This is a genomic window from Rhizobium sp. TRM96647 (genome assembly GCF_025780115.1).
Lineage (GTDB): Bacteria > Pseudomonadota > Alphaproteobacteria > Rhizobiales > Rhizobiaceae > Mycoplana.
This window is the reverse complement of record NZ_JAOXHF010000003.1, coordinates 396,733-452,856: the sequence shown is the minus strand read 5'-3', so window position 1 is coordinate 452,856 and position 56,124 is coordinate 396,733. Positions and strand designations below refer to the sequence as shown.

General features: G+C 66.1%; 54 protein-coding genes (2 of these 54 cut by a window edge). 37 read left to right on the top strand and 17 right to left on the bottom strand.

Features of this window, described 5'->3' with window-relative positions:
* The 7 genes in view from OCK02_RS07925 to OCK02_RS07895 are tightly spaced (at most 27 nt apart) and all read left to right on the top strand, a layout consistent with a single transcriptional unit that may run on beyond the window.
* Positions 1–748: the 3' portion of a sugar ABC transporter ATP-binding protein gene (locus OCK02_RS07925; protein ID WP_263812554.1), read on the top strand. 764 nt of this gene lie to the left of the window's left edge; only the last 748 of its 1,512 coding nucleotides appear in the window; its start codon lies beyond the left edge, outside the window; the stop codon is at positions 746–748.
* Between the two features lie 12 nt (positions 749–760).
* The gene (locus tag OCK02_RS07920) at positions 761–1,738 is read left to right on the top strand and encodes an ABC transporter permease (RefSeq protein ID WP_412178777.1); all 978 of its coding nucleotides are present in this window, start codon (positions 761–763) and stop codon (positions 1,736–1,738) included.
* 27 nt (positions 1,739–1,765) lie between these two features.
* On the top strand, positions 1,766–3,268 hold the full coding sequence (locus OCK02_RS07915; protein WP_263812553.1) for a xylulokinase: 1,503 nt from the start codon (positions 1,766–1,768) through the stop codon (positions 3,266–3,268).
* Entirely contained in the window at positions 3,265–3,957 is a 693-nt protein-coding gene (locus OCK02_RS07910; RefSeq protein ID WP_263812552.1) for an HAD family hydrolase, read from the top strand. Before OCK02_RS07915 ends, OCK02_RS07910 begins: the two co-directional genes overlap by 4 nt.
* Positions 3,944–4,717, top strand: a complete 774-nt coding sequence (locus tag OCK02_RS07905) for an SDR family NAD(P)-dependent oxidoreductase (protein ID WP_263812551.1) — start codon at positions 3,944–3,946, stop codon at positions 4,715–4,717. The genes OCK02_RS07910 and OCK02_RS07905 overlap by 14 nt, the downstream gene beginning before the upstream one ends.
* A complete protein-coding gene (locus OCK02_RS07900) occupies positions 4,708–5,796 on the top strand; it encodes a glycerol dehydrogenase (protein ID WP_263812550.1) in 1,089 nt (362 codons plus the stop codon). Before OCK02_RS07905 ends, OCK02_RS07900 begins: the two co-directional genes overlap by 10 nt.
* Before the next feature lie 21 nt (positions 5,797–5,817).
* Positions 5,818–6,561, top strand: coding sequence for an SDR family NAD(P)-dependent oxidoreductase (locus tag OCK02_RS07895; protein ID WP_263812549.1), 744 nt, complete (start codon positions 5,818–5,820; stop codon positions 6,559–6,561).
* A gap of 4 nt (positions 6,562–6,565) precedes the next feature.
* Here OCK02_RS07895 and OCK02_RS07890 read toward each other — a convergent pair whose 3' ends face one another.
* Positions 6,566–7,630, bottom strand: coding sequence for a LacI family DNA-binding transcriptional regulator (locus OCK02_RS07890; protein WP_263812548.1), 1,065 nt, complete (start codon positions 7,628–7,630; stop codon positions 6,566–6,568).
* A gap of 237 nt (positions 7,631–7,867) precedes the next feature.
* Between OCK02_RS07890 and OCK02_RS07885 the strand changes: the two genes are divergently transcribed.
* From OCK02_RS07885 to OCK02_RS07855, 7 genes are all read left to right on the top strand, one after another.
* A complete protein-coding gene (locus tag OCK02_RS07885) occupies positions 7,868–8,851 on the top strand; it encodes a substrate-binding domain-containing protein (RefSeq protein WP_263812547.1) in 984 nt (327 codons plus the stop codon).
* A gap of 133 nt (positions 8,852–8,984) precedes the next feature.
* Positions 8,985–10,499 (top strand): sugar ABC transporter ATP-binding protein, encoded by a 1,515-nt coding sequence (locus OCK02_RS07880; RefSeq protein ID WP_263812546.1) that lies wholly within the window; start codon positions 8,985–8,987, stop codon positions 10,497–10,499.
* Positions 10,492–11,523, top strand: coding sequence for an ABC transporter permease (locus OCK02_RS07875; RefSeq protein ID WP_263812545.1), 1,032 nt, complete (start codon positions 10,492–10,494; stop codon positions 11,521–11,523). The genes OCK02_RS07880 and OCK02_RS07875 overlap by 8 nt, the downstream gene beginning before the upstream one ends.
* Entirely contained in the window at positions 11,520–12,506 is a 987-nt protein-coding gene (locus OCK02_RS07870) for an ABC transporter permease (protein WP_263812544.1), read from the top strand. The genes OCK02_RS07875 and OCK02_RS07870 overlap by 4 nt, the downstream gene beginning before the upstream one ends.
* Before the next feature lie 11 nt (positions 12,507–12,517).
* On the top strand, positions 12,518–13,366 hold the full coding sequence (locus tag OCK02_RS07865; RefSeq protein ID WP_263812543.1) for a sugar phosphate isomerase/epimerase family protein: 849 nt from the start codon (positions 12,518–12,520) through the stop codon (positions 13,364–13,366).
* Positions 13,367–13,428: 62 nt separating this feature from the next.
* The gene (locus OCK02_RS07860; RefSeq protein WP_263812542.1) at positions 13,429–14,877 is read left to right on the top strand and encodes an FGGY-family carbohydrate kinase; all 1,449 of its coding nucleotides are present in this window, start codon (positions 13,429–13,431) and stop codon (positions 14,875–14,877) included.
* Positions 14,878–14,879: 2 nt separating this feature from the next.
* Positions 14,880–15,584 carry a class II aldolase/adducin family protein gene (locus tag OCK02_RS07855; RefSeq protein WP_263812541.1) on the top strand — a complete coding sequence of 235 codons (705 nt, stop codon included), beginning with the start codon at positions 14,880–14,882 and terminating at the stop codon, positions 15,582–15,584.
* 70 nt (positions 15,585–15,654) lie between these two features.
* Here the strand turns inward: OCK02_RS07855 and OCK02_RS07850 are convergent, their stop codons facing one another.
* Positions 15,655–16,041 carry a c-type cytochrome gene (locus OCK02_RS07850; RefSeq protein WP_263812540.1) on the bottom strand — a complete coding sequence of 129 codons (387 nt, stop codon included), beginning with the start codon at positions 16,039–16,041 and terminating at the stop codon, positions 15,655–15,657.
* Between the two features lie 502 nt (positions 16,042–16,543).
* Here OCK02_RS07850 and OCK02_RS07845 point away from each other — a divergent pair.
* The 3 genes from OCK02_RS07845 (at position 16,544) to OCK02_RS07835 (ending at position 20,171) form a co-directional block, all read left to right on the top strand.
* Positions 16,544–17,011, top strand: coding sequence for a (2Fe-2S)-binding protein (locus OCK02_RS07845; protein WP_230806676.1), 468 nt, complete (start codon positions 16,544–16,546; stop codon positions 17,009–17,011).
* 11 nt (positions 17,012–17,022) lie between these two features.
* Positions 17,023–19,224: a xanthine dehydrogenase family protein molybdopterin-binding subunit gene (locus OCK02_RS07840; RefSeq protein WP_263812539.1), complete on the top strand. Its 2,202-nt coding sequence runs from the start codon at positions 17,023–17,025 to the stop codon at positions 19,222–19,224.
* A 329-nt stretch (positions 19,225–19,553) separates the two neighbouring features.
* The gene (locus tag OCK02_RS07835; RefSeq protein WP_263812538.1) at positions 19,554–20,171 is read left to right on the top strand and encodes a TerC family protein; all 618 of its coding nucleotides are present in this window, start codon (positions 19,554–19,556) and stop codon (positions 20,169–20,171) included.
* Positions 20,172–20,263: 92 nt separating this feature from the next.
* Here OCK02_RS07835 and OCK02_RS07830 read toward each other — a convergent pair whose 3' ends face one another.
* Positions 20,264–21,154 carry a LysR family transcriptional regulator gene (locus OCK02_RS07830; protein ID WP_263812537.1) on the bottom strand — a complete coding sequence of 297 codons (891 nt, stop codon included), beginning with the start codon at positions 21,152–21,154 and terminating at the stop codon, positions 20,264–20,266.
* A 154-nt stretch (positions 21,155–21,308) separates the two neighbouring features.
* Between OCK02_RS07830 and OCK02_RS07825 the strand changes: the two genes are divergently transcribed.
* The 5 genes from OCK02_RS07825 (at position 21,309) to OCK02_RS07805 (ending at position 26,437) form a co-directional block, all read left to right on the top strand.
* Entirely contained in the window at positions 21,309–22,298 is a 990-nt protein-coding gene (locus OCK02_RS07825) for an aldo/keto reductase (RefSeq protein WP_263812536.1), read from the top strand.
* Positions 22,299–22,362: 64 nt separating this feature from the next.
* Positions 22,363–23,379, top strand: a complete 1,017-nt coding sequence (locus OCK02_RS07820; RefSeq protein WP_263812535.1) for a zinc-dependent alcohol dehydrogenase family protein — start codon at positions 22,363–22,365, stop codon at positions 23,377–23,379.
* Positions 23,380–23,602: 223 nt separating this feature from the next.
* Complete coding sequence (locus OCK02_RS07815) at positions 23,603–24,808, top strand: carboxymuconolactone decarboxylase family protein (protein ID WP_263812534.1); 1,206 nt, start codon at positions 23,603–23,605, stop codon at positions 24,806–24,808.
* Positions 24,809–24,851: 43 nt separating this feature from the next.
* Positions 24,852–25,412, top strand: coding sequence for a flavodoxin (locus OCK02_RS07810; protein ID WP_263812533.1), 561 nt, complete (start codon positions 24,852–24,854; stop codon positions 25,410–25,412).
* Positions 25,413–25,507: 95 nt separating this feature from the next.
* Positions 25,508–26,437 (top strand): right-handed parallel beta-helix repeat-containing protein, encoded by a 930-nt coding sequence (locus OCK02_RS07805; RefSeq protein ID WP_263812532.1) that lies wholly within the window; start codon positions 25,508–25,510, stop codon positions 26,435–26,437.
* 20 nt (positions 26,438–26,457) lie between these two features.
* Here OCK02_RS07805 and OCK02_RS07800 read toward each other — a convergent pair whose 3' ends face one another.
* The 6 genes from OCK02_RS07800 to OCK02_RS07775 form a co-directional block, all read right to left on the bottom strand.
* Positions 26,458–27,501 carry an L-idonate 5-dehydrogenase gene (locus OCK02_RS07800; protein ID WP_263812531.1) on the bottom strand — a complete coding sequence of 348 codons (1,044 nt, stop codon included), beginning with the start codon at positions 27,499–27,501 and terminating at the stop codon, positions 26,458–26,460.
* Positions 27,502–27,570: 69 nt separating this feature from the next.
* Positions 27,571–28,977 (bottom strand): TRAP transporter large permease, encoded by a 1,407-nt coding sequence (locus OCK02_RS07795; RefSeq protein WP_263812530.1) that lies wholly within the window; start codon positions 28,975–28,977, stop codon positions 27,571–27,573.
* Positions 28,978–28,981: 4 nt separating this feature from the next.
* Positions 28,982–29,560 (bottom strand): TRAP transporter small permease, encoded by a 579-nt coding sequence (locus tag OCK02_RS07790; RefSeq protein WP_263812529.1) that lies wholly within the window; start codon positions 29,558–29,560, stop codon positions 28,982–28,984.
* A gap of 63 nt (positions 29,561–29,623) precedes the next feature.
* Entirely contained in the window at positions 29,624–30,553 is a 930-nt protein-coding gene (locus OCK02_RS07785; RefSeq protein ID WP_263812681.1) for a sialic acid TRAP transporter substrate-binding protein SiaP, read from the bottom strand.
* A 108-nt stretch (positions 30,554–30,661) separates the two neighbouring features.
* Positions 30,662–31,375 (bottom strand): FadR/GntR family transcriptional regulator, encoded by a 714-nt coding sequence (locus tag OCK02_RS07780; RefSeq protein ID WP_263812528.1) that lies wholly within the window; start codon positions 31,373–31,375, stop codon positions 30,662–30,664.
* 69 nt (positions 31,376–31,444) lie between these two features.
* Positions 31,445–32,548, bottom strand: coding sequence for an Ldh family oxidoreductase (locus OCK02_RS07775; RefSeq protein ID WP_263812527.1), 1,104 nt, complete (start codon positions 32,546–32,548; stop codon positions 31,445–31,447).
* A gap of 151 nt (positions 32,549–32,699) precedes the next feature.
* On the opposite strand from OCK02_RS07775, the gene OCK02_RS07770 reads away from it, so the two are divergent.
* Positions 32,700–33,695, top strand: a complete 996-nt coding sequence (locus tag OCK02_RS07770) for a GntR family transcriptional regulator (RefSeq protein WP_263812526.1) — start codon at positions 32,700–32,702, stop codon at positions 33,693–33,695.
* A 9-nt stretch (positions 33,696–33,704) separates the two neighbouring features.
* Here OCK02_RS07770 and OCK02_RS07765 read toward each other — a convergent pair whose 3' ends face one another.
* Complete coding sequence (locus tag OCK02_RS07765; RefSeq protein WP_263812525.1) at positions 33,705–34,382, bottom strand: GntR family transcriptional regulator; 678 nt, start codon at positions 34,380–34,382, stop codon at positions 33,705–33,707.
* A gap of 119 nt (positions 34,383–34,501) precedes the next feature.
* Between OCK02_RS07765 and OCK02_RS07760 the strand changes: the two genes are divergently transcribed.
* Entirely contained in the window at positions 34,502–35,620 is a 1,119-nt protein-coding gene (locus OCK02_RS07760) for a mandelate racemase/muconate lactonizing enzyme family protein (RefSeq protein WP_263812524.1), read from the top strand.
* 29 nt (positions 35,621–35,649) lie between these two features.
* On the opposite strand, the gene OCK02_RS07755 is transcribed toward OCK02_RS07760, so the two are convergent.
* On the bottom strand, positions 35,650–35,880 hold the full coding sequence (locus OCK02_RS07755) for a hypothetical protein (protein WP_263812523.1): 231 nt from the start codon (positions 35,878–35,880) through the stop codon (positions 35,650–35,652).
* Positions 35,877–36,083, bottom strand: coding sequence for a hypothetical protein (locus OCK02_RS07750; RefSeq protein WP_230806702.1), 207 nt, complete (start codon positions 36,081–36,083; stop codon positions 35,877–35,879). The genes OCK02_RS07755 and OCK02_RS07750 overlap by 4 nt, the downstream gene beginning before the upstream one ends.
* A gap of 643 nt (positions 36,084–36,726) precedes the next feature.
* Between OCK02_RS07750 and OCK02_RS07745 the strand changes: the two genes are divergently transcribed.
* The 3 genes from OCK02_RS07745 (at position 36,727) to OCK02_RS07735 (ending at position 37,731) form a co-directional block, all read left to right on the top strand.
* On the top strand, positions 36,727–36,936 hold the full coding sequence (locus OCK02_RS07745) for a cold-shock protein (protein WP_112600386.1): 210 nt from the start codon (positions 36,727–36,729) through the stop codon (positions 36,934–36,936).
* Between the two features lie 292 nt (positions 36,937–37,228).
* On the top strand, positions 37,229–37,468 hold the full coding sequence (rpsU, locus tag OCK02_RS07740) for a 30S ribosomal protein S21 (protein WP_112600385.1): 240 nt from the start codon (positions 37,229–37,231) through the stop codon (positions 37,466–37,468).
* Between the two features lie 56 nt (positions 37,469–37,524).
* Positions 37,525–37,731: a hypothetical protein gene (locus OCK02_RS07735; RefSeq protein ID WP_230806703.1), complete on the top strand. Its 207-nt coding sequence runs from the start codon at positions 37,525–37,527 to the stop codon at positions 37,729–37,731.
* A 155-nt stretch (positions 37,732–37,886) separates the two neighbouring features.
* On the opposite strand, the gene OCK02_RS07730 is transcribed toward OCK02_RS07735, so the two are convergent.
* Complete coding sequence (locus OCK02_RS07730) at positions 37,887–38,588, bottom strand: TenA family protein (protein WP_263812522.1); 702 nt, start codon at positions 38,586–38,588, stop codon at positions 37,887–37,889.
* 176 nt (positions 38,589–38,764) lie between these two features.
* A complete protein-coding gene (locus OCK02_RS07725) occupies positions 38,765–39,145 on the bottom strand; it encodes a hypothetical protein (protein WP_263812521.1) in 381 nt (126 codons plus the stop codon).
* Between OCK02_RS07725 and OCK02_RS07720 the strand changes: the two genes are divergently transcribed.
* The 5 genes from OCK02_RS07720 to OCK02_RS07700 all read left to right on the top strand — a co-directional run bounded on the left by OCK02_RS07720 (position 39,138) and on the right by OCK02_RS07700 (position 44,989).
* On the top strand, positions 39,138–41,075 hold the full coding sequence (locus OCK02_RS07720) for a TonB-dependent siderophore receptor (protein ID WP_263812520.1): 1,938 nt from the start codon (positions 39,138–39,140) through the stop codon (positions 41,073–41,075). The genes OCK02_RS07725 and OCK02_RS07720 overlap by 8 nt on opposite strands.
* Before the next feature lie 125 nt (positions 41,076–41,200).
* A complete protein-coding gene (locus tag OCK02_RS07715; protein WP_263812519.1) occupies positions 41,201–42,253 on the top strand; it encodes an ABC transporter substrate-binding protein in 1,053 nt (350 codons plus the stop codon).
* Positions 42,250–43,236: a FecCD family ABC transporter permease gene (locus tag OCK02_RS07710; protein ID WP_263812518.1), complete on the top strand. Its 987-nt coding sequence runs from the start codon at positions 42,250–42,252 to the stop codon at positions 43,234–43,236. The genes OCK02_RS07715 and OCK02_RS07710 overlap by 4 nt, the downstream gene beginning before the upstream one ends.
* Complete coding sequence (locus tag OCK02_RS07705; RefSeq protein ID WP_263812517.1) at positions 43,233–44,213, top strand: FecCD family ABC transporter permease; 981 nt, start codon at positions 43,233–43,235, stop codon at positions 44,211–44,213. Before OCK02_RS07710 ends, OCK02_RS07705 begins: the two co-directional genes overlap by 4 nt.
* Positions 44,210–44,989, top strand: coding sequence for an ABC transporter ATP-binding protein (locus tag OCK02_RS07700; protein WP_263812516.1), 780 nt, complete (start codon positions 44,210–44,212; stop codon positions 44,987–44,989). The genes OCK02_RS07705 and OCK02_RS07700 overlap by 4 nt, the downstream gene beginning before the upstream one ends.
* 11 nt (positions 44,990–45,000) lie before the next feature.
* Here OCK02_RS07700 and OCK02_RS07695 read toward each other — a convergent pair whose 3' ends face one another.
* Positions 45,001–47,070 carry an ATP-dependent helicase gene (locus tag OCK02_RS07695; RefSeq protein ID WP_263812515.1) on the bottom strand — a complete coding sequence of 690 codons (2,070 nt, stop codon included), beginning with the start codon at positions 47,068–47,070 and terminating at the stop codon, positions 45,001–45,003.
* 302 nt (positions 47,071–47,372) lie between these two features.
* Between OCK02_RS07695 and OCK02_RS07690 the strand changes: the two genes are divergently transcribed.
* Together OCK02_RS07690 and OCK02_RS07685 are read left to right on the top strand one after the other, a co-directional pair.
* Entirely contained in the window at positions 47,373–48,479 is a 1,107-nt protein-coding gene (locus OCK02_RS07690; protein ID WP_263812514.1) for an efflux RND transporter periplasmic adaptor subunit, read from the top strand.
* A 10-nt stretch (positions 48,480–48,489) separates the two neighbouring features.
* Entirely contained in the window at positions 48,490–51,564 is a 3,075-nt protein-coding gene (locus OCK02_RS07685) for an efflux RND transporter permease subunit (RefSeq protein WP_263812513.1), read from the top strand.
* Positions 51,565–51,571: 7 nt separating this feature from the next.
* On the opposite strand, the gene otnI is transcribed toward OCK02_RS07685, so the two are convergent.
* Together otnI and ltnD are read right to left on the bottom strand one after the other, a co-directional pair.
* Positions 51,572–52,354, bottom strand: coding sequence for a 2-oxo-tetronate isomerase (gene otnI / locus OCK02_RS07680; protein ID WP_263812512.1), 783 nt, complete (start codon positions 52,352–52,354; stop codon positions 51,572–51,574).
* Position 52,355: 1 nt separating this feature from the next.
* Positions 52,356–53,297: an L-threonate dehydrogenase gene (gene ltnD, locus OCK02_RS07675; protein ID WP_263812511.1), complete on the bottom strand. Its 942-nt coding sequence runs from the start codon at positions 53,295–53,297 to the stop codon at positions 52,356–52,358.
* Positions 53,298–53,413: 116 nt separating this feature from the next.
* Here ltnD and OCK02_RS07670 point away from each other — a divergent pair, with 116 nt between their 5' ends.
* The 3 genes in view from OCK02_RS07670 to otnC are tightly spaced (at most 22 nt apart) and all read left to right on the top strand, a layout consistent with a single transcriptional unit that may run on beyond the window.
* Positions 53,414–54,415, top strand: coding sequence for a LacI family DNA-binding transcriptional regulator (locus OCK02_RS07670; protein ID WP_263812510.1), 1,002 nt, complete (start codon positions 53,414–53,416; stop codon positions 54,413–54,415).
* A gap of 22 nt (positions 54,416–54,437) precedes the next feature.
* Entirely contained in the window at positions 54,438–55,703 is a 1,266-nt protein-coding gene (gene otnK / locus OCK02_RS07665; RefSeq protein ID WP_263812509.1) for a 3-oxo-tetronate kinase, read from the top strand.
* Positions 55,700–56,124: the 5' portion of a 3-oxo-tetronate 4-phosphate decarboxylase gene (gene otnC / locus OCK02_RS07660; RefSeq protein WP_263812508.1), read on the top strand. 217 nt of this gene lie beyond the right edge of the window; only the first 425 of its 642 coding nucleotides appear in the window; it begins with the start codon at positions 55,700–55,702; the stop codon falls past the right edge of the window. The genes otnK and otnC overlap by 4 nt, the downstream gene beginning before the upstream one ends.

Below are 56,124 nucleotides of genomic sequence, written 5' to 3'. Positions count from 1 at the left end.
GCGGATCGAAAACCTGTCCGACGGCGCGCGCATCAAAGGCGCGTCGCTCAGCATCCGCGCGGGCGAGATCGTGGGGCTCGGCGGCCTTGTCGGCGCCGGCCGCACCGAACTCGTCCGCATGATCTTCGGCGCCGAGCGGGCGCTGTCGGGGAAGATCTTCCTTCGCGGCCGCGAGGTGAAGATCAGAAGCCCTCGCGATGCGGTCAGGGCGGGTGTCGGCCTCGTGCCTGAAAGTCGCAAGGAACAAGGGCTTGTGCTCGACTTCCCGATCCGGGTCAACGCGACGATGGCGCGGCTGTCCCCGCTCGTCAACGCGTTCGGATTCGTGCGTCGTTCCAGGGAGATGTCGGCCGTCGAGACACTGGCCACCCGGCTGCGGCTCAAGGCCGGCAGCCTCAATGATCCGGCCTCAAGCCTCTCGGGAGGCAACCAGCAGAAGGTCGTGCTGGCGAAATGGTTTCATGCCGACGGAGACCTGCTGATTTTCGACGAGCCCACTCGCGGCGTCGACGTCGGTGCCAAGACGGAAATCTACTCGCTGATCAAGTCTCTCGCCGCCGAGGGGCGGGCAGTGCTGGTGATCTCGTCCGAACATATCGAACTTTTCGGCCTTTGCGACCGCATCCTCGTGATGCGCGAAGGCCAGCTGACGGGATCGCTCGAGCCCACCGACTATACCGAAGAGAAGTTGCTGCGGCTCGCGATGGTCAATTCCGCCACCGCCGCCGAAGCCGCTGAAGCTCATTGAACGGGTAACGCCATGGCAGATATCACCGAAACCGCCCCCCGCTCCAGCCAGTTCAACATCGGCAACATCATGCACCGATACGGCACCGTGGCGATCCTGGTCGCACTGCTGATCGTGGCGACGTCGATGTCGGATGTCTTCCTGACGGAGCGCAATCTCATCAACGTCCTGCGCCAGAGCGCCGGCACCAGCCTGATGGCGGTCGGCATGCTGTTCGTCATCCTGACGCGCGGGATCGATCTGTCCGTCGGATCGATCGCGGCGCTCGGAAGCATCGTCTGCGCGATCCTGATCCAGCAATACGGCACCGGTCTCTCCATCGGCGCGGCGCTTGCGGCTGGCGGCGCGTGCGGGCTGGTTTCCGGCGTTCTCATTGCCTTCCTGAAGCTGCCCCCGTTCGTGACGACGCTGGCGATGATGACGGTCGCCCGCGGCCTGTCGCTGATCGTGTCCGCTGGGCAGCCCATCCAGATGGGTGACGCGGGCAAGCTGATCGTCGATTTCGGGTCGCTCTCGTTTGCCGGTATCCCCTATCCGGTCTGGCTGATGGCCGTCGTCTTCGTCATCGCCGGGATCGTGCTGACGTTCACGCGCTTCGGCCGCCTGGTGAAGGCGATCGGCTCGAACATCGAGGCCGTGCGCCTCTCGGGCATCCCCGTCGCCTTCTACACCACCTCCGTCTATGTGATTTCGGGCGTCCTTGCCGCTGCGGCGGGCATCGTCTCCACCAGCCGCACCGGCATCGGCTCGGCCAATATCGGCGTCGGTGCGGAACTGGATGCGATCGCCGCCGTCGTCATCGGCGGCGCCAGCCTGATGGGCGGCCGCGGCGGCGTGGTCAACACGTTCATCGGGGTCATTGTACTCGGCATCATTGCCAATATGATGAACCTGGCCCGCGTCCCCGGCTACCATCAGCAGGTGTTCATGGGCTGCATCATCATCGGGGCCATGCTGTTGCAATATGCCTCCAACTGGTTCCGCAGGTAAGCGGCGGGCCATTCAGAACCGATCGATATGTCACAAGAGCTTTTTCTCGCAATCGATGTCGGGACGGGCAGTGTCCGTGCGGCGCTGCTGGACACCCGGGGCAAGATCCTCGCCGTGGCGAGCCGGGAGCACGAGCAGATCGTGCCGCAATTCGGATGGTCGGAGCAGCGTCCCCGTGACTGGTGGGACGGTGTCGTCGCCGCTACCCGCGCGGTGCTGGATCAGGTGCCGCAGGCTGCGAGCCGCGTGGCGGCCGTTGCGGCCTGCGGCCAGATGCACGGGACCGTACTGGTCGACGATCGCGGCGAACTGGTGCGGGAAACCGCGCCCTTGTGGAACGACAAGCGCACCGTCGACTATGTGACGGCCTTCGAGGCGGCCCACCCGCCGCAGTCCTATCTCGGCGATTGCGCCAATCCGCCGACGCCGGCCTGGCCGGGCTTCAAGCTGCAATGGCTGCGCGACAACGATGCCGTCGCCTACCGGGCCGCCGCCGCGGTGCTGATGCCGAAGGACTACATCAACCTGCGGCTGACCGGCAAAGTGGCGATGGACCGCAACGACGGCGGCGCGAGCTTCCTGATGGACCCCGGCACCGGCCAGTGGTCCGAGAAGATGGTCGGGCTTCTGGCGCTCGATGCAAGCAAGCTCGCCCCGCTGCGCAACCCCGTCGAGATCCTGGGCCACGTCACAGCGAAGGCAGCACTGGAAACCGGCCTGCGCGAGGGTACGCCGGTTCTGGTCGGGGGAGCGGATTATCCGGTGGCATTGCTCGGCTCCGGCGTCTGCCGGCCCGGCGTCGGATCGGAGGTCATGGGAACCTCGGCGATCATCACGGCGATCGCGCGCCGGCCGCTGCTCGACCCCGCCGTCTGCAATGTCGGCACGGTCGAGGGCAACTGGGGCGCCTTCATGCTGCTGGAATCTGGCGGCGACGCGATGCGCTGGGCCCGCCGCGCCTTCCACGAGAAGCAGTTTTCCTACGAGGATATCGTCGCCAAGGCTGCCGAAGCGCCGGCGGGCTCTGAGCGGCTGTTCTTCATGCCCTATCTCGCGGGCGAGCGGCTCGGCGATCATCGCAATGCGCGCGCGCAGTATTTCGGCATCGGCGCCGGTCACGGCCTGGCGCATATGCACCGCGCCGTGCTCGAAGGCGTTGCCTTCGCCGTCAAGCGCCACATCAACATTCTCGACGGCATTTCCGGCGCGCCGCTGGAGTGCGTCATCGCATCCGGCGGCGGCGCCAGGACCAAGCTCTGGATGAAGATCAAGGCGAGCGTCTACGACATTCCGATCCTGGTGCCGAGCGAGCCGGAATGTGGTCTCGTCGGTTGCGCCATCATGGCGGCGACGGCGACCGGGCGCTTCGGCAGCGTGGAGGAGGGCGCGGATCGCTATGTCTCCTACGACGAGGAGATCAGTCCGGATCCGCACTGGGCCGACATCTATCGGCCGATGCAGGCCTTCTTCGAACGGCTCTATGCCCATAGCCAGGCGCTCTATGACGATCTCGACAGGTTGCCGCAATGAGCCGCCTCGCCGTGCTTTTCGACATGGACGGCACGCTGGTGGACAGCGAGCCTGCGCATTTCGAGGCGATGGCCGAGGTGCTGCGCCTGCACGGTCATGCCGTGCCGGCAGGGCTTGCCGGCATGGTCACCGGCATGACCGGCGCCGACTGCCACGCGCTGCTCGGACGGCTTTCCGGCTTCAAGCCCTCGTTCGAGGACTATGTCCGCGACAAGTACGGGTTCTATCTGGCGGCGGCATCCGAACTGGCGATGCGGCCGGGGGCGCAGGCCGCGCTCGACGCCTTGCAGGACGGGGCGATCCCCTGGGCCATCGTGTCGAACTCGGACCGCATGCTGGTCGACGCCAATCTCAGGGCTGTCGGGCTGCAGCGTCCGGGGCTCGTCTCGGTTTCACGCAACGACGTGCGCGACGGCAAGCCGGCGGCCGAGCCCTATCTCCGGGCGGCCTATCTGCTCGGAACGGCGCCCTCCGACTGCATCGTCGTCGAGGACAGCGTGCCTGGCGCGATCGCCGGACTTGCGGCGGGCATGACGGTGATCGGCTGGCCGGAGCCGCACCGAAACGATCTGGTCTTTCCCGCCGACACCATTCTCGCCGATCCGCACGACCTTCTGACGACGCTTTCCGATTGTCTTGGCGGATTGCGGCGACGCTTTGCAAAGGAAACGCTTCATGTATCTCGATAGGTTCAAGCTCACCGACAAGGTCGCCGTCGTGACGGGGGCCGCGCGCGGCATCGGCTACGCGGCCGTCGAAGCGCTGGCGGAGGCGGGGGCGACGGTCGTCCTGACGGACATGAACGCCGATCTTCTGGCCGGGGCCGTCAGGGACCTGAGCGCCAAGGGCTACAAGGTCGACAGCGAGGTGCTGGACGTGACCGATGCCGAAAGGGTGCAGGCCGTGCACGATGCGATCGTGGCAAGGCACGGCGCGGTCGACGTGCTCGTCAACAATGCCGGAATCGCGATCAGCAACCATCCGGCCGAGACCATGGCGGACGAGGTCTGGAACAAGGTGATCGATGTCAATCTCAACGGTGTCTTCTGGTGCTGCCGCGCCTTCGGCAAGACCATGCTGGAACGGGGTGCCGGCAGCATCGTCAATGTCGGCTCCATGTCCGGCTTCATCGTCAACCGGCCGCAGGAACAGGCGAACTACAACGCCTCCAAGGCCGCGGTGCACCACCTGACGAAATCGCTTGCAGCCGAATGGGGAGCGCGCGGCGTTCGCGTCAATTCGGTGGCGCCGACCTACATCGACACCGAAATGAACAAATACGTCTACGAGGACGAGGAGATGTATCGCCACTGGGTCGGCGGCACGCCGATGAACCGGCTCGGCCGCACCGACGAGGTGGCCTCGGTCATTCTGTTCCTCGCAAGCGAGGCTTCCAGCCTGATGACGGGCTCGATCGTTCTCGCCGACGGGGGCTATGTATGCTGGTGAGGGGCGAGAACGGCACCGCCCGGGGCGCGCGCTTCCCCGGCCGCTACATCCAGCAGGCCGGCGCCATCCGGTCGCTCGGTGTCGAAGCGGCTGGCTTCGGCCGGCGGTCGGCTGTCCTTGTCGACCGCGGGATCTTCGATCTCGTCGAGAACGACCTCGTTGCCGCCTTCTCCGGCCATGCCGAAGCACAACTGATCCGTCATGGCGGCGAATGTTCGGAAAGCCAGATCGCCGCGCTTGTGGCGGCGGCGCAGGCCGCAGAAGCGGACGTGATCGTCGGCGTCGGCGGCGGCAAGGCGCTCGATACGGCAAAGGCTGCCGCGCGCGACCTCGGCAAGCCGGTCATCGTCTTCCCGACGATCGCGGCTTCCGATGCGCCCTGCAGCGCGCTTGCCGTCGTCTACAATGATGACGGCACCGTCGCCTATGACACGTTCCTGCCGCGGAACCCGGATCTCGTGCTGGTCGATACCGCGCTGATCGCCAGCGCGCCGGCGCGGTTCCTTGCCGCCGGCATCGGAGACGCGCTCGCCACCTGGTACGAGGCGGACTCCTGCCGGCGCAGCGGCGCCTTCAACTGCATGAAGATGCCGGGCGTGAGCCTCGCCTTCGAGGTCGCGCGCAGCTGCCGCGACACGATCTTCGAGTTCGGCGTCGCGGCCCTTGCCGAGTGCGACGCCAAACACGCCGGCCCGGCGCTGGAGCGTGTCGTCGAGGCCAACATCCTGCTCTCCGGCATCGGCTTCGAGTCCGGCGGCGTGGCTGCGGCGCATGCGATCCATCACGGGCTCTGCGAACTCGACGACGTCCATCATCACCTGCATGGCGAAAAGGTCGCGATCGGCGTTCTGGCCGGGCTCAAGCTCCACGGCGCGGAGGCGGAATTCGACAAGGTCCGCGCCTTCTGCGCCTCCGTTCGCCTGCCCACCAGGCTTGCCGACATCGGTATTGTCGACGCGACCGAGGCGAAGCTTGCGACCGTCGCCCGGCGCGCCTGCCGGCCCGGCGAGATCATTCACAACGAGCCCATGCGCGTCACGGAAGAGATGGTCGCCGCCGCCCTGAAGGCGCTGATCTGAGGACCGGGAGGAGAAGAGAAGATGGACAGAAGCATGTTCGATGCGGCCTTTCGCGGCAGGACGGTCGTCGTTTCCGGTGGAACGAGCGGCATCGGCCTCAGCGTGGCCGAGGGCTTTGCCGCGGCCGGCGCGACGGTGGTCGCGACGGGGAGCTCCGAAAGCAGGCTCGAAGCCGCACGGTCGGAGGCAGCTCGCGAGGGGTTGCGCTTCGAGCGTCTGGACGTCCGCGACGGTGCGGCCGTGGAGCGCTTCTTCGGCTCGCTCAATCGGCTCGACGTGCTGGTCAACTGCCAGGGCATCGCGCGGCCGGACCGCGAGTGGCAGGAGGACGTGTTCCTCGACGTCATGGACGTCAATCTCAACAGCGCCATGCGTCTGTCGCGCGCCGCATTCCCGCTGCTCAAGGAGAGCGGCGGCAGCATCGTCAACTTCGCCTCGATGCTCAGCTACCTCGCCGACGAGAGCGTGCCGTCCTACACCGCGAGCAAGACCGGCATCGTCGGGCTGACGCGGGCCCTCGCACACAAGTACGGACGCGACGGGGTGCGCGTGAACGCGGTCGCTCCCGGCTATCATCGGACCGAGATGACGAAGCCGCTCTGGTCGGTGCACGAGAGCGAACAGAAGATCGCCGAGCGCTCCGCTCTGAAGCGCTGGGGTACGACCGAGGACCTGGTCGGCCCCATCCTGTTTTTGTGCTCGCCCGCCGCAGCCTTCGTCACGGGCGTGACCCTGCCGGTGGACGGCGGCTATCACGTCGGCTGACGGTTCAGCCGTCGTCCACGTCCTTCAGGGTGTCCAGCGGGCCGCTGAGCGCGGTGCGCGGCGGCACCAGCATGGGCTGGACGAGATGTGTCGCCGCGGGCTCCCGCTTTGCCTCCAGGATGGCAAGGCCTTTCGCAATCATCGCCTCGCTGTCCTGCCGGATCATGAAGACCGGGAACGGCAGGAAGGAGCCGAAGGGATCGTAGTCGTAGCAGCCGACGATGATGTCGGCGAAGGTCTCGTGCGGGTGTTGCGCCAGAAAGCGCAGCAGGCCCTCCAGGTTGATCGACGAATTGACGAAGAAGGCGCGCGGCAGCTTTCCTTGGGCCTGGTAGAAGGCTTCGAAGGCGCGGGCGGTCATGGCGGGTGAATAGCCGGTCGGCTGGATGCAGGCCTCCGGATCCGCGCCCAGCATCGATCGTTTCACCGCGCGAAATCCGCGGATGCGTTCGCGGCTGGCGTGATCGTTGCGGCCGCCGAACAGGTAGATCTCCTCCGGCGCCACCGGGCCGTCCTTCCGTGCATGCTCGATGATCGCCTGCGTCAGCATGCGCGCACCTTCGAAATTGTCGCTAATGACCGACGGCGCCTTCGTGCCGGGAAGGTCGATGTTCACATGCCGGAGCCCGGCCTTCTCGCAGACCGCGTGCACACCGTCCGGATCGGTCGCGCCGGCGATGAAGAGTTCGTCGATCGAGTAGGAGATCAGGGTCTCGACGACCTGGCGCTCCTCTTCGGGATCGCGGCAGGCGCTGACGACGACGGGGCACTGGCCACGGCTTCGCACCAGGGCCTCGAAGGTCTGCGCCATCGATGAGAAATAGCGGTTGTCATAGACCGGCAGGAGCAGGCCGACGAGGCCGGAACGCGAGGAACGCAGGCCTCGCGCCTGCAGGTTTGCCGTATAGCCGTGCTGGTCGGCGAGGTCCTGGATCAGCTTGGCCGTCGCCTCCTTGATGCGCCGCTTGCGCCAGCTTCCGTTCAGGACGGCGCTGACGGTGGATGGCGAACTGCCGGATAAAACCGACAGATCGTAGATCGTCGCCTTCTTCTTTCCAACCTCTGTCATTTCCGCCCCTTCGATCGGTGCTTCCTTAGGGACAAATCCCCCTTGACGAAAAGCCCCGGCTTGGTCGATAGTCATTGCACCATCGATTGTGCAAAAAAGAAAGACCGATTGTGCAGGATGGTTCGCCGGAGGAGGCGGAACGGGAGGCAAGGGATACCCCTGGCCAAGGAGCAACCAGAAGAACCTGCCGCTGCGCGGCCGGTCGCTCGCCGATGCGAGCTTGGAGGAGGAGTGAACATGAGGAAGCTTGTTGTCGTGGCGCTTGCCGCATCGTTGTCGCTCGCCGGTGCGGTGGTTGCGTCTGCCCAGGATACCGGGAAGGTCGGCGTGGTCGTGAAGATCGGCGGCATCCCGTGGTTCAATGCGATGGAGGCCGGCATCAAGGAACAGGGCCAGAAGATCGGCGTCGACGCCTTCATGATCGGTCCGACCAGCGCCGATCCGGCGCTGCAGGTGCGCGCCATCGAGGACCTGATCGCCCAGGGCGTCAAGGTCATCGGCGTGGTGCCGAACGACGCCAAGGTGCTCGAACCGGTGCTCTCCAAGGCCCAGGCGGCCGGCATCAAGGTCATCACCCATGAATCGCCCGCCCAGAAGGGCGCCGACTGGAATTTCGAACTCGCCTCGTCCACCGGCTTCGGCGAAGCCCATGCCAAGCTTCTGGCCGAAAAGACGGGTGGCAAGGGCGAATATGCCGTCTTCGTCGGTTCGCTGACGGTGCCGCTGCACAATGCCTGGGCCGATGCCGCCATCGAATATCTCAAGGCGAACCATCCGGACATGAAGCTGGTCGGCGAACGATACGGCGTTGCCGAGGACGTGGACAAGAGCCGCTCCACCGCACTCGACCTGATCGCCGCCCATCCGGACCTCAAGGGCTTCCTCGCCTTCGGCAGCCAGGGTCCGATCGGCGCCGGCCGCGCCGTCGAGGAGCGTCGCAAGACCGGCGAGATCTTCGTGCTCGGCCCGTTCTCGCCCGGACAGGGCCAGAAGCTCATCAAGTCGGATGCGATTTCCGGCGGCTTCATGTGGAATCCGAAGCAGGCCGGTGAAGTCTTCGTCACCCTCGCCGATCGCATGATGAAGGGTGAGAGCATCAAGGAAGGCGACGACATCGTGGGGCTTGGCGTGATCAAGCCGGTCGGCAACGACATCATCGTCGACCAGCTTCTCCCCATCAACAAGGATACAGTCGACGAACTGGCCGCCATGGGCCTCTGAGAGGCCCCCTCCCGGGTGACGGGCCGGTCCTTGCGACCGGCCTGCCACTCGCGAATTGGAGGTTTCCGGCCGAAGCCGGAGCCAATGACGTCCCGTAACCTTGGCCGCAATTTCGGACTGGCAGGCAACCGACATGAGCACCGCAACGGATGAGGGCGCAAACGCCCGGCCGCTCCTTTCGCTCCGCGGCATCAACATGACATTCGGCGGGGTCAGGGCTCTGAAGAACGTGTCCTTCGAGGTGATGCCCGGCGAGGTCCATTGCCTGGCCGGCGAAAACGGCAGCGGCAAGAGCACGCTGATCAAGGTGATTTCCGGCGTCTACACGCCTGCTGCCGGCGCCGAGATCGTCTTCGACGGAGAGGCCATATCGCACATGACGCCCGGCATGGCGCAGGCGCGCGGTATCCAGATCATCTGGCAGGACCTCGCGCTGTTTCCGGAAATGAGCGTCGCCGAGAATATCGCCTTCCAGACCCTGTCGGGCGCGCGTCCGCGTCCCGTCAACTATGCCACCATCCGGCGTGTTGCCGAAGAGGCGCTCGCCCGGCTCGGCGTCAGCCTCGACGTCGACAGGCCGCTCAAGGACTATGCCATCGCCCAGCGCCAGATCGTGGCGATCGCCCGGGCACTGGTCGGGGAGGCACGCCTCGTCTTCATGGACGAGCCGACGGCCTCGCTGACCCAGTCGGAGACCGACCATCTGCTGGCGATCGTTCGCAATCTCTCGGCCTCCGGCGTCGCGGTGGTCTTCGTCAGCCATCGCCTCGCCGAGGTGCTGGAAATCTCCTCGCGCATCACCGTGCTTCGCGACGGTGCGCTGGTCGGCGTCTATCCCGTGGAGGGCATGACGCAGTCGAAGATCACCGAACTGATGACCGGCCGCACCTTCGACCAGAATACCCGCGCCCGCGATGTCTCAGGCAGTTCCGTCGTGCTCTCGGTTGGTAATCTTTCCCGCCCCGGCGAATTTAGCGACATCTCCTTCGACCTGCACCGCGGCGAAACGCTCGGGATCACCGGGCTGCTCGGCTCGGGGCGCACCGAACTGGCGCTGACGCTGTTCGGCATGCGCCGGCCCGCCTCCGGCACCGTCACGCTTTCCGGCAGGCCGGTGCGCTTTGCCTCCAACCGCGAGGCGATCGCAGCCGGGGTGGCCTATCTCTCGGAGGATCGGCTGTCGCTCGGCCTCAACCAGCCGCAGTCCATCGCCGACAATCTGGTCATGGCCTCGCTCAACCGCATCCTGAGCGGCCGGCTGATCTCGACGGAAAAGAAGCGGTCGCTCGTCTCGCGCTGGATCGCCGACCTCGGCGTCAAGATCGGCCGGCAGGACGATGCGATCTCGACCCTTTCGGGCGGCAACCAGCAGCGGGTGGCGATTGCCAAATGGCTCGCCACCGATCCCAAGGTGTTGATCCTCGATTCCCCTACCGTCGGCGTCGATGTCGGCGCCCGGGCCGGTATCTTCGAGATCGTCGCGCGGCTGGCCGAGGCGGGGCTTTCGATCATCCTGATCTCGGACGAGGTGCCGGAGGTCTATTTCAACGCGGACCGGGTCATCCACATGGAAAAGGGCCGTATCGCCGGCGTGTACGATCCGCGTGCCAGCACGCTGAAGGACCTGGAGGCTGCGGTCTATGCGTAAGCTGTTCCTGTCCCACACCACCGAATTCGTGCTGATCGGCGTCATCGTGGCGATGAGCGTCTTCCTCGGGTTCGCCACCGATCGCTTCCTGACGCTCGGCAATGCCTTCGACCTTCTCAACATCAGCGCCGTCAACATCATCTTCGCCGTCGGTCTGCTGGTGGTGCTGATCGCCGGCGGCATCGACATCTCGTTTGCGGTCGCAGCCTCGGTGGTGCAATACGTCACCGCGCTGGCGCTGGAGCGCATCGGCGGGGGCGGCTGGGTCTCTGGTCTCCTCATCGCCGGCAGCGCGGGCATTTTGCTCGGCGCGATCAACGCCTTTCTGATCCACCGTTTCCGCATCATCTCGATCGTCGTGACGATCGCCACCTTCAACGTCTATTTCGGCCTCCTGATGTTCTTCACCAAGGGGGTATCGATCTACAACCTGCCCGACTGGCTGACGACGCGCGTCATCGTCTACGAACGCGAGATGGCCGATGGCAGCTGGGCCGAGATCACCCTTCCCGTCGTCGTCATGGCCATCTGCGTGCTCGCCACCTGGCTGTTCATCAGCCGCACGACGACCGGCCGCCAACTCTATGCCTTCGGCGACAACCCGGAAGGTGCACGCCGCTTCGGCATCAACATCGGCGCCATGCAGTTCATCGCCTTCGGCTGGCTCGGCCTGATGGCGGGCATCGCCGGACTGATGCAGGCGCATTACGCCCAGGAGGTCGTGCCGAACGCGCTCTATGGCCGTGAGCTCGACGTGCTCGCCGCCGTGGTGCTCGGCGGCGCCCGGCTTGGCGGCGGCAAGGGCTCGGTGCTCGGCTGCGTGCTCGGCGTGCTACTCGTCTCCATCACCCAGAACGGGCTGAACCTGATGGGCGTCTCGCCCTTCGCCTTCAAGATGATCGTCGGCGCCATCATCCTCGCCGCGATCACGCTGTCGAGCGCTCGCCTCGAAAAGCTCGCGCCGATGCTTGCTCCCCGCAAACCGGCGGATGGCGAAGCCGCAGCAAGGGGAGAGAGCCGATGAGCGCATTCGCCGCCCGCTTCAACGCCATCTTCGGGGCCGACATGGCCGGTCCCTTCGCGGCGCTCGCCGCCGTGCTGGTCTTCTTCGGCTTCGCCTCGCCGCAGTTCCTGACGGGCGCGACCTTCGGGTCGGTGGCGTTCCAGCTGCCCGAGCTCGGCATCCTGACGCTCGCGATGCTGTTGCCGATCCTGACCGGCGGCCTCAATCTCGCGATCACGTTCACCGCCAACATCGCCGGCCTGACGCTCGCCTGGACGCTGCAGACCAATGGCGGCGCCGATGCCGGGCCTGCTGCCTTCCTGCTCGGCTCGGTTCTGGCGCTGGCGGTCGGCGGCGCCAGCGGCCTCGTGATGGGCCTCGTGATCGCCTTTACCCGAGCCCATCCGATTCTCGTGTCGCTGTCGATGATGATCTTCCTGCGCGGCCTCGGCGAATTTTTGACCCGCGGCGGCGATATCTCGGGCTTTCCAGCCTTCGTTTCTCCGATCGGCCACGGCAGCATCCTCGGTATCCCGGTGCCGCTGCTGATCCTGATCGCCTGCGTGATCGTCTGCCATATCCTACTGTCACGCTCGAAGCTTGGTTTTTCCACCTACATGATCGGCTCCAACATCGAATCCGCCCGCTATTCCGGCATCAACACGCGCAAGGTGCTGGTGCTGGTCTATGTGCTGTCGGGCGTGATGGCGGCGATCGCCGGCATCATCATGCTCGCCCGCTTCAATTCGGTGCGCGTCGGGCACGGGGAGTCCTACCTTTTGATCACCGTGCTCGCCTGCTTCCTCGGCGGCATCAATCCCTTTGGTGGCTTCGGCCGCGTCCTGCCCGTCTTCGTGGCGCTCGTCGTGCTGCAGCTCCTGTCCTCGGGGCTCAACCTGCTCGGCGCCAACCAGCATCTGACCACCGCCGTCTGGGGCATCCTGCTCATCGTCGTGATGGTGCTCCGGTGGTTCTCGGCAACGTTCGTCAAAATCGTGAAATAGGAGAAACGACCATGGAAGGTTTCGGCGTTCACACCAGCATGTGGACCATGAACTGGGACCGGGCAGGCGCCGAGAAGGCGATTGCCGGGGCTGTGCATTACAAGATGAACTTCATCGAGATCGCGCTTTTGAACGCACCTGCCGTCGATACGAAGCACACGCGCGATCTCTTGGAGAAGAACAGGTTGCGCGCCGTCTGCTCGCTCGGGCTGCCCGAACACGCCTGGGCTTCCGTCCGCCCGGATGCGGCGATCGAGCACCTGAAGGTCGCGATCGACAAGACCGCGGAAATGGGGGCGGAGGCGCTGTCCGGCGTCATCTTCGGCGGCATCGGCGAGCGCACCGGAGTTCCGCCGACGCAGGGCGAATACGACAACATCGCTAAAGTGCTCGAGGCGGCCTCGAAGCATGCCAGGCAGTACAATATCGAGCTCGGCGTCGAGGCCGTGAACCGCTACGAGAACCACCTGATCAATTCGGCGCAGCAGGCGGTCAACATGGTGGAGCGCGTCGGTGCCGACAACATCTTCGTCCATCTCGACACCTACCACATGAACATCGAGGAAAAGGGTGCTGCGAACGGTATCCTGGTCGCCCGCGATCACCTGAAATACATCCACCTCTCCGAGAGCGACCGCGGCACGCCGGGCTACGGCAACATTCCGTGGGACGCGATCTATGCAGCCCTCGCCGCGATCGGTTTCAAGGGCGGGCTTGCCATGGAGAGCTTCATCAACATGCCGCCGGAAGTGGCCTACGGCCTCGCCGTCTGGCGACCGGTCGCCCGCGACATGGAGGAGGTGATGGGCAACGGCCTGCCCTTCCTGCGCAACAAGGCCGAGCAGTACGGTCTGATCTGATCAGGTTGTCGAAAGCCCGCATTCCCGGGAGTCGGGAATGCGGCGCAGGAGGGGAGTGCACTGTGTCCGCTGATGCGTCCACCGCGAGCGTTGCCGTGCTCGATATCGGCAAGACCAATATCAAGCTCAGTGCCGTCACGCGAGACGGCGTGGTCGCGGAGACGCTCTCTGTCACCAATGCCGTGCTGTCCGGCCCGCCCTGGCGTCATCACGACCTCGCAGGGACCGGCGACTGGGTCCTCGACGGCCTTGCGGCCCTTTCCCGCCGCCATCCGATCGATACCTTCGTGGCCACCGGTCATGGTTCCGGCGCAGTGCTCGTCGGGCCGGATCCGGACGACGGGGGCGGCGTGGCGTTGCCGATGATCGACTACGAACAGCCGCTGCCCGAGGCGATCGACCGTGCCTATCGGCCGCTGGCCGGCTCCTTCCGCGACCGCGGCAGCAGGATCATGCACGGGGCGACCCATCAGGCCCGGCAGTTGCTGTGGATGGAGATCGCCGAGCCGGAGCGCTTTGCCCGCGCCCGCTGGCTTCTCTGCTCGCCGCAATATTGGGCCTTCAGGCTGACGGGCGTTGCGGCGGCGGAAGCGACGAGCCTCGGCGCGCAATCCCATCTCTGGAATACGCCGGATTCCTGCGCCGCTCCGATCGTCGCCGTGCGCGGCTGGCAGCGGCTGATGCCCAGATTCGTTCCTGCCTGGGCGAGCCTCGGCACGGTGCGCCCCGCGCTTGCCGCCCGTTTCGGCCTGCCGGTCGGCTTGCGGGTTCTGACCGGCATCCACGACAGCAGCGCCAATTTCTACCGCTACCAGGCCGCAGGCCTTGCCGATGCGGCAGTGGTTTCCACCGGCACCTGGATCGTCGGCATGAGCGCCGCAACCCCGCTCGACAGCGTGCGGGAGGAAAGCGGCATGACGATCAACAGCGACGTCTTCGGCAACCCCGTCGCCGGCGCGCTGACGATGGGCGGGCGGGAATTTACCCATGTGGCCGGCGAGACGGACAGTGCAGCAGTCGACCCCGCCCTGGCGCTGCGCCTCGTCGAGCGCGGCACCATGGCGCTGCCGACCTTCGGCGCCGACGACGGCTTCTTTCCGGGCAGCGCCGGACGCGGCGAGATCGTCGGGCCACCGCCGGAAACGGCAGCCGAGCGCAAGGCGCTCGCGACCCTCTACATGGCGCTCCTGACCGTGGAATGCCTCGACGCGCTTCAGGCGAAGGACCGCGCCGTGCTCGACGGCAGCTATCTGCGCGAGCCGCTCTACGCGCGGCTGGTTGCCGCGTTCCGGGCTGGCGGCGAGACGCTCTTCAACCTCGATGCCTACGGTGTTGCGACCGGTACCGCGCTGCTTGCTTCCCATGGCACGAGCCGGGCGCGCGACAGCCTGGCACAGCAGCGTCCCGATCCGTTTCCCGGTGCTGCGGCCCTGCTCGACGCCTATCGCGCGCGCTGGCGCGAAGCGGCCCACCGCCATCTTTCCTCTTCCGTATCGTCCCGAAAGGCATGAACATGACCGACACCACCGATATCGCCACCCTGCGTCGCCAGATGCTGGAAACCTGCCGCCGGATGAATTCGAGCGGTATCAACCAGGGCACCGCCGGCAATCTTTCCGTGCGCACCGGCAACGGCTTCCTCATCACGCCGTCCTCCATGCCCTATGACACGATGACGCCGGAGGATCTGGTGGAGATGGATTTCGACGGCACCTATGCCGGCCATCGCCCCTCGTCGGAATGGCGCTTCCACCGCGATATCCTGAAGAACCGGACCGATATCGACGTCGTGCTGCACTGCCATTCCATCTATGCGACGACGCTCGCCTGCCATCACCGGACGATCCCGAGCTTCCACTACATGACCGGGGTTGCCGGCGGCACGACGATCCGCTGCGCCGACTATGCGACCTTCGGCACGCAAGCACTTTCGGATGCGGCGCTGAAGGCGCTGGACGGCCGGCTTGCCTGCCTGCTCGGCCAGCATGGCCAGATTTCGCTCGGCAAGACGCTGGAGCATGCGCTGTGGCTGGCGATCGAAGTGGAGACGCTATCGCGCATGTATGTGCAGGCGCTGACCCTCGGCGAGCCGCCGATCCTGCCGGACGACGAGATGGAGCGGGTGATCGCGCAGATGAAGCGCATGAGCTACGGCCACGGGCCGGAGGCCGAAGGCTCCAACGACATTGCCCGCCCGAGGGGCAGGCTGCCGGAATGACGGGTCGCCTGCGTTCGGCACGCTGCCGCAGGTTCGAGCGCCCGCGGTGCGGACGCTCCACGCCGTCGGTTCAATCGGATGCCGTCAGGCTCTGCAGATAGGCGACGATGCCGGCGCGGTCCGATGCATTCGGCACCGAGACCGACATGGTGGTTTTCGGCACCAGTTTGCGCGGGTTGGTGATGTACGCCTCGATCTGCGCTGAGTCCCATGTCAGCCCGGATTGGCGAAGGGCCGGGGAGTAGCGGGCGCCCTCGACGCTTGCAGCCGGCCTGCCGATGACGCCGAAGAGATGGGGACCGACCCGGTTCTGCCCCTCCTGGACCGAATGACAGGAGCCGCACCGCTGGCGAAACAGGCGTTCGCCGGCGGTGGCATCCTGTGCCTGTGCGCCCCCGGATATCAGGACGGGAGCGGCAATTGCTGCGGAAAGCAGGGCAACGCGTAGACAGTGCATGAATTTCTCCGATGATGATGGGACAGGAATGCGCGGCAGCGGCGTGGCTGCCGGTGAGGAACAGGTCGTCAGGAGATAGTTCGGACGAGGCGCGCCGATAAGGACCGTGAATCCGGATAGGCCTATGCGCGTGGTTCATAACCGGTCGTCCCTGCCATGGCCGGGACGGTCGCTTTATCGCCATCCCGCCAGGCCATTCATGAACGTCACGCATAAAGCCATTCGATCTGACGGGGGTAATCGTGCCGCTGCATCGGTGATAGCCTGATCCTGCACAATTCCCTTCGCGAATCTCCGGCTGCGACAGGAATTCAAGTATGTTCCCGAGCGCAGGCTAATATTTCTGTAAAATCCTTAGCTTATCGCGCCATTTATCGTAGATGATACTTGAGAATATTAATCAAATATGGCGATCGTCAAGTCATATATTTTCACAGAAATTTGAGGATATCTTCGATTATTCATCCTGTATTTGGAAAATGACCAGTATGGGAGATTCATCATGGCGAAGCTGAACGTCAATGGGGCAGACGTCGATGTCGACGTCGAAGAAGATACACCGCTTCTGTGGGTGATCCGCGAGCACCTCGGCCTGACCGGAACGAAGTACGGCTGCGGCGTGGCGCAATGCGGCGCGTGTACGGTGCATATCGACGGCGTGGCGACGCGGTCCTGCGCGATGCCCGTCAACGCTATGACGCCCGACCAGAAGATCGTGACGATCGAGGCTTTGGGCACGGAGAAGCCGCATCCCGTCCAGCAGGCCTGGGCGGAGCTGGACGTGGCGCAATGCGGCTATTGCCAGGTGGGCATGATCATGACCGCCGCATCGCTGCTGGCGCAGAATCCCGATCCGAGCGACGACGACATCAGGGCCGAGATCACCAACATCTGTCGCTGCGGCACCTATCCGCGCGTTCTCGCCGGCGTGAAGCTGGCGGCCGAACGCATGTCCACAGACCGCGGTTGAGGAGGTCAGCGATGCAGCATCATCAAGACGTCCCTTCGGCCCGCGGCAGCCTCGCGCTCTCCCGACGCGGCTTTCTCGTTTCGGCGGCGGCGACTGCGGGCGCCTTCACGCTCGGCTTCACCGTGCCGGAAGCCGGCGAGGCCTTCGCCCAGGGCGCGACCCCGGAAGTGAATGCCTGGGTCGTGATCCAGCCGGACGAGACCGTCATCATCCGCATTGCGCGGGCGGAGATGGGGCAGGGGTCGCTCACCGGCCTTGCGCAGCTCGTCGCCGAGGAACTGGAATGCGACTGGGACCGCGTCCGCTTCGAACTGGTGAAGCCCGGCGAAAACCAGCGCCGGGACCGGGTGTGGCAGGACATGTCCACCGGCGGATCCCGCGCCATCCGCGGCTCGCACGACTATGTGCGCATGGGGGGTGCTGCCGCCCGGATCATGCTCGTTCAGGCGGCGGCCGACACCTGGGGCGTGCCTGCATCGGAATGCAGCGTCAGCAAGGGTACGATCACGCACGCGGCAAGCGGCCGCTCGACCACCTATGGTGCGATGGCGGAGGCGGCCGCGCGACAGGACGCGCCCACCGAAATCGCGTTGAAGGACCCGCAGGACTGGACGATCGCCGGCCAGCCGGTGAAGCGTCTTGATACGATGGACAAGCTCGACGGCTCCCTCGTCTACGGCATGGACTACACGATGCCGGACATGCTGGTGGCCGTTCCCATGGCCTGTCCGGTCCATGGCGGCAAGCTCGTCAGCTTCGATGCCGCGGCGGTGAGCGGCATGCGCGGCGTGAAGCATGTGCTGCGCGTCGACGACGAGACGGTGGCCGTCGTCGCCGACACCTTCTGGCGGGCCAAGACCGCGCTGGAGAGCCTGCCGGTCGTGTGGGACGAGGGAGAAAACGCCCAGGTCTCTTCCGCGAGCATTTCAGCGTTCATTCGCGAAGGGCTTTCGGCCGAGACCGGCTTCGTCGGAAACCGGGCCGGAGACGCCGCAGCCGTGCTGGCGGCGGCGGGCCGGGTGGTCGAAGCCGACTACAGCTTTCCCTTCCAGAACCATGCGCCAATGGAGGTTCTCTGCGCGACAGTCCGCTGGTCGCCGGAGCGCTGCGATGTCTGGGGGCCGACGCAGGTGGCGGAGGCGGCGCTGAGCGCGGTCGCCGATGCGGCCGGTCTGGCGCCGGAGAGCTGCGAGATCCACACGATGCGCATCGGCGGCAGCTTCGGCCGGCGCCTGCAGACGGACTACATTCGCATGGCGGTCAATATCGCCAGGCAGGTGCCGGGAACGCCGGTGAAGATGATGTGGACCCGCGAAGAGGACATGGCGCAGGGGCGCTTCCACCCCGTCACCCATTGCCGGCTGCGCGCAGCGCTTGACGACGACGGAAACGTCGAGGCGCTGCACATGCGGATCGCCGGCCAGTCGATCACGGCCTCCGTCCGCCCTGCGGCGATGACCGAGAACGGCGACCCCGTCATCTTCCAGGGGCTCGTTGCCGAGGGAGTCGAGGGAACGCTGGCCTACAGCTTCCCCAACCTGCTGATCGATTTCGCGATGCGCAATCCGCATATTCGGCCGGGATACTGGCGGGGGGTGAACCTGAACCAGAACGCGGTCTACATGGAATGCTTCATCGACGAGATGGCCCATGCCTCCGGGCAGGATCCGCTGGCGTTTCGCCGCAAGCTGATGGCGAACAATCCGAAGCATCTGGCCGTTCTTGAGGCAGCGGCGAGCGGGATCGGCTGGGAAACCGCGCCGCCGGAAGGCATTCATCGCGGCATCGCCCAGATCATGGGCTTCGGCAGCTATGTCGCCGCCGCCGCGGAGGTTTCGGTCACCGAAGGGCGGCTGAGGGTTCATCGGATCGTCGCGGCGACCGATCCCGGCCACGTGGTCAACCCGCAGCAGGTCGAGGCACAGGTCTCCGGCTCGTTTGCCTACGGGCTGTCGGCGGTGCTGTATGGCGCCTGCACCGTCGCCAACGGGCGGATCGAGCAAACCAACTTCGACAGCTACAACGTCATGCGGCTCGAAGACATGCCCGTCGTCGAAGTGATCCCGATGCCGTCCGGCGGCTTCTGGGGCGGCGTCGGCGAGCCGACGATCGCGGTTGCCGGGCCGGCGGTGCTGAACGCCGTCTTTGCCGCGACGGGAAAGCGGATCAGGGACCTGCCGCTGGCGGATTTCGACCTCACCTCCGGCAGCTGATCGGCCCATAGAGCACCGGATCGCCGTCCTTGCGGGACTGCGATCCGGTGCGTCCGGTCTTCGGGCGGACGCCCATGGCCTCCGGCCCGGAGGCTGTTCGCCGGCGCTCACGCCAAAGCAGTCCATTCTCCAAGGCAAGTGCCAGACATTGCCGGTTCATCCCGAGCCACTGCGGGCATTCGATGCGATCCTCCCGGTGCAGGGGAAATCGCAGCGGCCGCCCGGTCGCGCCGCTCATATTGGCGGCAGAGTGTGGCAGAAGCTCACTTGCGTGGGTTCGGCGGCGCGCCTATTGCTCCCGGCCGGTATTTCACCACGAGGCGCAAATCATGGAAATTTTCACATCGGCCGGTTTCCTGGCCCTCCTGCAGGTCATCATGATCGATCTGGTGCTCGCCGGCGACAACGCGGTGGTCATCGGCTTGGCGGCTGCCGGATTGCCGCTTGAGCAGCGCAGGAAGGCCATTCTCGTCGGTATCCTTGCGGCGACCGTCCTGCGCATCGCGCTCGCCAGCGTCACCGTCCAGCTGCTCGATATCATCGGCCTGCTGCTGGCCGGCGGCATTCTGCTGCTTTGGGTCTGCTGGAAGATGTGGCGCGAGCTTCGTGCTGCCGCAGGCATGGACCAGGAGGAAGGCAACGGCGTCGTTGCGCACAAGAAGACGTTTCTCCAGGCGGCGACCCAGATCGTCATCGCGGACGTATCGATGTCGCTCGACAACGTGCTGGCGGTTGCCGGTGCCGCCCGCGAACACCCGACCGTTCTCGTCATCGGACTGGCCCTTTCGATCGCGATGATGGGCATTGCGGCAAACTTCATCGCGCGCCTCCTCAACCGCTACCACTGGATCGCCTATATCGGCCTGGCGCTCATCCTCTACGTCGCCCTGCACATGATCTACCGCGGCTCGATCGAGGTGTGGCCGCATCTGGTCGCGGCCCTCTAGCCGGTTCCATGCCCTGACGATGCGGCGCCCGGGGAACGGGGCGTCGCTCTATCGGCCCGAACGTTGACCGGTCGCACTCGGCGGCCGCTATCCTAGCGATAGCGCAGGGCCTCGACCAGCAGCGCGAATGCCGGCGATGCCAGTCTTCGGCTGGGGTAATAGAGGTGATAGCCGGGAAAGGGCGGTGACCAGTCCTGAAGGACCGGGATCAGCTTGCCCTCGTCCAGAAGCGGCTGGAGATGGTCGTCGGGCAGGCAGGTCAGGCCAAGTCCGTCGACGGCCGCGTCGATGATCATCGGGACGTCGTTGCAGACGAACTGCCCTTCGACGCGCACGTTCAGCGGGCGGCCGTCACGCTCGAATTCCCAGGCATAGAGACCGCCCAGCGTCGGCATGCGCAGGTTGATGCAGCGGTGTTGCGTCAGGTCGTGCGGAGTGACCGGTTTCGGATGCCGCTCGAAATAGGCCGGGGATCCGGCGACGACCATGCGCAGTTCGGGGCCGATCCTGACGGCGATCATGTCCTTTTCGACGCGCTCGCCCAGCCGCACGCCCGCGTCGAAACGCTCGGCGACGAGGTCGACGAGCCTTTGCTCGATCGAGACCTCGACATTGATCTCCGGGTACTCCACCATCAGCGCCTTGACCGCGGGCATCAGGATCGTTTCGGCGGCGTGGCGGCTGGAGGTGATGCGGATCGTGCCGCCCGGCCGCTGGCGCATGGCGCTCAGGGCGTCGATCCGGCCTCGAATGTCGTTGAAGGCCGGACGCAGGGTTTCGGCCAGTTGCTCCCCGGCTTCCGTCGGAACGACGTTGCGCGTCGTCCTGGTCAGCAGCCGGACGCCCATGCGCTCCTCGAGCCGGCGGACGGTGTGACTGAGCGCCGACTGCGACGTGCCGAGCTGTGCCGCTGCGCGGGTGAAGCTGCGCTCGTCTGCGACCGCCAGGAAGGCGACGAGGTCGCCGAGTTCATCTCGCTTCATTCATGAATCCATAAGATATGTCCATGCGCAATTTAGCATCTAAAAGACGGCCTTCGCCAGCGTTAAGTTCCGTCCGGCATGCAAGCCAGCCTGTCGCCTGCTGCCCTGGCGGATCCGGATCGTCGCAACCGTCAAGCGAAGATGGAGAATTGACATGCAAAAGCGCACACTTGGAAAGAGCGGCCTGGAAGTCTCGGCGCTCGGATTCGGCTGCATGGGGCTGAACTTCGGCTACGGTCAGGCGCTCGGCAAGGTCGAAAGCATCAACCTCATCCGGGCGGCCGTCGATCGCGGCGTGACCTTCTTCGATACGGCGGAGGTCTATGGCCCCTTCACCAACGAGGAGATCGTCGGTGCGGCGCTGGCCCCGGTTCGTGACCAGGTGGTGATCGCCACCAAGTTCGGCTTCCGGATCGAGGACGGCAAATCGGCGGGGCAGGACAGCCGTCCGGACCATATCCGCGACGTCTGCGATGCCTCCCTCAAGCGGCTCGGCGTCGAGGTCATCGACCTCTTCTACCAGCACCGCGTCGACCCGAACGTGCCGATCGAGGATGTGGCCGGTGCGGTCAAGGACCTGATCGCCGAAGGCAAGGTCCGGCATTTCGGGCTCTCGGAGCCGGGCGCGCAGACCGTTCGCCGCGCCCATGCGGTGCAGCCCGTCAGCGCGCTCCAGAACGAATACTCGCTATGGACCCGCGGCCCGGAGACCAACGGCATCATCGCCGCCTGCGAGGAACTCGGCATCGGGCTCGTCCCCTACAGCCCGCTTGGCAAGGGGTTCCTGACCGGCACTTTCGGCAAGGACACGAAGATCGGCGAGAACGACTTCCGCAGCATCCTGCCGCGCTTCACCCCCGAAGCGATGGAGAAGAACCAGGCGCTCGTCGACCTCCTCAAGCGCATCGCCGGCGAGAGGCAGGCCACGCCCGCCCAGATCGCGCTCGCCTGGCTCCTGGCACAAAAGCCATGGATCGTGCCTATCCCCGGCACGACCAAGCTGCATCGGCTGGAGGAAAACCTTGGTGCGGTCGAGGTCGAGCTCACCGCTGCCGACCTTGCCGACATCGAGCGGGCGGCGGCGGAGATCCGGATCGAGGGCGAGCGCTATCCCGAGCAACTGCTGAAGACCACCGGTCTTTGAACGCCGGCGGGCACGGCATCCGCCGCCTTGCGGCTCCACGTCCAGACATGAAAGGGAAACGTCCATGCTAGGCACCATGCTTTACGGTCCGGGCGACGTCCGATGCGAAGAGGTCGACGAACCGAAGATCCTGAAACCGACCGATGCGATCATCCGGCTGTCGGCCACCTGCATCTGCGGCTCCGACCTGTGGCCGTTCCGCGGCGCGAACGAAGTGACGGCGCCGATGGCGATGGGCCACGAATATTGTGGCGTCGTCGTGGAGGTCGGCAGCGCAGTCAGGACCGTGCGCCCCGGGCAGTTCGTCGTCGGCTCGTTCTGCCTTTCCGACAACACCTGCCCGCACTGCCGGTTCGGTTTCCAGTCCTCCTGCGAGCAGCGCGAGTTCATGGTCGGGGCGCAGGCGCCGTTCGCGCGCGTTCCGCTCGCCGACGGCACGCTCGTCGCCACGGCCGAAACTCCGTCCGACGACCTGATCCCCAGCCTGCTGGCGACGTCGGACGTGCTCGGTACGGGCTGGTACGCGGCCGATGCGGCCGGCGTGCAGGAAGGCTCGACCGCCGTCGTCGTCGGTGACGGCGCAGTCGGCCTGATGGGCGTGCTGGCGGCCAAACAGATGGGGGCCGCGCGGATCATCGCCATGAGCCGCCACAAGACGCGGCAGGACCTCGCGCTCGAATTCGGGGCGACCGACATCATCTCCGAACGCGGCGACGAAGGCGTGGCCCGCATCAAGGATCTGACCGGCGGCGTCGGCGCCGAATCCGTGCTCGAATGCGTGGGCACGCAGGAATCGATGATGCAGGCGATCAATTGCGCCCGTCCCGGCGGCAAGATCGGCTTTGTCGGCGTGCCGCACGGCGTCCAGTTCGACGGCCAGAGCCTGTTCTTCCAGCAGAAGAGCCTGCTCGGCGGCCCGGCGCCGGTTCGTCGCTTCCTGCCCTACCTGATGGATCTCGTGCTCGACCGCACCATCAATCCCGGCAAGGTCTTCGACCTCGAACTTCCGCTCTCCGATGTGGCGGAAGGCTACCGGGCAATGGACGAGCGGCGCGCGATCAAGACGCTGCTGCGCGTCTGACGACGACTGGAGCCATCCTGCGCGTCGGCGCGTGGGATGGCGCATTCAGGCGCTCTGGTGCGGCTCCGGCCGCGCGCGTTTTCATGAGCCGGAAAGATAGGCCCATGCGGATTTCGCCATCTAATCCGGCGAACCGCAATGCCCACCTTATGCCCTGCGGCAAACGCCTTCCCCGATTAAGGCCTGCCACGCGACAATTCATCGAGCAAAAGAGGAAAGTCCCATGAAGAAGATTGCCGCAGGCATCGCCATCTCCGCGCTCGCTGCGACGATGGCGGAAGCGGAGGAGCGTCGGACGCGTGTAGCCCCGCCGGCCGTCTATGACGTCGCCCCGGGGCTCGGTCATTTCACCGACGACGTCCTCTTCGGGGAGGTGTGGGAGCGGGCGGAACTCGCCCCGCGCGACCGCAGCCTCGTCACGGTCGCAGCCATCGTCTCCACCGGCAAGACGGCGCAGATCGGCGGTCATGTCCGCAGGGCACTCGACAACGGCGTCCAGCCGGCGGAGATCGGCGAACTGATCACCCAGCTCGCCTTCTATTCGGGTTGGCCGAACGCCATCTCGGCGGTGGGCGAGGCGAAGAAGGTTTTCGACGAGCGCGGCATCGCCGCGGTGGCGGACAGCGAGGCGGCACGGCTCGCGCTCGAGGCTGCGGCGGAGGCGGCCCGCGCGGCGACCGTCGAGACGGTGGTGGCGCCGACGGCTCCGGCGCTTGCGGACCTCACCAACCGTGTCCTGTTCGGCGACCTCTGGCAGCGCCCCGATCTCAGTGCCCGCGACCGCAGCCTCGTGACCATGTCGGCGCTGATCGCCATCGGCCAGCCGGAGCAACTGCCCTTCCATGCCAACCGGGCGATGGACAACGGCCTCGGCCAGGCGGAAGCGTCCGAGGTCGTCACCCATGTCGCCTTCTATGCGGGATGGCCGCGGGCGATGTCCGCGGTGCCGGTGCTGCAGCGCGTTTTCGAGGCCCGCGCGACCCCTGCCGCGCCGGCGGCGGCGCAGCCGGCTGCGGGCGACCTGAAGGTCATCCGCGCCGACGAGGGGCGGGCAAGCGCCCCGGAGCAGTATTTCACCGGCCGGGTCGAGACCTCCGGCTTCTATCGCGGCGATGCGCCCGCCCGGATCGGCGGGGCGACGGTGTCGTTTTCGGCAGGCGCGCGCACGGCCTGGCACACGCACCCGCTGGGGCAGACGCTCTTCATCGTCTCCGGCCGCGGCTGGGTCCAGAAGGAGGGTGGGCCGATCGAGAAGGTCGGCCCCGGCGACGTCGTGTGGATCCCTCCGTATGTGAAGCACTGGCATGGCGCTTCGGCCGGTGAACCGATGACGCATTTCGCCGTTGCCGAGGCCCTGGACGGCAGCGTGGTGACCTGGATGGAGAAGGTGACCGACGAGGACTACAATCAGGGTGTCGAGGCCGACTGACGTGTCGATCGAGATGTCCGGTGGAACCGGGGAAAGCCGCCGAATGCAGAGCAGGCGCGCTCTCCTGAAGACCGTGCCCCTTGCTGCGGCCGGCCTGATGGCCGTGGCTGGCGATGCGGCATCCGGGAACGGGGCGTCCGGCCGGACCCTGGTCGCCTGTTTCTCGCGCACCGGGAACACACGGGTCATCGCCCGCCAGATCGGCCGGGCAAGGGCGGCGAGCCTCTTCGAGATCGAGCCCGCCACGCCCTATCCGGAGGACTATGAAGAGACCGTGGCGCAGGCCCGGCGGGAAACCGCGGCCGGCACCTTGCCGGGCCTCGCCCACTTCGTGGCGGACGTTCGCCGGTATGACACGATCTATCTCGGTTTCCCGATCTGGGGCATGACGGCGCCACCCGTCATCCGGTCCTTCCTGCGGGCGCACGACCTTTCCGGCAAGGTCGTCCATCCGTTCGTCACCCATGGCGGCTATGGATTGGGAGACAGCCTCGAGGTCATCGGCTCGCTTGTCCCGCAGGCCGATATTCGCCCCGTGTTTGCGATGGAGGCCGATCAGGAACGCAGGACGCTGGAGCGGGTGACCGGCTGGCTCGCCGGCTGACCGGTCCGGCTCGCAACAACCGGCGGTGCGTATTCCGAACTTTCTTTCGGGACCGAGATGCGACACAATTCGGCTTTCGGGGGAAGGGGAAGATCATGCCCATGTCGTGCAGCCTTGCCGCGATGCGCCTCGTGAAATCCCTGGGAACCGTGGGGGCCGTGGCCCTGATCGTTGCGACGCCCGGCCCTGCCGGCAGCCGCCAATTGCCGCCGCATGCAGAGCCCTGGCTTTCGCTCGCGCAGGCGGGAGGCGCGCGCAGCGGGATCGTCCTGGTGGACGCCGCTGCGGCATCCGGCTTCCCGGATGCCGCGAGCGCCGGCGTTCTGCCAGGCACCACGCTCGAGACCTATACCGGTCCGATGGAGATATCGGAGGACGGCACGGTGATCGAGAACGCGATCATCAACGGCTCGCTGCGCATCGCCGCCGACAACGTCGTGATCAAGAACAGCGTCATCAAGTACACCGGCACCTGGGGTATCGACGCCGAGGGCGCCAGGAACGTCACCATCCAGAACAACGACATCACCGGCCCGGGCTATTCCGGCACCGCCAATGCCGCCATCCTCGGCAGCGGCAACTTCAGCGGCAACGACATCTCCAAGTCGGAGAACGGCATCGTCCTGCAGGGCGGCGCCAGCACGGTGAAGGGCAACTACATCCACGACCTCGAGGCGGCCGGCTCCGATCCGCACTATGACGGCATCTCGGTGCAGGGCGGCCAGAACGGCGTGCTGATCGAAGGCAACACCGTCATCGGCCGCGACACCTCCGACATCTTCATCAAGAACGACTTCGGCTCGATCGCCAACGTCAAGGTGACCGGCAACCTGCTGCTCGGCGACAGCGGCTATCCGATCTATGTCGATGGTCGCGCCAATGGCGGACCCATCACCGGCGTCACGATCACCAACAACCACCTGGAGATGGGTGGCTACGGATATTATTCCGTCGATAGCTCCAACCCGACGATCTCCGACAATGTCGAATATCCGAGAAACGGCGCCCCGGCGCCCGGCCGCTGAGGGGGAGCGGCCCGCGGGTGCTAGCCGCCGAAGGTGAGTTGCACCTTGCAGGCGACCGTGCGGTCGCCGGCCTGCTCGAAGGCCTCCACCGCCCTTTCGAGCGGAAATGCGTGGGAAATGATCGGCCGTACGTCGATGGCGCGGCGCGACAGGAGATCGACCGACTGCGCGAATTCGTGATGGAAGCGCTGCGAGCCGCGCCAGACGATTTCCTTGCCGACCAGCGCGTTGAGCGGGATGGTGATGTCGCCGGTGACGCCGACCTGGACGACGGTGCCGCGCGGCCTGACGGCGGCGAAGGCCGTGCGCAGCGCCGGTCCGGCGGCCGAGCAGTCGAAGACGACGTCGAAGGTTCCCTTGTCCTTCTGCCAGGGTGCCAGGCCCTCGGGATTCTGCGCGACATTGACGGTGGTGGTCGCCCCCATCGCCGGCGCGCGCGAAAGGGCCGCATCGGTCAGGTCGGTGACGACGATCTCGCCGGCGCCGGCGTAACGCGCCGCAGCCGTCGTGAGCAGGCCGATCGGGCCGGCGCCCGTCACAAGCACCCTTGCTCCTTCAAGGTCGCCCGCCTGGGCGACCGCATGCAGGCAGACGGCGAGCGGCTCGGCGCAGGCGGCTTCCCCGGGCGACAGATCTTCGGCAACGGCATGGCACTGGACGGCCGGCACGAGCAGCCGGTCGCGGAACATGCCCTGTTCGTGCGGCAGGCGCATGGCGCTGCCCATGAAGCGCATTTCGAGGCAGTGGATGGGCTGGTCGATGGTGCAGTAGCGGCATTTGCCGCAGGGCTGCGACGGGTTGACGGCGACGAGCATGCCGACCTTCAGCGGGGTCGTGCCGTCGCCGATCGCCTCGACATAGCCCGATGCCTCGTGCCCGGAGATGATCGGCTCGCGCACCCGCACGGGCCCGAAGCCGCCGTCCTGATAGTAGTGGAGGTCGGAGCCGCAGATGCCGCCGGCGGCCATGCGCAGCAGCACCTCGCCGGGGCCGGGCTGGCGAACCTCCTGGGTCTCGACCCGCAGGTCGCGTGTTCCGTGAAGACGTGCCACCCGTGTCAGCATGCCGCTTCTTCCTTGGTCTTGGTTGGGGACGAGGCCCGCGCCGGATCGTCCGGCACGGGCCAGGCTGCGTCAGCGGATCAGGCCCATTTCGGTCGGCAGCCACAGGGTGACAGCCGGGATGAAGGTGATGATGATCAGCGCGATGAACAGCGGCACCAGCCAGGGGACGATCGCCATCGTGGTCCGCTCGACGGAGAGCTTGGCGACGCGCGAGAGCACGAAGAGCACCATGCCGAGCGGCGGGTGCAGCAGGCCGATCATCAGGTTCAGCGTCATGATCAGGCCGAAGTGCACCGGGTCGATGTCGAACTGCAGCACCAGCGGCAGCAGGATCGGGACGAGAATGGTGATCGCCGCGATCGTGTCGAGGAAGCAGCCGACGAAGAGCATCAGCAGGTTGACCAGGATGAGGAACACCCATTTGCTGTCCGTCAGGCCGGTAATGGCCGTCGAGAGCAGTTGCGCCGTCTGGCTGACGGTGAGCAGCCAGGCGAAGACCGAGGCGGCGGCCACGATGAAGAGCACCGAGGCGGTCGTTTCGATCGTGTCCATGGTCGCCTTGGCGAGCGTGCGGAAGGTCATCGTGCGATAGCGCACGAGACCGAGGAACAGCGACCAGAGCACCGCTGCGACGGCGGCTTCGGTGGGCGTGAACCAGCCCATCGTCATGCCGCCGATCAGGATCACCGGCGTCATCAGCGCCATGACGGCGGAGAAGTCGAAGTACCAGTCGCAGACGAGCAGGACGGCGAGCGCGACCAGAATGGCGACATTGAGCGAAAGACCCATGAGGGTCAGCAGATAGATGCCGACCGGCACCATCATCACCACGAGCACCTCCAGCGATGCGCCGAAGATCATGCGCAGGCTGAAGGGCGTGTCCGAACCCCAGCGCTTGATGTAGGCGAAGACCGCGACCGTCACCATCATCAGGACCGTCATGACGACGCCGGGAACGATGCCGGCCATGAACAGGGCGCCGATCGAGACGTTCGCCATCATGCCGTAGATGACGAAGGGCAGGGACGGCGGGAAGATCGGGCCGAGCGTGGCGGAGGCTGCGGTGACGCCGACGGCGGCCTCGACCGGGTAGCCGTGATCCTTCATCGCCTTGATCTCGATGGTGCCGATGCCGGCCGCATCGGCAAGGGCCGTGCCGGACATGCCGGAGAAGACCACCGAGCCGATGATGTTCACCTGCGCCAGGCCGCCCTTCATCCAGCCGACCAGTGCAACGGCGAAGGAATAGATGCGGCCGGTGACGCCAGCGACGTTCATCAGGTTGCCCGCGAGGATGAAGAAGGGAACGGCGAGCAGCGGGAAGCTCTCGACGCCGGCGATCATTCGCTGCGCGGCGATGATGTCGGGCGCAACGCCATAGAGGACGATGTAGAGCACGGACGAGACGGCCATCGATATCGCGACGGGAAGGCCGATGAGCATCAGCAGAAGAAAGGAGCCAATCAGAACCAGCATGTCATCAATCCTCCGCGTTCTGGAATGCTTCCGGCCGCTCGAGCACGGAATAGCCGCGGCGCATGTTGGCGATGAAGACCTGGATGGAACGCAGGAACATCAAGGCGAAGGCCGCGAGCACGGTGTAGAAGACGATGTTGCGCGGCAGGGCCACGGTCACCATCTCCTCGTCGGCGACGATCTCCATGTAGCGCCACATCAGCCAGGTTCCGTAGGCGAAGAAGCCGATCCGCACGAGGTCGACGATCGTCGCCATGACGCGCATCACCCTTTTCGGAAGATAGTGGTAGAGAACGTCCACCTGGATATGGCGCGACATGCGCACGCACATCACCGATCCGAGGAAGACCACGCCGATCAGGCAGTTGACCGCGATCTCCTCCGTCCAGGCATAGCTGTTGTTCAGCACATACCGCGTAAAGAACTGGAGGAATACGCAGCCCGTCATCAGCCAGAAAAGCGCCAGCGTGACCCAGTCCTCGAAGGAATAGACCTTCAGGTCCACGTCCACCGGTGCTTCGTCGAAGGTATGGGCAAGTTCCTCAGGCGTGACCTGAGTGTGAATTTCCTGCGTCGCAGACATAGAGAATATCCCGTCTCGAAAGTGTGGACGGCGCGACCCTTCCGGGCCGCGCCGTTGCCGAAATCACTTGATGGCGCGGATGGCTTCCCAGTCGGCCTTGTCGTAGCCGAACTCCTCGAAGGTCACCTTTTCGAGCACGGTCTTCTCGAAGTCGGCCTTGTCGACCTCGACGACGTTGAGGCCGCGCTTCTTGAAGTCCTCTACGAGAGCCACCTCGCGCTCCTCGATGATCTTCGTCGTGCGGGCCGCGGCTTCCTGCATGACCTCGACGAAGATCTTCCGGTCTTCTTCCGAAAGGCTCTCCCAGCGGCTCTTGGAGATCAGGGTGTTGAGGTGATCGACGATGTGGCCGGTGAGGATGATGTTCTTCTGCACTTCGAAGAACTTCTTGGCCTCGATGGTGGTCAGCGGGTTTTCCTGCGCGTCCACGGTGCCGTTCTGCAGGGCGAGGTACACTTCTGCAAAGGCGATCGGCGCGGTGTTGGCTCCGCAGGCGCGCGGCATGGCGAGATAGGCGGGCACGTCCGGAACGCGCATCTTCACGCCCGCCATGTCGGCGCATTTCTCGACCGTCGTGTTCGAGGTCGTCTGGCGCGTGCCGTAATAGCTGACGGCGGTGATGATGTTTCCGGTCTTGTCCTCGTAGCCCTTGGCGAGGCGCTTGAAGACGTCGCTCTTGGTGTAGGCGATCAGATGGCTCGGATCACGGAAGATATAGGGGAAATAGGTGACCCCGATCGGCTTGAAGTCGCGCGCGGCGAAGCTCGAGCCGGAGATGATGATGTCGACGGTGCCGAGCTTCAGGCCCTGGTTGATATCGGCTTCCTTGCCGAGCTGCGAGGCGGGATACACCTCGATCTTGTAGCGGCCGTCAGTCCGCTTGGCGATCTCCTCGGCCGCCCAGACGGATTCGGTGTGGAACGGCTCGGACGTCTCGTAGACATGCGCCCATTTCAGGACGGTCTCTGCCTGGGCCGCGAAGGCGGACACCATGACGAGCGCGGTGGCGCCCAGGACTGCTTTCAAACTGAATGTCATTCTTTCCTCCCGAATTGAGTTCAGTTTCCTCTTTCCCTCTCCTGCGCATCCCGTGCGGCAGGATCAGTCTTCCCTTGCCTGCTCCTCCCCGAAGCTTTCAGAGAATCTCTTCTGCGCCAGCGTCAGATGCGTTCGCATGGCTTCGCGTGCCGCGGACGGATCGGCCGCGGCGATGGCGTCGCGGACGACCTGGTGCTCCTCCAGCGCCAGCTTCCACGTGTGCGGTCCTTCGAAATAGCTCGCGAGTTTTGCGAAATAAGGCGACGAGCGCCGGTCGTAGACGAGACCGGTGAAGCGCTTCAGCGCCGCGTTTCCGATGATGTCGATGATGGCGCCGTGAAAGGCGCAATCCAGGGCGATGGCGCGCTCGGGATCGCCGAGCGCGTCCTGCATCAGCTTCAGGTTCGCGTCGAGCGCTGCGATGCTTTGCGGGCCGGCGCACCGGGCGGCTTCCTCGGCGATGGCGCTCTCGACGATGCAGCGCGCCTGCAGGATCTCGAACGGGCCGTCATTGTCATCGGCAGGCAGCGTGGCAGGGCCGGCGACCGGCTGGCGCATGATGTAGACGCCGGAACCCATGCGGATCTGGATCAGGCCCTCCAGTTCGAGGACGATCAGGGCCTCGCGCACGGTCGGACGCGAAATGCCGAAGCGTTCCGCAAGCTCGCGTTCGGCCGGCAGCCGTTCGCCGACGACGAGTTCGCCGGTTCCGATGAGCGTACGGATCTGGTCCGCGACCTGCCTGTAGAGGCGGCGCGGCTCCAATGCCATGAACATCCTGATCCTCCCCGCGTGCTCATCCTCCCGCGCACGCATCTGGTAAGGTGGCCTTACCAATTTCTGCCATTAGATAGCATTGTCGGACGAAGTCAACCGGCCTTCTCCCGCATCAGGTAGGTCCACGCCGTATCGCCCCGCAAGTTCGGCAAACGCCGTAAGTGTCGCTGGATCGAGGCTGACCCCGTTTGCTTCGCGGTTTGCTGCCTCCCGCCACTCCCTGTCGCCCGGCGCCATGACCGTGCACTGTTCCCGCACCGCCGATCCGCGCAGCACCTCCAGGTAGCGCGCCATGCCCGCCTCGAAGGTTTCGCGCGGGACGAAGGCCTCCGGCTTGATCGCCAGCACAAAGGCGCCCATGCCGCGCGGGGTCGAGAAGTCCGGCCCCTGCATGGACGCGATGTCGACGCTCAGCCTCATGCCGGTCAGGACCGCGCTCAGGATTTCGACGAGCCCCGCCAGTCCGGCCCCCTTGAAGCCGAATTCGCCGCCGAGCGGCGCCAGCATCTCCGCCTTTGCCGCGTCGGGCGTGTCAATGCCGTTCAGGTCGGAGGCGACTGCTTCCGGCAGCGGCGTGCCGAGGCTGCGATAGAGCAGGACGCGGTTGAAGGGGACGGCGCTGGTGGCCATGTCGAGCAGCCAGGGATCCTGGCCCGGAGCCGGGACGGCGACGGATATGGGGTTCGTTCCGTGGAAGCGCGTGGCGCCGTCGTGCAGGCGCACGATGCTGTCGGAATTGCAGACGGCAAGGCCGATGAAGCCCTGCCGTGCCGCCTCCAGCGCATAGGCGCCGGCGGGTCCGAAGTGCGAGGTGTTGCGGATGGCGACGGCGCCGATGCCGAAGCGGCCGGCCAGATCGACGGCGCGTTCCATCGCCCGGTAGGCGGCGAGCGCGCCGTGCCCGTCGTCCGCGTCCAGCGTTTCCACGGCGCCGAAGCCGCCGAGCGTGTGCACCTGCGGCGTCCTGTTGATCCGTCCGCCGGAAAGACCCGCGACATAGTGGGCCAGAAGGCGGACACCATGGCTGTCGACGCCGTTGCGGGTGCCGTGCAGCATGGCGCGGGTGGCCGCATCGGCCGTCGCCTCGTCGGCGCCTGCACCTTTCAATACGCCGCGGCAGAAGCGGTCCAGCGCGGCGAGCGAAACGCGGGCCTGCGCATCGGCATGCAACATGAAAACCTCTCCGGGGCATGTAATGTACTATGTGCACACTAGACAAGCGTCCGGCCCCATGCAATCCCCTCTTGTATGAACGGCGCCTGGCGTCGCGCGGGGCGACGTCCGGGTACCGTCGACAGGACCGCAGGCAGGAGCGATCGGCGAAATGGGAAGCAGCACATCCGGGATCGCCCCCAGGCTCTACCAGCGCGCCCGCGACGCGCTGGCATCCGAGATCACCGGCGGCGTGCTTTCCGCGGGCATGCGCCTGACCGAAAGCGGCGTCGCCGGGCGCTTCGGCATCAGCCGGGCGCCGGCGCGCCACGCGCTTGCCGAATTGGAGCGTCTCGGCCTGGTGCGCAAGGCGGGGGCGAGGGGATACGAGGTGGTTGCCGGCGATCGCCCGTCGCGAGCCGAACCGGATGCCGATCGGGTCGAGCCGCAACCGGCGGCGGATCCGCGGATCCATTTCCTCTCGAGCTGGGAACTGCTCTACCCGCAGATCGAGATCGAGATCGTTTCGCGAACCTCGCTTGCCAGCTGGCGGATCAACGAGGCGATGCTCGCCAAGCATCACGGCGTCAGCCGGACCGTCGCGCGCGACGTCGTGGCGCGCCTCCAGCAGCGCGGCATCGTCCGCAAGGACGACCGCGGACGCTGGTATGCCCCGGCGCTGACGGCCAGGCACATCGACGAACTCTATGAACTGCGCTGGGTGCTCGAACCGCTCGCGCTGGAGAAAGCTTTTCCCCTGTTGCCGGAAGGCCTGCTGTTGCGTCTTCGGCATAATGTCGAGGCCGCCATCGCCTCCGCGTCCCCGACCGAGGCGGAGATGCTCGACACGCTCGAGCAGGAGCTTCACGTCGAGCTCCTGGGCCATTGTGGCAACGATTCGCTGATGCGGGCGATCAGCCTTCCGCAGGCGCTGCTGGTCGCCCACCACTTCCTCTACCGGTGGACATCGGAATTGTTCGACACCGAGCCCTTCCTGCCGGAGCACCTGGACGTCATCGACCGGCTTCTCGCCGGCGACATCGGCGGGGCGAAGGAGGCGTTGGTTTGCCATCTGCAGATATCGCGCGAGCGGGCGATGCGGCGGATCCAGGCGGTGGCGCAGGTCATCTCGCCGGAGCCGCTGCCCTATCTGGAACGGCTCGATTGAAGATGGCTTTCATGATCGCGGTGCCTGCTCTGCCAGGATGCGCACCTGCCGCAGCGTATTCTCGCGGCTTCGCGCCAGGTGATGAACCAGAGCCTGCACGGTCTGCTGCCTGTCCCCTGCGGTGATCGCATCGAGCACGGCCTCGTGCTCGTCGACGGACCTTTCATAGTCCCCGGGCACGGACACGAACAGCGTATGGGTCTGCCCGAGGATACGCGCATGCGCTTCCGAGATCGTGCGGATGCCGGCGGCTTCCACGAGGGTGCTATGGAACGCTCGGTCGTGGACCAGCGCCTGTGCGAGATCGTCGAGCGAGGTGCCCGCGGCAAACTGGCGATGCCTGTCCAGGCTCCGGGACAGGTCGCGACACAGCGTATCGGTCATCCGGCCGGCGTCGAAGGCGGCTTCGACGGCGCCTTTCTCGATCAGGATGCGGGCCGCGTACAGTTCCTCGACATCCTCTTCGCTGTAGCTGCGGACGACCATGCCGCGTCGCGTCGATGTCGCCACGAGCCCATCGGCCTCGAGCCTCAGGCAGGCTTCCTTCACCGGCGTCGGGCTGATCCCGAGATCGGCGGCGAGTTCGTTCGGCAGCAGCCGCCGGCCGCCGGGCAGCCGCCCGCTGACGATTTGCGCGCGAAGTTCCTGGTAGGCCTGCTCGGCCAGGGTGGTCCTGATCATGGTCATGGCCGGAGAATCCGCCAGCCGCATCCGGCAGGCAAGCAAATAAATAAAAAATTTTTTATTTTTCGACTCGCTCGCCTTGCGCTAGGACTGCTGCCGAGGAAGAGGAGAGGAGAAGCCCGATGAAGATCGCGTCGGTCGAGCCGTTCATTCTGCATCTGCCGCTGACGTCGGAGTCGATTTCGGATTCGACGCACAGCATCACGCATTGGGGCGTCGTCGGCACGAAGGTCGTGACCACCGACGGGCTGGTGGGCTACGGCTTCACCGGCACCCATGCCCACCTGCCGTCCGATCGGCTGATCACGGCCTGCATCCGAGACTGCTATGCGCCGCTTCTGGTCGGCGAGGACGCAAACGACCATGCGCGGCTGTGGACCAAGCTTGCGCGCAATCCCGCCCTGCAATGGGTGGGCCGCGCCGGCATCACGCATCTGGCCCTGGCCGCGGTCGACGTCGCGCTGTGGGATCTCAGGGCGAAAAAGGCTGGGCAGCCGCTCTGGGCCTATCTCGGCGGCGCGCGAACGAACAGCCTGGAGGCCTACAACACCGATATCGGCTGGCTGTCGTTCCGGATGGAGACCCTGCTTGCCGGTGCGGCGAAGGCGGTCGAGGTGGACGGGTTCACTCGCCTGAAGATCAAGGTGGGGCACGACGATCCGAACACGGACATCGCCCGGCTTGCGGCCGTGCGCAAGCGGGTCGGATCGTCCGTGCGGATCGCGATCGACGGCAACGGCAAATGGGACCTGCCGACCTGCCAGCGCTTCTGCATGCAGGCGCGCGACCTCGACATCTACTGGTTTGAAGAGCCGCTCTGGTACGACGACGTGGCCGGCCATGCCGCCCTTGCACGCAGCACCGCCATTCCGATCGCGCTCGGCGAACAGCTCTATACGGTGGATGCCTTCAGCGCGTTTATCTCGGCCGGGGCGGTCGCCTATGTGCAGCCCGACGTCACGCGGCTCGGAGGGGTGACGGAATATATCCAGGTCGCCGACCTCGCCCATGCGCACCGGCTGCCGGTGGTGCCGCATGCGGGCGAGATGAGCCAGGTGCATGTGCACCTGAGCTACTGGCATCCCGCCTCAACGATCCTGGAATACATTCCGTGGATCAAGGACCACTTCGAGGAGCCGATCGACGTTCGCGACGGCGTCTATCGGCGGCCGGAGCGGCCCGGCGCAAGCACAACCGTGCTGGAAGAGAGCTTCGCGCGCTATGGCAAGAGCATCGGCTGACCGGGACGGGGCCCCTCCCGGCAATGCGCTCAGTGCTTGCCGGGCAGGCCCTGGATCGCATAGCGGTGCAGGCGCGACGGGCTTGCGGCGGTGTCCCTGCTCAAGGCCGGTGCCGGATTGCCGGCGTCCGGCCCGGGCGATTTCAGGGCAACCGGCGATCTCTGCCGCTCGGCGCGGTCAGGGCCGGTGTCGAACACGGTCCATGGTCCGTCCGGCTCGCGCCTTTGCCCGTGAGGCGTGGGCCGTGCCACGGCGGTCATTTGGGCTGTTCCGGCATGGTCAGGGTCAGGAAGCGGCGGAGAACGGACCGGGACGCGTCGTGCAGGGGACCGGCGAGCGGCTTCAGGTTGGCCGTCGTGTAGCCGGCGTTGTGAAGCATGTCCTTCAGGACGCGTGCGCTGATCTCGCCGGGAACGGGCTTGTCGCCCGTGCGGAACTCGATGTGATGGACATTGGAAGACATTGCGCCCTCCCTTTCAAATGGGGGGAAACACCGCGTTTCCGCAGCGACGCCCGAAATCCTTGTTGCTGAGGGCGCAACAGTGCGCCCACGCGCCCCCCTTGGCAAGCGAACAATTAAGGTCAATGCGAGGCAGGGGGAGGGCCATTCCGCCACCGTCGAACCGGCGGACTTGTTTTGAACACAATGGCCACCTATATGCCTGTCATCGGCATTGCTGATGAGCGCTGGAATGCATCTGTCGCTCGCAATAGCCGTAGTCGCCGCCTGCCTTTGACCACGGATGTACTGGCACTGGAAGATAGGCGACCATAGGAAGGTCGGTGCGGTTTCGCCCCGACCTTTTTTATTGGCGGTTTCCGTTCGAACAGGCGAATGTCGTCGCAAGATCTTTTGCCCGGCGCGAGAATATTCTCGGTTGCATGGGTCCGGATCTGCGCAGTCGACATCGAGTGTCCGGGACAAGCGGCGGGAAAATAAAACGTTTCTGCCCTTGTTTTGAACTGGTATTCCGCTATCTTATGCTTATCGAACCTTGCTAGCGACTCTTGTCCGCGGCCGAACGGCGCTTTCAGATATCCCTTCATCGTCGATAATTCAGATCGGTCATCGTGACCGGGCCCACAAGCGATTGAAAGGAATCGTTATGAACACTGGAACCGTAAAGTGGTTCAACAGCACCAAGGGTTTTGGCTTCATCCAGCCGGATAACGGCAGCCAGGACGTCTTCGTGCACATTTCCGCCGTCGAGCGTGCCGGCATGCGTGGCCTGACCGAAGGTCAGAAGATCAGCTACGACATCGTGCAGGACAAGCGTTCGGGCAAGAGCTCGGCCGACAACCTGCAGGCCGCCTAACGCGCTTCATTGCCCCCGTGACCACGGATGTACTGGCACGCCGGCGGCAATGCTAAGGAAGGTCGGGAGCAGTCCCGACCTTTTGTTTTTCGATCATCATGAGGCGCCGTCTCCGGTGCGGCATGTCCAGACATGCCTGATCGCGCAGGTTCTGCCAGCCGATGTCGCGGGAGGGTTCGTCTCCTGGCCGCGAAAACGGCCACCGGTCGCCCCTGCGGAAAGATCCTCCCCGGGGCAATCCGTCCGCAATCAGGATCAGGAAACGGCAGCACTGGCTGCGTAAGGAGATACTTTGCAGGTACTCGTCAGGGACAACAACGTCGAGCAGGCGCTTCGCGTACTGAAGAAGAAGATGCAGCGCGAAGGCCTCTTCAGGGAAATGCGGACACGCAGCGCCTATGAGAAGCCCTCGGAAAAGCGCGCGCGCGAGAAGGCCGATGCGATCCGCCGGTCCCGCAAGCTGGCGCGCAAGAAGGCACAGCGCGAAGGTCTTCTGCCCGCTCCGAAGAAGAAGGTCGCCCGTACTCGCTAGCGGCCGAACACAATGCAGCCCTCGTGGCTGCATTCTTTTTTGTCGAGGAGAACGGCATGACCGTCACCAAGGAAGACCTCTTCAAGCCCGGGCAGAAGATGTCGGCGCAGGCCAAGGCCGACCAGACCAATGCGACCGCGAGAGAGATCCTTGCGGCGGAAACCGTCGCGCGGGAAAAGAAAACCGAAAAGCTGCGGGCGCTTCGTCTGGCGCAGTCCGCCTCCGAGGCCCCGGTTGCCCCCAAGAAGGGCCGGCGCAAGTAGCTTCCGAAGCCTCCCCGCCTGTTTCGCAGGACGCGCCGGACCGGTCCTTGCGTCCTTCATGCCGGCGATTGCCGGCCTCGCCATGCGTCCCGCGCACGACAGGGACCAGAGCGCTCTCCCGCCAATGAGGCTGGCTCCTTGCCAGCGTTCCCGTGTCAGGCCAGTTGCCGGATGTCGCGACCGCCGACCAGCCGCATCGGCGATCTCTCGGGACAGAGATAGGGTGCGTCGTGATAGGCGATCGCGAGCGCCTGCGTCGTGCCGAAGATCGCGCTCAGACGCTTCCGTTCGGGGGCGTCCAGAATCTTGCCCAGGCGGTCCAGTTCCCCCTTCAGCCAGTGGGCCCGGGCGGCGAACTCGTCGCTTGCGTGCAGGCCGACCCATTCCTTCAGCAGCGGATCGCTGATCATTCCTGCCGCCGCCACCTTCGACCAGGTCCAGCACATCCAGTCGGTTGCGAACATGGCGGCGATCGTGCCGTGATAGCCCCCGTCGCGGGCGATCGCGAGCAGGCCGTCGCGGAAATCGCCCACTTCGTGAATGTCGGTGTCGTAGGCGTCCGGGTCGATGCCGCGGGCCGCAAATGCCTTTTCGAAATAGGCCATCTTCCGGTTGGCGAGGGCATCGAGCACGCCGATCAGCCATCGCTTCTGCACGATTGTCTCGGCGCGGGCAGTGGCAAAGGAACAGATCGAGATCGTCGTGTCGGCGAAGGCGCGCTCGAAGACGAGGTAACGCTCGAAGACAGGCTTCGGCAGACGGTCCGCCTTGACGTCGGCAACGAAGCGGTGGCCGGCCATCTTGTCGAAGATGAGCCTGTTTTGCCGCAAGATCTGTTCAGAGAGTGTTTCCCACATATTGCTTTCCCAGGGCCGGAAGGGCGGTTGCAAAGAACGTCTGCAACGCCGGTGTGGTCGCCCGGGTTCCACTGCTTGCCGCCTTTTTCTTGCGCGGTGAGACCGTGCTCTGATGTTCGGCGGCGCAGCCGTCCACAACCTTTCCTGTCGGTCAGGGCGATGTGTCGCAGGGAAAATTATGTCGGATGATTGACTTGAAACTTTGTTATGCCTAATACCTGAGAAAAATTGTCATCAATCTTTTCCCTGCCGAAAAATGCTATTTCTATCAGTATTTTAGCAGGGAATTGATTGCTCATATCCGTCAGTGAAAGGAATTGCGCCATGGTGCTTCGATCGACCACTCCTGTCTCCCCGGACAAAGGCGCATCGAAGCGAAAGCCAGGCGGAAAACGGCATATCTGGGTCGCGCTGCTGTCGAGTTCGGCGCTTCTGGCGCCGCTTCCGGCCATCGCGCAATCCGCCGGTGATGCAGGCTCCAGCACCACGCTTGAGACGATCACGGTCGAGGGTGGCGGGCAGACGGCCATCGGGCCGGATACTTCGATCGTGGCCAAGGACACCTCGACGGGCAGCAAGACCGATACGCCGCTTCTGGACCTGCCGGGTTCGGTATCCGTCGTGACCGAACAGGAAATGCGCGAACGGGGCGTCCAGACGCTCGATCAGGCCCTTTCCTACACGGCGGGCGTTTCCACCGATATCTACGGCTCCGACGACCGCTACGACTTCTACCTGATCCGCGGCTTCTACAGCGGCGGCAGCAAGTATCGCGACGGCCTGCCGATCCGCACCCAGAACTTCACCACCAGCCGACTGGAGCCTTACGGCATGCAGCGGATCGAGGTGCTGAAGGGATCCACCTCGTCCCTGTTCGGCCTGAACGGCCCCGGCGGCATCGTCAACGCGATCACCAAGCGGCCGCAGGCCGGCACGTTCGGCGAAGTCTATACGACGCTCGGCGACGACCATGTCGAGACCGGCACCGACTTCGGCGGCGTGCTCGACGAGAACGGCGACTGGAGCTATCGCCTGACCGCGAAATGGCAGGACGGCAACAACGGCGCCGACTTCACCGACGACGACCGCCTCTACATCGCGCCCGCGCTGACCTGGAATCCGACGGATGCCACCACGTTCACGATCCTGACCGACTACAACAAGCGCGACGGAAGCCCCGGAACCTCGATCCCGCTGGGGTCGGGCCTGGACACGAAGACCTTCCTGGGCGAGCCCGATTTCAACAACATGGACACGATCGAGCGGAATATCGGCTACTCGTTCGAACATGACTTCGGCAACGGCCTGCAGTTCCGCCAGGTGGCCCGCCATACCAATCTCGACCTGGACTACGAAACGGTCTACGGCGCATCGGCCGATCCGTCCGCGCGGCGTACCGCCTTTGCCGTTTACGGCGAACTCGAAAGTTTCGCGATCGACAACCAGCTGCAATATGATGCCAGCTTCGGCCTGTTCGACAGCCGCACGCTGCTCGGTCTGGAATATACGCGAACGACAACGGACGAGACGCGCTATGACGGCACTGCCGATGGCATCGACATCTACAATCCCAGTTTCTGCGGCGTCGAATGCATTACCTGGGCGTCGGTCTCCAATTCCGACTTCGGGATGACCACGAAGTCGGTCTATCTTCAGGAGGAACTGACCTTCGACGACCGCTGGATCCTGACGCTCGGTGGTCGCTATGACCACGTGGACTCGTCCACCGGGTCGAGCGCCGGCTCCTACAGCGCCACGGACGAAGCCTTCACCAAGCGCGTCGGCCTTACCTACAAGGCGACGAGCGAAATCTCGCTTTATGCCAACTACTCTGAATCCTTCGAGCCCGTCGGCGCCAATCGCACCTCCTTCACCAGCCCGCCGCAGCCGCAGGAAGGCGAACAGTACGAGGTTGGCGTGAAGTATGCGCCGACGGCCGTCGACGCTCTGTTCACGCTGGCCTTCTTCGATCTCACCCAGAACAACGTCGCGCAGTGGAATGCGACCTACACCGAGCAGATCCAGATCGGCCAGGTCAACGTCCGCGGCGTCGAACTGGAGGGCAAGGTCGCGGTGACGGACAGAACCAACCTGACGCTCGCCTATTCCTACTGGGATCCGAAGATCGAGAAGGACCTCAACCCGGCACTGGTTGGCAATCAGCCGGAGCGCGTGCCCAACCATCTCGCCTCGATCTGGGCCGACTACACGATCCCGGGCAACGGCACGATCGGCGACGTGACCCTCGGCCTCGGCGCGCGTTTCGTCGGCAAGACCTATGGCGACATCGCCAACACGACCGAACTGGCGTCGCGCACGGTCTTCGATGCGGCGCTCAACTACAAGGTGACGGAGAACGCGTCGCTCCAGGTCAACGCGACCAACCTGTTCGACAAGGAATACGTCACCCATGTCGACACCTGGAGCAACAGCGCCTGGTATGGCGATCGCCGCACGGTGACGGCGACGCTGCGCTATACGTGGTAAGGGAAGCCTTGACCGGGGCAGGCCTGCGCGCCTGCTCTACCGGATATCGATCCTGCCGGCCCTCGGGGCCGGCAGATGCATTCGGCGGACCGGCAGAAGCGGGCCGCCGCGACGAAGGAAACGAGATGGAAGATGCAGCCGACAGCGAACAGGGCCGGTCCGGTGGTCTGACGGGTCTCCCGCGTCGCCGGTTCCTGACCGGCATGGCCGCGGGCGCGTTCCTTTCGGGAACCGGCGGCGCACGGGCCCTTGCCGCCGCCGAGGACCTGCATTTCGTTCACGCCTTCGGCGAGACCACGCTGCCGAAACCGGCAGAGAGGGTCGTTTCGCTCGGCTATACGACGCAGGACCCGTTGCTGGCCCTGGGCGTGCGCCCGGTCGCGATCCGGCAGTGGTTCGGCAGTTTTCCCCACGGTGTCTGGCCGTGGGCGCAGCCGCTACTGGGGGATGCACAGCCCACGATGATCTCCGGCGAGGTCTCGATGGAGGTCGTCGCGGCCCTCGCGCCCGACCTGATCGTCGGCATCGGTTCGGGCATCTCGGAGGCGGAGTATACGGTGCTGTCGCAGATCGCGCCGGTGCTGATGCAGCCGGTCGGCCTGCCGGCCTATGGCATGGCGTGGGACGAGCTGACACGAATGCTCGGTCGCGCCGTGGGCCGGAGCGCGCGCGCGGAGGAGGCGGTTGCCGCGTCCCGGAGGAGGTTTGCCGACGCGCGGGCGCGCCATCCCGGATGGGACGGGCAGACCGCCGTCTGCGCCTACAACTACGGCGGCGAGACCGGGGCGTTCACCGGCTTCGACACGCGCGCGAGCTTCCTTGCCGAACTCGGCTTCCGTCCGCCGCCTTCGCTCATCGAGCTCGCGGACCCGAACGTCTTCTATACGCCGCTCTCGCCCGAGGACCTGTCGCCGCTCGATGCGGACCTGCTGGTCTGGATTTCGTCCTCGGACGTCGTTTCCGATATCGTCGCGCTGCCGATGCGGCGCACGCTGCAGGCGCACAAGGAGGGGCGCGAGGTGCTGGCCGGGGCGCTCGTGGCCGGTGCCTTGTCATTCGGCAGCGTACTGTCGCTGCCGTTCGCGCTGGAACAGCTCGAAGCCGACATCGCGCTGGCGCTCGACGCAGATCCGGCGACCGTGGTGACGTCGGCCGCCGCGGCGGGGCTCGCGCCGTGAGAGCGATCGCCGGCGTCGTTCTGCTGCTCGTAGCGGCAGGAGCCCTGACGCTTGGCGTCGGCGTGCGCCCTGCCACGTTCACCGAGATCTGGCAGGCGCTGACCGCCTTCGATCCGTCCGATCCGGTCCATGTCGCCGTCGGATCGATCCGGCTGCCGCGGCTCCTGGCCGGGATCATCGCCGGGGCAGGCCTCGGCATGGCCGGCACGGTGATGCAGGCGCTGACGCGCAATCCGCTCGCCGATCCGGGGCTGCTCGGCGTGAATTCCGGGGCCGCCTTCGCGATCGTGTTCGGGGCGCTGCTCTTCGGCCGTTCGGATGCGGGGCTGATGGCGGCGCTGGCCTTTCCGGGCGCAGCACTCGCCGCCATGGCCGTCTTCGCGCTCGGCGGCGGCCTGCGGGGAGACGCCGGCCCCGTGCGCCTGACGCTTTCGGGCACGGCCATCAACGCGCTGCTGCTGTCGCTGGTCTCGGCGATCGTGCTCGTCCGTGGCGAGACGCTCGAGATCCTGCGGTTCTGGGTCGTCGGTTCGCTGTCGCAGGCCGGCGCCCGGCCGCTGGCGGCCATGGGCCTGGCGGTGGTCCTCGGGACGGCGCTCGCGATGGCCATCGCCCCGCGGCTGGAGGCGCTCTCGCTCGGGGCAGCGCTTGCCCGCGGGCTGGGGACGCGTCTCGGCCGGGTCCAGTTCGGCTCGCTTGTCGCCGTGACGCTGATGACGGGGGCGGCGGTGGCGGTGGCGGGGCCGATCGTGTTCGTCGGCCTGATCGTGCCGCCGATCGCGCGCCGCATCGGCGGCCATGTGCTGCGGGTGGAATTGCTGCTGTCCGCCCTGCTCGGTGCGACGCTGCTGCTTCTCGCGGACACGGCCGGACGGCTCGTGCTGGCGCCGGCGGAGATCCGCGTCGGCATCATGACCGCCCTGATCGGCGCGCCGGTGTTCGTCCTGATCGCGCGCCGCCTGCGGCCGGGAGCTTCGGCATGAGGGGGGGAAGGCTCGTTCTCGGCACGGTGCTCGTGTCCGCCGTCCTCCTCTCACTCATGGTCGGGCAGGTGATGCTGACGCCCGCCGATCTCTGGGCAGGGCTGTGGGGCGGAACGGGACCGGGCGCGCTGACGATGCGCGTGCTGCGCGGCCCGAGCACGCTGACTGCGCTCGGGCTCGGCGCCGTGCTCGGCATCTCCGGCGCCATCTTCCAGATCCTCCTGCGCAACCCGCTGGCCGCGCCCGACGTGATGGGGTTCACCTCCAGCGCCGGGCTGGCGGTGCTCGTCGGCGTCACCGCGGGCCTCACGGTGCCGATGCCGCTCCTTTCGGCGGCGGGCGGCCTTGCCGCGGCGGTGATCGTCGCGGCGCTCTCGATGCGCCGCGACGGATCGCTGGCGACGCTCACACTCATCCTGGTCGGCATCGGTGTCGCCTTCTTTGCCTCCGCCGCCGGCAGCTTCCTGATGACGCGACTGCCGCCGGAGCAGGCGGCCGAGGCGCAGCGCTGGTTGACCGGTTCTCTCGCCGCCCGCAACTGGGGCCATGCCGCGCAGGTCCTCGGGCTCGGCGCGCTGCTGTCGCTTGCGCTGGCGCTGCAGGTCAGGAACCTGGCGCTCTTGGAACTGGGCGATGAGCTTGCAGCCGGGCTCGGCCTCCGGGTCGACCGGGCAAGGCGGCGGCTGGCGGCCACCGGGGTGCTGTTTGCCGCGGCCGGCGTCGCCGTGGCCGGGCCGGTGCCCTTCGTCGCCCTGATGGCGGCGCCGCTCGGCGCCCGGCTGACCGGCGCGCGGAGCCCGACGGCGCGCATCCTTGCCGCCGCCGCCGCGGGTGCGGCGATCACGGTGCTGGCGGACCTCGCCGCACGGTCGCTCATCCCCGGGCTGCAACTCCCCGTCGGCGTCATGACGGGCATCTTCGGCGCCCCCTACCTGCTGTGGCTGCTGGCACGTGAAATGGAGGCTGGAGAGCTTTGACCGGCATCGAACTCAAAACCGAGGCGCTGACGCTGGGCTACGGCGAGCGCATCGTCATCCGCGACCTCTCGCTCGTCTTTTCCGAAGGGCGGATGACGACCATCCTCGGGCCGAACGGCTGCGGCAAGTCCACTCTGCTGCGGGCACTGGCGCGGCTGGTGCGGCCGCAAATGGGCAGCGTGACGCTCGGCGGCGAGGACGTCTTCGCAACGGACACGCGGGCACTGGCGCGCCGGCTGGCGATCCTGCCGCAGGCCCCGCGCGCGCCGGAAGGGATCACGGTCGCCGATCTGGTCAGGCGCGGGCGAACGCCGTGGCGCGGACTGCTCGCTCCGTGGAGCAAGGCCGATGCCGACGCGTGCGCGATGGCGCTCGAGGCCGTCGGCCTCACGGACCAGACGGAGCGGCCGCTGGACGAGCTTTCCGGGGGGCAGCGCCAGCGGGCCTGGATCGCGCTGGTGCTCGCCCAGAACACACCCTGCCTGCTCCTCGACGAGCCGACGACATGGCTGGACCTGAGCCACCAGATCGAGGTGCTGAGCCTTTTGCGGGAGCGTAACCGCCGGCACGGCGCCACCGTGGTCACGGTCCTGCACGACCTCAATCTCGCCGCGCGCTTCTCCGATCATCTGGTGCTGCTCGGGCCCGCCGGGCTGGTTTCGACCGGGACGCCGCGGGAGGTTCTGACGGAGGATAACCTGAAGACGGCCTTCGGCCTCTCGGCCCTGGTCATGCCCGATCCCGTCACCGGCGCGCCGATGGCCGTGCCGCGATAGGCGCCCGGCAGCTACTTCCACATGGAGCGCATGCGGGCGCCGACGTCGATGCGGACCGCCCTCGCGCTTCGTTCGCCTGCGGCATGGGCGACAACCGGCCAGGTGGCCGTCTCGAAGAACTGCAGCAACGTGGCCGGGATGAAGCGCGTGCGCGCGGCATAGACATGGCGGTCGCCCTGGGCATGCTGGCCGCCGGTGAAGAAGCGCTGCGGCGTGACCAGCGTCAGGTTGTCCCTGGCCCGCGTCATGCCGACATAGAGCAGACGGCGCTCCTCTTCGATCTCGTGCGTGGTGCCGACGCCGAGATCGGAGGGAATGCAGCCGTCGACGACGTTGAGCATGAACACCGCGCGCCACTCCTGGCCCTTGGCGGAATGGATCGTCGACAGGATCAGGTAGTCCTCGTCCAGCAACGGCACGCCCGCCTGGTCGCTGGTCGCGTCGGGCGGATCGAGCGTTAGTTCGGTCAGGAAGCGCTCGCGGCTCGGATAGCCCGAGGCGATCTGCTCCAGTTGCAGGAGGTCCGCCTTTCGCGTCTCCGCGTCCTCGTGGACGCGCTCGAGATGCGGCTCGTACCAGGTGCGCGCCTGGGCAAGGTCCGACGGCCAGTCGCCGCCCGACCGCCTGAGCCCGACCATGAGCTCGATGAAGGCTGTCCACGCCTCGCCGGTCTTGGGCGGCGGCGGGATTTCCGCCAGGGCGACCAGCGGTTCCGGATCGGCCGCGATCGTGTCCAGCATCCTGCCTGCGGTCTGCGGGCCGATGCCGGGCAGCATCTGCAGCAGCCGGAAGCCGGCGACCCGGTCGAGCGGGTTCTGCGCGAACCGGAGCACGGCCAGCATGTCCTTGACATGGGCCGCGTCGAGGAATTTCAGGCCGCCGAACTTCACGAACGGAATGTTGCGCCGGGTGAGTTCCACTTCCAGCGGGCCGCTGTGGCTGGAGGTGCGGAACAGCACGGCCTGCTGCTTCAGCGCCATGCCCGCTTCGCGGTTGGCCAGCACCTGGTCGACGATGCAGTTCGCCTGGTCGTTCTCGTCCTTCACCGTCACGAGCCTCGGACGCTCGGCGCTTTCGCGCTCGGTCCACAGGTTCTTGGTGAAGCGTTCGCGGGCGAGGTCGATCACCGCATTGGCGGCGGCCAGGATCGGCTGGGTCGAGCGATAGTTGCGGTCCAGGGTGATGATGTCGGCTTGCGGCGTGAACTGCCGGGGAAAATCGAGGATGTTGCGCACCGTCGCCGCCCGGAACGAATAGATCGACTGCGCGTCGTCGCCGACCACGGTCAGCCCGCGGCCGCCGGGCCTCAGCGCCATCAGCACCGACGACTGCAGCTTGTTGGTGTCCTGGTATTCGTCGACGAGCACATGGTCGAAGCGGTTGCCGATGTCGTCGGCGAGGTCCGGATCGCCGACCATCTGCGCCCAGTAGAGAAGCAGGTCGTCGTAGTCGAGGACGTTTTGCGCCTGCTTTGCCTCGACGTAACCCGCAAAGAGCTCCTTCAACTGCTCCTCCCAGCCGCCGACCCAGGGATACCAGTTGCGCAGCACCTCGTTCAGTGGCGTCTCGGAATTGACCGTGCGCGAATAGATCGAAAGGCAGGTACCCTTGGTCGGAAACCGGCTCTCGGTCTTCGAGAAGCCGAGCTCGTGGCGGACGAGGTTCATCAGGTCGGCGGAATCCTCGCGGTCGTGGATGGTGAAATCGACGTTGAGGCCGATCTGTTCGGCATAGATGCGCAGGAGCCGCGCGCCGATGCCGTGGAAGGTTCCGGCCCAGGTGAGCGCATCGGTCATCAGCGCGGCGTTGGCGCCCAGCACGGTGCGGCAGATGCGCTCGACGCGCCGCGACATTTCCGAGGCGGCGCGGCGCGAGAACGTCATCAGCAGGATCCGGCGCGGGTCGGCGCCGTTGACGATCAGGTGGGCGACCCGGTGAGCCAGCGTATTGGTCTTGCCCGAGCCGGCGCCGGCGATGATCAGGAGCGGCCCGCCCAGGCCACAACCCGCCGGCCCGACCCCATGCTCCACCGCCAGTCTCTGCCGGTCGTTGAGTTTTTCGAGATAGGCGGGGGCGGTCATGCCGGATTCCATCTTGCGTGCGATTCGAGGCGACCATAGCAGCTTGCGAACATATCCGGAACTTTCGTCGCTGCGGCCACTGGTTCGACGGGTTTTCACGCCTTCGGCTCCGAAGCAGGGGCGGCTGCGGCGCGAGGGTGGCGGAAATCGGGTGCGTGGGTCGGAAGCCCTGATCCGCAGGGCGTTGCGGATAACGATAATGTGAGGGCTGGTGACCTACATTACAGATTTTTCATTTTTGTTCCGCGCGGCGTTCCGCAATGATGCTGTTTGGTGCGATGCAGCAAAAAACGAGGAATTTCATGCGGGTGTTGGCGGTGATCCTGGCCGTTGTCTTTGCCGGTGCGGCGGGGGCGGCGGCGGTCCAGTGGCGGTGGATCGATCTCGGTGCGCTCTCGCAGGTCGCTGCCGCGACGGCAAGCGAGCCGGCGCGGCAGCGTTCCGGCCCTTCGAGCTTCCCCGTCGAGGTCGCCGACGCCGAGGAAATGTCGACGACAGCCGACATCAGCGCCATCGGCACGCTGCAATCCGACGAATCGGTGCAACTGGCGCCGGAAGTCGCCGGCCGGATCGAGGCGATCCGCTTCGACGAGGGCCAGCCGGTCAAGGCGGGTGCGGTGCTGGTCAGTCTCGACAATGCGCTGGCCAAGGCGGAGGAGGAAGAGGTCAGGGTTCGCCTCGACCTCGCCAACACCAACTATGAGCGGGCCCAGCGCATGTCGGCAAACGGCACGGGTACGACGCGGGATCTCGATTCGGCCATTGCCGAGCGCAACACCGCGACCGCCCTTCTCAATTCGCAACGCGTGCAGCTTTCCAAGCACGACATCGTCGCTCCCTTCGACGGCGTCGTCGGCCTGCGCAGCGTCTCGACCGGAAGCTATGTCGGCATCGGCACCGCGCTGGTCAATCTGGAGAAGATCGACGTCCTGAAGGTCGACTTCAAGATCCCCGAGGCAAACCTGCAGAAGGTGAAGATCGGCCAGACCCTCGAGGTCACCGTCGATGCCCTTCCCGGCCGGACGTTCCCGGGCACGGTCTATGCGATCGATCCGATGCTCGACGTCAACGGCCGCGCCATCAGCATCCGCGCACGCCTGCCGAATGCGGACCTGGCACTGCGGCCCGGCCTGTTCGCGCGCATCACCGTCCGGGGCCTGGAGGAGCGCAAGGTCGTCACAGTTCCGGAATCCGCCATCGTGGCACGCGGCCAGGAGCGCTTCGTGTGGAGCGTCGTCGACGGCAAGGCGCAGGAAAACCGCGTCACCGTCGGCGGGCGCAAGATCGGGTTCGCCGAAGTGGAAGGGCTGACCGCGGGCACGGTCGTGGTCACGGCGGGGCAGGCGCGCCTGCGCGACGGCGCGAGCGTCGAGATCGTCGGCAACGAGACCGCGCAGGTCCAGGGCTAAGGGGGCGCAGATGGGCATTTCCGAACTCTGCATCCGGCGGCCGGTCTTCGCCACCGTCCTCAGCCTCCTGATGCTGCTGATCGGCGTCGTTTCCTATGAGCGCCTGGCGGTTCGCGAATATCCGAGCATCGACGAGCCGGTCGTTTCCGTCGTCACCTCCTATCCCGGCGCCTCGGCGAGCATCATCGAAAGCCAGGTGACGCAGGTCCTGGAAGGATCGATCGCCGGTATCGCCGGCATCGACGTGCTGGAATCGACGAGCCGAGCCGAATCGAGCCGGATCACCGTCCGCTTCCGCCTCGAGGTCGATCCGGACGTGGCCGCCAGCGACGTGCGCGACCGGGTGAGCCGCGTGCGCCGGCAGTTGCCGGACGAGATCACCGAGCCGGTCATCTCGAAGGTGGAGGCCGACGCGCAACCCGTGGTGTTCGTCGTCTTCCGCAGCGACCGGCTGAACCCGCTCGACCTGACGGACTATGTCGACCGCAACATCGTCGACCGGTTCAAGAACGTGAACGGCGTCGCCGACGTGCAGATCTATGGCGAGCGCCGCTATGCCATGCGCATCTGGATCGACCGGGAGCGCCTCGCCTCGCTCGGGCTGACCGTGCAGGACGTGGAGGACGCGCTCGAGGCGCAGAACGTCGAGATCCCGGCCGGGCGGCTGGAAAGTGCGGATCGCGAGTTCACGGTGCTGTCCAAGACCTCGCTCAGCAATGTCGAGCAGTTCGAGAGGATCGTCGTCAAGCGCGGCGAGGGCGTGCTGGTGCGGCTCGGCGAAGTGGCGCGCGTGGAGCTCGGCGCGGCAGACGAGCGGCGGGCCGGCCGCTTCAACGGCGAGAGCGCCATCGTCGTCGGCGTCATCAAGCAGGCCGTGGCCAATCCGCTCGACGTCTCGGCCGGCGTGCAGGCGATCCTGCCCGACATCAACGCCAATCTTCCGGAGGGCATGACCGGCGCCGTCGGCAACGACAATTCGGTCTTCATCGACGAGGCGATCAGCGCCGTCTACCACACGATCGTTGAAGCGATCGTGCTGGTGCTGATCGTGATCGTGCTCTTCCTCAGATCCGCGCGCGCGTCGATCATCCCGATCGTCACCATCCCGATCTCGCTGATCGCGACCTGCGCCATCATGTATGCGCTCGGCTTCAGCGTGAACACGCTGACGCTGCTGGCCATGGTGCTGGCGATCGGCCTCGTCGTGGACGACGCCATCGTGGTGCTGGAGAACATCTTCCGGCACATCGAGAACGGCATGAAGCCCGTGCCGGCGGCGATCAAGGGAACGCGCGAGATCGGCTTCGCCGTCATCGCCATGACGCTGACGCTGGCTGCCGTCTATGCGCCGGTCGCCTTCGCCGCCGGCCGCACCGGGCGGCTGTTCCTCGAATTCTCGCTGACGCTGGCCGGCGCGGTCCTGGTGTCGGGATTCGTGGCCCTGACGCTGACGCCGATGATGTGCTCGAAGCTGCTCAGGCACCAGGAGAAGCCGGGGCGCGTCTCGGCCTTCATCGAGCGCGGCCTGACCGGGCTCGAAAGCGGATACCGCCGCCTGCTGTCGGCGTCGCTGCGGATCCGGCCTGTCGTTGCCGTGCTGGCGGCCGTCGTCGCGTTCGGCAGCGTCTACTTCTACCTGCAGCTGCCCCAGGAACTGGCGCCCGTGGAGGACCGCGGCGTGATCCGGGTCATGGGCACGGCGCCCGAAGGCTCGACGCTCGCCTATACCGAGCGCTATTCCCGGCAGGTCGAGGAGTTGCTCAAGCCGATCAGCGAAGTCGGCAGCATCCAGACCATCAACGGCATGCCGGAGGTCAACCGCTTCCTGGTCATGGGACGGTTGAAGGCCTGGGACGAGCGCGGCCGCTCGCAGCAGGAACTGGTGGCCGAGTTGCTGCCCAAGCTTCGCCGCATCGCCGGCGTGAACGCCTTCGCCAGCAATCCACCGTCGCTCGGCACTTCGAACAATGCGCGTCCGATCGAATTCGTGCTGCAGAGCTCGGGCACTTATGAAGAGCTCGACCGGCTGAGCAAGTCCTTCCTCGAGCAACTGTCCGAATATCCCGGCGTCACCAACGTCGATACCGACCTGAAGCTGAACAAGCCCGAGATGACGATCGAGATCGATCGCGACAAGGCCTCCGACATGGGCATCGACGTCGCCGTCGTCGGCCGGACGCTGGAGACGCTGCTCGGCAGCCGGCAGGTCACCCGCTTCGAGATCGACGGCGAACAATATGACGTCTACGTGCAGCTGGCCGCGGCCGACCGCGCCTCACCGTCGACGCTGTCGACGATCTTCCTGCGGTCCGCCAGCGGCGAGATGGTGCAGCTGGCAAACGTCGTGAAGGTGACCGAGACGGTGGCGCCGCAGGAACTCAAGCGCTTCAACCAGATGCGTTCGGTGACGGTCTCGGCCAATCTCGCGCCGGGCTATTCGACCGGGGAAGTGCTCGCCCGGATGAACAGCATCGCCGACCAGATCCTGCCCGAGAACGTCCAGACGGACGTCTCCGGCCCAAGCCGCGAATTCCTCGCTTCCGGCCAGAGCCTTGCGGTCGTCTTCGTCCTGGCGCTCGGCTTCATCTACCTCGTTCTCGCCGCCCAGTTCGAAAGCTTCCGCGATCCGCTGATCATCATGATCTCGGTGCCGCTGTCGATGACCGGGGCGCTGGCGGCGCTCTACTTCACGGGCGGTTCGCTGAACGTCTATTCGCAGATCGGTCTGGTGACGCTGGTGGGCCTGATCACCAAGCACGGCATCCTGATCGTGGAGTTCGCCAACCAGCAGCAGGAGGCGGGAGAGGAGCGGCTGGCGGCCGTCATCGATTCCGCCGTGCTCCGCCTGCGGCCGATCCTGATGACGACCGGCGCTATGGTGCTGGGCGCGGTGCCGCTGGCGCTCGCCGCGGGCGCCGGTGCGGAGAGCCGCCAGCAGATCGGCTGGGTCATCGTCGGCGGCATGTCGTTCGGCACGCTGCTCACGCTCTTCGTCGTGCCGATGGTCTATTCCGTGTTCGGGCGCAGGATCGAGGCCGAGGAAGCGCCGGCGAACGTCGAATACCTGCCCGCGGCGGCGGAGTAGACACGGCTCAGCTGCTGCCCCCGCCGAGAGCCTTCAGCCAGCCGAGGCCATCCACCGTGGCCGCCTTCGGGCGATATTCGCAGCCGACGAAGCCGGCATAGCCGAGCGCGTCGATCTCGGCAAAGATCCGGGCGTCGTCCAGTTCGCCGGTGCCCGGCTCGTTGCGCAACGGCACGGCCGCCGTCTGGATATGGCCGATATGCGGCATCATCGCGCGCAGCGCCATGGTCACGTCGCCATGCAGGATCTGGCGATGGTAGATATCAAACTGCAACCGGACATGGGGCAGGCCGAGTTCGCGGATAAAACCGAGCGCACGGTCGAAGTCGTTGAGGAAATAGCCCGGCATGTCGCGGCCGTTGATGGGTTCGATCACGAGCCCGATGCCCGCTTCCCCGGTCCGCTCCGCGGCGTATCGCAGCGAATTGCGATAGCACCGGACCGCTTCCGGATCGCGGGCATCGGCGAGCCCTGCCATCATGTGCAGCAGCGGCGTGCCGATGACCCTGGCGTAGCGGATGGCTGTATCGACCGAGGCGCGGAATTCCTGGGCGAGGTCCGGCAGGGCGGCCAGCCCGCGGTCGCCGTCCGACCAGTTGCCGGGCGGCATGTTGAAGAGCGCCTGTTCCAGCCCGGCAGCCTCCAGCCGTCCGGCCACGGTGTCCGCCGGATAGTCATAGGGGAACAGGTATTCCACGGCCTTAAAGCCGGCATCGGCTGCTGCCTGGAAGCGGTCCAGGAAGGCATGCTCGTTGAACATCATGGTGAGGTTGGCGGCGAAACGCGGCATGTCAGGTGTCCTGTCCTGTGTCCGTCCCGGGATCCCGGCCGGTGCCCGGCAGGTCGACGCCGGCGATCCTTGCGAGAAGGCGTGCGACGGAACTGTCGTCGTCGCGCCCCATGCCGGCGGCCTCGGTCATGATGAAGAGCTGGAGCGCCGCGCTTGCGATCGGCAGCGGGAACTTCTGCCGCCGGCCGATATCGGAGACGATGCCGAGATCCTTGGTGAAGATGGATACGGCGCTGTGGGGCGTGTAGTCGCCGGCAAGCACGTGCGGAATGCGGTTTTCGAACATCCAGCTGTTGCCGGCCGATTTCGTGATCACTTCGAAGACGCGGGAAATGTCGAGATCGAGGCTGCTTGCGAAGGTGATCGCCTCGCAGGCGGCGGCGATATGGACGCCGGCGAGCAACTGGTTGACGATCTTGAAGGACGAGCCGATGCCGGGCTGGTCTCCCAGCTCATAGACGGTGGCGGCCATGGCATCGAGCGCCGGTCTTGCGGCGGCGAAGGCTTCGGGCGCGCCGGAGGCCATGAAGGTGAGTTCGCCGCTATTGGCCTTGACCGAGCCGCCGCTGATCGGGCCATCGACATAGTGGAGGCCGCGTTCGCCCGCGCGCCTTGCGAAGTCCTTCGCCTCGGTCGGTGCGATGGTGGCGCAGGATATGATCGCCGATCCGGGTTTCAGCGCATCGACGACGCCGCCGTCGCCGAACAGGACGGTTTCGGTCTGGGCGGCGTTGACCACCACGACCACGGCAATGTCCGCCGAGGCGCCGGCATCGGCCGGACTGGCGCAGGCCCTGCCACCGGCGTCCCGGAGGGCTGCGAGTGCGGCGGAGCTGACGTCGAAGCCGTGCACTTCGTGGCCGCCGCGCAGGAGCGAGCGGGCCATTCCGAGCCCCATCGAGCCCAGGCCGATCACGGCAACGGCGGCGCGGCGACTGGACATGGATTTCCCTCCCTCTGGATAAATCTCAGCGCTAACACTTTTACAAACCATATCCTCTAGCCAGGTTCAAGAGTTTATGTTAGCGCTGAGATAATTTCGGGGAGGATGGTCCGACGATGCAACGGGAAGCGCCCACTCTGGCGCATGTGGCGCGGCTGGCGGCGGTGAGCGAGAACACCGTCTCGCGCGTCATCCGCAACAAGGGGCCGATTGCCGAGGAGACGCGAAAGCGGGTCATCGCGGCGATCGACAGCCTCGGCTATGTGCCGAACCGCGCTGCCGGCTCGCTGGCCTCGTCGTCCTCGCTCATCATCGGCGTGCTTCTGCCGTCGCTGTCGAACATCGTGTTTCCCGAGGTGCTGCACGGCATACATGCGGCCCTTGCCGACACGTCCTATCAGGCGATGATCGGCGTGACGGACTATGACCTCCTGCAGGAGCAGAAGCTGCTGACCTCGCTGCTCGCCTGGCAGCCTGCCGCGATCGTCACCACCGGCTTCGACCATACGGACACGAGCCGAAGGATGCTCGAGCAGAGCGGGATCCGGATCGCCGAACTGATGGACATCGACGACCGGCCGATCGATATCGCCGTCGGGCTTTCCCATCGCCGTGCAGGCCGGGAGAGCGCGCGCCATCTCGTCGGCCGCGGCTATCGGCGCATCGGCTATGTCGGCCACGACTGGAGCGCCGACCGGCGTGCCCATTTTCGCTACGAGGGTTTGCGGCAGGGCCTGCAGGAGGCCGGATTGTCGCTTGCCGCCGAGTTCCGTTTCGAGGGCGCAAGCTCGACGATGGCGGGACGCGAGGCGCTGGCGCAGCTGCTCCGGGGCGGCCATGGCGTCGATGCCGTGGTGTTTTCGAACGACGACATGGCGGTCGGCGGCTTCATGCACTGCCTCGGCGCCGGGCTGGCGATCCCCGAACGGCTGGCGCTCTTCGGCTTCAACGGGCTCGACATCGGCCAGGCGCTGCCGCGGCCGCTGTCGACGATCCGTTCCAACCGGTTTCTGATCGGGCGGACGGCCGTGGAGAAACTGCTGGAGGCGCGGTCGCGACCGACGGAGCCGCAGATCATCGATACCGGTTTCGAGATCGTCGAAGGTGCGACGGCATGAACGAATTTTCAGGAGGAATACCATGCTTCTAGGGGCGATAGCCGATGATCTGACGGGGGCGACCGATCTTGCCCTGACGCTTGCGCGCGAGGGGATGCGGACGGTCCAGACGGTCGGCGTACCGCCGGAGGGCTTCGACTTCACGGGCATCGATGCCGTGGTCGTGGCGCTGAAATCCCGGACCATTCCGGCCGCGGATGCGGTCGTGCTCTCGCTCGAGGCCCTTTCATGCCTCGTCGGCGCCGGTGCCCGCCAGATCATCTTCAAATATTGCTCGACCTTCGATTCGACGCCTGCCGGCAATATCGGGCCGGTGACGGAGGCGCTGGTCGAAGCGCTCGGCGAGGATCTGACGATCGTCTGCCCGGCCTTTCCGACGAACGGACGCACGATCTATCGCGGGCATCTGTTCGTGGGCGACCAGCTCCTGTCGGAGAGCCCGATGAAGGACCACCCGCTCACGCCGATGACCGATTCCAGCGTCGTCCGGCTGATGCAGGCGCAGACGCGCCTCGCCGTCGGCCTTGTGACACGCGACACGGTGGCCAAGGGGCCGGCGGCGGTGCGGGACGCCTTCGCCAGGGCGCGGTCAGACGGCCAGGCCGTGGTCGTGGTCGATGCGATCGCCGACGACGATCTGCGCGTGATCGGCGAGGCGGCCGCAGACCTGAAGCTCATCACCGGCGGTTCGGGCATCGCGCTCGGCCTGCCGGAGAACTTCCGCCGCAACGGTCTGCTCGATCACGGCGCCGGCTCCCGCTGGTTCGAGGCGCCGGGCGGTCGCGCGGTCATGCTGGCGGGCTCCTGCTCGGCTGCGACGCGCGGCCAGATCGAGGCTGCCATCGCGGCGGGCACGCCGTCGTTCAGGATCGATCCGCTTGCGATCGCCGACGGCAGCGTCTCGCCGCAGGAGATCGTGGACCGGCTGGTGGCGGAAACCGACCGTGTGCCGCTCGTCTATTCCAGTGCCGAGCCGGACCGCGTCCGTGCGGCACAGGCAAGACTCGGCCGCGAGCGCGCCGGTGAAGTGGTGGAGCATTTTCTCGCAGACGTCGCCGTCTCCCTGCGCGACCGCGGGTTTTCCCGCTTCCTCGTGGCCGGCGGAGAGACGTCGGGCGCCGTCGTCGGCGCGCTCGGCGTTTCCGCGCTTCTGATCGGCCCGGAGATCGATCCCGGCGTGCCGTGGACCCACAGCCTCGGCGACGAACGGCCGGTGGCGCTGGCGCTGAAGTCGGGCAATTTCGGCGGCGTCGATTTCTTCTCGAAGGCCTGGAAGGTGCTGGCATGACGACGATCCTGTCGGAGGAGACGCGCCTGCGCGACGAGATCGCGACGGTCGGCAGGTCGCTGTTCGACCGGCTCTTCACCTTCGGCTCGACCGGCAACATCAGCGCACGGCTTTCGAGCGGCGAGGTGCTGATGACGCCGACGAATGCCTCGCTGGGCACGCTCGACCCGGGGCGGCTTTCGAAGTTCTCGGCGGAGGGCGTTCACCTGTCGGGCGACAAGCCGACCAAGGAGGCGTTCCTGCATCAGTGCATGTACTGCGAGCGGGGGGAGGCCGGCGCCGTCGTGCACCTGCATTCTACGCATGCGGTCGCCGTCAGCATCATCGAGGGGCTGGACGAGGCCGACCTGCTTCCGCCGCTGACGGCCTACTACGCCATGCGCGTGGGCCGGCTGCCGCTCGTTCCCTACTATCCCCCGGG

Bases quoted from the DNA above. Each gene is read 5' to 3' on its own strand.
- OCK02_RS07920 (WP_412178777.1), top strand. From the start codon at position 761: ATGGCAGATATCACCGAAACCGCCCCCCGCTCCAGCCAGTTCAACATC.
- OCK02_RS07915 (WP_263812553.1), top strand. From the start codon at position 1,766: ATGTCACAAGAGCTTTTTCTCGCAATCGATGTCGGGACGGGCAGTGTC.
- OCK02_RS07910 (WP_263812552.1), top strand. From the start codon at position 3,265: ATGAGCCGCCTCGCCGTGCTTTTCGACATGGACGGCACGCTGGTGGAC.
- OCK02_RS07905 (WP_263812551.1), top strand. From the start codon at position 3,944: ATGTATCTCGATAGGTTCAAGCTCACCGACAAGGTCGCCGTCGTGACG.
- OCK02_RS07900 (WP_263812550.1), top strand. From the start codon at position 4,708: ATGCTGGTGAGGGGCGAGAACGGCACCGCCCGGGGCGCGCGCTTCCCC.
- OCK02_RS07895 (WP_263812549.1), top strand. From the start codon at position 5,818: ATGGACAGAAGCATGTTCGATGCGGCCTTTCGCGGCAGGACGGTCGTC.
- OCK02_RS07890 (WP_263812548.1), bottom strand. From the start codon at position 7,630: ATGACAGAGGTTGGAAAGAAGAAGGCGACGATCTACGATCTGTCGGTT.
- OCK02_RS07885 (WP_263812547.1), top strand. From the start codon at position 7,868: ATGAGGAAGCTTGTTGTCGTGGCGCTTGCCGCATCGTTGTCGCTCGCC.
- OCK02_RS07880 (WP_263812546.1), top strand. From the start codon at position 8,985: ATGAGCACCGCAACGGATGAGGGCGCAAACGCCCGGCCGCTCCTTTCG.
- OCK02_RS07875 (WP_263812545.1), top strand. From the start codon at position 10,492: ATGCGTAAGCTGTTCCTGTCCCACACCACCGAATTCGTGCTGATCGGC.
- OCK02_RS07870 (WP_263812544.1), top strand. From the start codon at position 11,520: ATGAGCGCATTCGCCGCCCGCTTCAACGCCATCTTCGGGGCCGACATG.
- OCK02_RS07865 (WP_263812543.1), top strand. From the start codon at position 12,518: ATGGAAGGTTTCGGCGTTCACACCAGCATGTGGACCATGAACTGGGAC.
- OCK02_RS07855 (WP_263812541.1), top strand. From the start codon at position 14,880: ATGACCGACACCACCGATATCGCCACCCTGCGTCGCCAGATGCTGGAA.
- OCK02_RS07850 (WP_263812540.1), bottom strand. From the start codon at position 16,041: ATGCACTGTCTACGCGTTGCCCTGCTTTCCGCAGCAATTGCCGCTCCC.
- OCK02_RS07845 (WP_230806676.1), top strand. From the start codon at position 16,544: ATGGCGAAGCTGAACGTCAATGGGGCAGACGTCGATGTCGACGTCGAA.
- OCK02_RS07840 (WP_263812539.1), top strand. From the start codon at position 17,023: ATGCAGCATCATCAAGACGTCCCTTCGGCCCGCGGCAGCCTCGCGCTC.
- OCK02_RS07835 (WP_263812538.1), top strand. From the start codon at position 19,554: ATGGAAATTTTCACATCGGCCGGTTTCCTGGCCCTCCTGCAGGTCATC.
- OCK02_RS07830 (WP_263812537.1), bottom strand. From the start codon at position 21,154: ATGAAGCGAGATGAACTCGGCGACCTCGTCGCCTTCCTGGCGGTCGCA.
- OCK02_RS07825 (WP_263812536.1), top strand. From the start codon at position 21,309: ATGCAAAAGCGCACACTTGGAAAGAGCGGCCTGGAAGTCTCGGCGCTC.
- OCK02_RS07820 (WP_263812535.1), top strand. From the start codon at position 22,363: ATGCTAGGCACCATGCTTTACGGTCCGGGCGACGTCCGATGCGAAGAG.
- OCK02_RS07815 (WP_263812534.1), top strand. From the start codon at position 23,603: ATGAAGAAGATTGCCGCAGGCATCGCCATCTCCGCGCTCGCTGCGACG.
- OCK02_RS07810 (WP_263812533.1), top strand. From the start codon at position 24,852: ATGCAGAGCAGGCGCGCTCTCCTGAAGACCGTGCCCCTTGCTGCGGCC.
- OCK02_RS07805 (WP_263812532.1), top strand. From the start codon at position 25,508: ATGCCCATGTCGTGCAGCCTTGCCGCGATGCGCCTCGTGAAATCCCTG.
- OCK02_RS07800 (WP_263812531.1), bottom strand. From the start codon at position 27,501: ATGCTGACACGGGTGGCACGTCTTCACGGAACACGCGACCTGCGGGTC.
- OCK02_RS07795 (WP_263812530.1), bottom strand. From the start codon at position 28,977: ATGCTGGTTCTGATTGGCTCCTTTCTTCTGCTGATGCTCATCGGCCTT.
- OCK02_RS07790 (WP_263812529.1), bottom strand. From the start codon at position 29,560: ATGTCTGCGACGCAGGAAATTCACACTCAGGTCACGCCTGAGGAACTT.
- OCK02_RS07785 (WP_263812681.1), bottom strand. From the start codon at position 30,553: ATGGTGTCCGCCTTCGCGGCCCAGGCAGAGACCGTCCTGAAATGGGCG.
- OCK02_RS07780 (WP_263812528.1), bottom strand. From the start codon at position 31,375: ATGTTCATGGCATTGGAGCCGCGCCGCCTCTACAGGCAGGTCGCGGAC.
- OCK02_RS07775 (WP_263812527.1), bottom strand. From the start codon at position 32,548: ATGTTGCATGCCGATGCGCAGGCCCGCGTTTCGCTCGCCGCGCTGGAC.
- OCK02_RS07770 (WP_263812526.1), top strand. From the start codon at position 32,700: ATGGGAAGCAGCACATCCGGGATCGCCCCCAGGCTCTACCAGCGCGCC.
- OCK02_RS07765 (WP_263812525.1), bottom strand. From the start codon at position 34,382: ATGACCATGATCAGGACCACCCTGGCCGAGCAGGCCTACCAGGAACTT.
- OCK02_RS07760 (WP_263812524.1), top strand. From the start codon at position 34,502: ATGAAGATCGCGTCGGTCGAGCCGTTCATTCTGCATCTGCCGCTGACG.
- OCK02_RS07755 (WP_263812523.1), bottom strand. From the start codon at position 35,880: ATGACCGCCGTGGCACGGCCCACGCCTCACGGGCAAAGGCGCGAGCCG.
- OCK02_RS07750 (WP_230806702.1), bottom strand. From the start codon at position 36,083: ATGTCTTCCAATGTCCATCACATCGAGTTCCGCACGGGCGACAAGCCC.
- OCK02_RS07745 (WP_112600386.1), top strand. From the start codon at position 36,727: ATGAACACTGGAACCGTAAAGTGGTTCAACAGCACCAAGGGTTTTGGC.
- OCK02_RS07735 (WP_230806703.1), top strand. From the start codon at position 37,525: ATGACCGTCACCAAGGAAGACCTCTTCAAGCCCGGGCAGAAGATGTCG.
- OCK02_RS07730 (WP_263812522.1), bottom strand. From the start codon at position 38,588: ATGTGGGAAACACTCTCTGAACAGATCTTGCGGCAAAACAGGCTCATC.
- OCK02_RS07715 (WP_263812519.1), top strand. From the start codon at position 41,201: ATGGAAGATGCAGCCGACAGCGAACAGGGCCGGTCCGGTGGTCTGACG.
- OCK02_RS07705 (WP_263812517.1), top strand. From the start codon at position 43,233: ATGAGGGGGGGAAGGCTCGTTCTCGGCACGGTGCTCGTGTCCGCCGTC.
- OCK02_RS07695 (WP_263812515.1), bottom strand. From the start codon at position 47,070: ATGACCGCCCCCGCCTATCTCGAAAAACTCAACGACCGGCAGAGACTG.
- OCK02_RS07690 (WP_263812514.1), top strand. From the start codon at position 47,373: ATGCGGGTGTTGGCGGTGATCCTGGCCGTTGTCTTTGCCGGTGCGGCG.
- OCK02_RS07685 (WP_263812513.1), top strand. From the start codon at position 48,490: ATGGGCATTTCCGAACTCTGCATCCGGCGGCCGGTCTTCGCCACCGTC.
- otnI (WP_263812512.1), bottom strand. From the start codon at position 52,354: ATGCCGCGTTTCGCCGCCAACCTCACCATGATGTTCAACGAGCATGCC.
- ltnD (WP_263812511.1), bottom strand. From the start codon at position 53,297: ATGTCCAGTCGCCGCGCCGCCGTTGCCGTGATCGGCCTGGGCTCGATG.
- OCK02_RS07670 (WP_263812510.1), top strand. From the start codon at position 53,414: ATGCAACGGGAAGCGCCCACTCTGGCGCATGTGGCGCGGCTGGCGGCG.
- otnK (WP_263812509.1), top strand. From the start codon at position 54,438: ATGCTTCTAGGGGCGATAGCCGATGATCTGACGGGGGCGACCGATCTT.